The sequence below is a fragment of the Candidatus Neomarinimicrobiota bacterium genome, from assembly GCA_018651745.1.
GTDB lineage: Bacteria > Fidelibacterota > Marinisomatia > Marinisomatales > TCS55 > JAAZYX01.
In genome coordinates this window covers 1-57,671 of sequence record JABIDL010000033.1, presented here as the reverse complement: position 1 = coordinate 57,671, position 57,671 = coordinate 1, and the positions used below count along the sequence as shown (strand labels likewise).

At 40.6% G+C, this 57,671-nt stretch carries 55 protein-coding genes, 1 tRNA gene, 1 pseudogene and 1 riboswitch (1 of these 58 running past the window's edge); of the genes and pseudogenes, 33 read left to right on the top strand and 24 right to left on the bottom strand.

Annotation, left to right across the window (positions count from 1 at the left end):
* The 10 genes in view from secY to HOD97_06640 are tightly spaced (at most 23 nt apart) and all read left to right on the top strand, a layout consistent with a single transcriptional unit that may run on beyond the window.
* Window positions 1-96, top strand: the 3' portion of a protein-coding gene (gene secY / locus HOD97_06685; GenBank protein MBT4281282.1) for a preprotein translocase subunit SecY. The gene continues 1,233 nt to the left of window position 1, outside the view; only the last 96 of its 1,329 coding nucleotides appear in the window; the start codon falls outside the window, past its left edge; its stop codon occupies window positions 94-96.
* A complete protein-coding gene (map, locus tag HOD97_06680) occupies window positions 96-848 on the top strand; it encodes a type I methionyl aminopeptidase (GenBank protein MBT4281281.1) in 753 nt (250 codons plus the stop codon). Before secY ends, map begins: the two co-directional genes overlap by 1 nt.
* Entirely contained in the window at window positions 848-1,075 is a 228-nt protein-coding gene (gene infA / locus HOD97_06675) for a translation initiation factor IF-1 (protein MBT4281280.1), read from the top strand. The genes map and infA overlap by 1 nt, the downstream gene beginning before the upstream one ends.
* A gap of 1 nt (window position 1,076) precedes the next feature.
* Window positions 1,077-1,190 carry a 50S ribosomal protein L36 gene (rpmJ, locus tag HOD97_06670; protein ID MBT4281279.1) on the top strand — a complete coding sequence of 38 codons (114 nt, stop codon included), beginning with the start codon at window positions 1,077-1,079 and terminating at the stop codon, window positions 1,188-1,190.
* A gap of 9 nt (window positions 1,191-1,199) precedes the next feature.
* Window positions 1,200-1,589, top strand: coding sequence for a 30S ribosomal protein S13 (gene rpsM, locus HOD97_06665; GenBank protein MBT4281278.1), 390 nt, complete (start codon window positions 1,200-1,202; stop codon window positions 1,587-1,589).
* A gap of 5 nt (window positions 1,590-1,594) precedes the next feature.
* On the top strand, window positions 1,595-1,984 hold the full coding sequence (gene rpsK, locus HOD97_06660) for a 30S ribosomal protein S11 (protein ID MBT4281277.1): 390 nt from the start codon (window positions 1,595-1,597) through the stop codon (window positions 1,982-1,984).
* Window positions 1,985-1,986: 2 nt separating this feature from the next.
* Window positions 1,987-2,604: a 30S ribosomal protein S4 gene (rpsD, locus tag HOD97_06655; protein MBT4281276.1), complete on the top strand. Its 618-nt coding sequence runs from the start codon at window positions 1,987-1,989 to the stop codon at window positions 2,602-2,604.
* Between the two features lie 23 nt (window positions 2,605-2,627).
* Entirely contained in the window at window positions 2,628-3,599 is a 972-nt protein-coding gene (locus HOD97_06650) for a DNA-directed RNA polymerase subunit alpha (GenBank protein ID MBT4281275.1), read from the top strand.
* Complete coding sequence (gene rplQ, locus HOD97_06645) at window positions 3,600-4,022, top strand: 50S ribosomal protein L17 (protein ID MBT4281274.1); 423 nt, start codon at window positions 3,600-3,602, stop codon at window positions 4,020-4,022. It begins immediately after the preceding gene.
* Window positions 3,982-5,202: a family 10 glycosylhydrolase gene (locus HOD97_06640; protein MBT4281273.1), complete on the top strand. Its 1,221-nt coding sequence runs from the start codon at window positions 3,982-3,984 to the stop codon at window positions 5,200-5,202. Before rplQ ends, HOD97_06640 begins: the two co-directional genes overlap by 41 nt.
* 75 nt (window positions 5,203-5,277) lie before the next feature.
* On the opposite strand, the gene ftsZ is transcribed toward HOD97_06640, so the two are convergent.
* From ftsZ to porU, 19 genes are all read right to left on the bottom strand, one after another.
* Window positions 5,278-6,465 (bottom strand): cell division protein FtsZ, encoded by a 1,188-nt coding sequence (gene ftsZ, locus HOD97_06635; protein ID MBT4281272.1) that lies wholly within the window; start codon window positions 6,463-6,465, stop codon window positions 5,278-5,280.
* A 36-nt stretch (window positions 6,466-6,501) separates the two neighbouring features.
* Window positions 6,502-7,773 (bottom strand): cell division protein FtsA, encoded by a 1,272-nt coding sequence (ftsA, locus tag HOD97_06630; protein ID MBT4281271.1) that lies wholly within the window; start codon window positions 7,771-7,773, stop codon window positions 6,502-6,504.
* A complete protein-coding gene (locus HOD97_06625) occupies window positions 7,770-8,525 on the bottom strand; it encodes an FtsQ-type POTRA domain-containing protein (protein ID MBT4281270.1) in 756 nt (251 codons plus the stop codon). Before HOD97_06625 ends, ftsA begins: the two co-directional genes overlap by 4 nt.
* The gene (murB, locus tag HOD97_06620; protein ID MBT4281269.1) at window positions 8,522-9,433 is read right to left on the bottom strand and encodes a UDP-N-acetylmuramate dehydrogenase; all 912 of its coding nucleotides are present in this window, start codon (window positions 9,431-9,433) and stop codon (window positions 8,522-8,524) included. Before murB ends, HOD97_06625 begins: the two co-directional genes overlap by 4 nt.
* A 10-nt stretch (window positions 9,434-9,443) precedes the next feature.
* Window positions 9,444-10,832 carry a UDP-N-acetylmuramate--L-alanine ligase gene (locus HOD97_06615; GenBank protein ID MBT4281268.1) on the bottom strand — a complete coding sequence of 463 codons (1,389 nt, stop codon included), beginning with the start codon at window positions 10,830-10,832 and terminating at the stop codon, window positions 9,444-9,446.
* Window positions 10,832-11,392 (bottom strand): hypothetical protein, encoded by a 561-nt coding sequence (locus HOD97_06610; protein ID MBT4281267.1) that lies wholly within the window; start codon window positions 11,390-11,392, stop codon window positions 10,832-10,834. Before HOD97_06610 ends, HOD97_06615 begins: the two co-directional genes overlap by 1 nt.
* A complete protein-coding gene (locus tag HOD97_06605; GenBank protein ID MBT4281266.1) occupies window positions 11,389-11,934 on the bottom strand; it encodes a hypothetical protein in 546 nt (181 codons plus the stop codon). Before HOD97_06605 ends, HOD97_06610 begins: the two co-directional genes overlap by 4 nt.
* 1 nt (window position 11,935) lies before the next feature.
* Complete coding sequence (locus tag HOD97_06600; GenBank protein ID MBT4281265.1) at window positions 11,936-13,081, bottom strand: cell division protein FtsW; 1,146 nt, start codon at window positions 13,079-13,081, stop codon at window positions 11,936-11,938.
* Window positions 13,078-14,457, bottom strand: coding sequence for a UDP-N-acetylmuramoyl-L-alanine--D-glutamate ligase (murD, locus tag HOD97_06595; GenBank protein MBT4281264.1), 1,380 nt, complete (start codon window positions 14,455-14,457; stop codon window positions 13,078-13,080). The genes HOD97_06600 and murD overlap by 4 nt, the downstream gene beginning before the upstream one ends.
* On the bottom strand, window positions 14,457-15,560 hold the full coding sequence (locus HOD97_06590) for a phospho-N-acetylmuramoyl-pentapeptide-transferase (protein ID MBT4281263.1): 1,104 nt from the start codon (window positions 15,558-15,560) through the stop codon (window positions 14,457-14,459). The genes murD and HOD97_06590 overlap by 1 nt, the downstream gene beginning before the upstream one ends.
* Complete coding sequence (gene murF / locus HOD97_06585) at window positions 15,560-16,888, bottom strand: UDP-N-acetylmuramoyl-tripeptide--D-alanyl-D-alanine ligase (protein ID MBT4281262.1); 1,329 nt, start codon at window positions 16,886-16,888, stop codon at window positions 15,560-15,562. The genes HOD97_06590 and murF overlap by 1 nt, the downstream gene beginning before the upstream one ends.
* Entirely contained in the window at window positions 16,878-18,335 is a 1,458-nt protein-coding gene (locus tag HOD97_06580) for a UDP-N-acetylmuramoyl-L-alanyl-D-glutamate--2,6-diaminopimelate ligase (GenBank protein ID MBT4281261.1), read from the bottom strand. The genes murF and HOD97_06580 overlap by 11 nt, the downstream gene beginning before the upstream one ends.
* Window positions 18,332-20,332 (bottom strand): transpeptidase family protein, encoded by a 2,001-nt coding sequence (locus HOD97_06575; protein ID MBT4281260.1) that lies wholly within the window; start codon window positions 20,330-20,332, stop codon window positions 18,332-18,334. The genes HOD97_06580 and HOD97_06575 overlap by 4 nt, the downstream gene beginning before the upstream one ends.
* On the bottom strand, window positions 20,325-20,666 hold the full coding sequence (locus tag HOD97_06570; protein ID MBT4281259.1) for a septum formation initiator family protein: 342 nt from the start codon (window positions 20,664-20,666) through the stop codon (window positions 20,325-20,327). Before HOD97_06570 ends, HOD97_06575 begins: the two co-directional genes overlap by 8 nt.
* Window positions 20,666-21,565 carry a 16S rRNA (cytosine(1402)-N(4))-methyltransferase RsmH gene (rsmH, locus tag HOD97_06565; GenBank protein ID MBT4281258.1) on the bottom strand — a complete coding sequence of 300 codons (900 nt, stop codon included), beginning with the start codon at window positions 21,563-21,565 and terminating at the stop codon, window positions 20,666-20,668. The genes HOD97_06570 and rsmH overlap by 1 nt, the downstream gene beginning before the upstream one ends.
* Entirely contained in the window at window positions 21,565-22,029 is a 465-nt protein-coding gene (mraZ, locus tag HOD97_06560) for a division/cell wall cluster transcriptional repressor MraZ (GenBank protein ID MBT4281257.1), read from the bottom strand. Before mraZ ends, rsmH begins: the two co-directional genes overlap by 1 nt.
* A gap of 163 nt (window positions 22,030-22,192) precedes the next feature.
* Window positions 22,193-23,017 (bottom strand): hypothetical protein, encoded by an 825-nt coding sequence (locus HOD97_06555; GenBank protein MBT4281256.1) that lies wholly within the window; start codon window positions 23,015-23,017, stop codon window positions 22,193-22,195.
* Window positions 23,018-23,031: 14 nt separating this feature from the next.
* Window positions 23,032-23,655 (bottom strand): septum formation protein Maf, encoded by a 624-nt coding sequence (gene maf / locus HOD97_06550; GenBank protein ID MBT4281255.1) that lies wholly within the window; start codon window positions 23,653-23,655, stop codon window positions 23,032-23,034.
* Window positions 23,652-27,476: a type IX secretion system sortase PorU gene (porU, locus tag HOD97_06545; GenBank protein MBT4281254.1), complete on the bottom strand. Its 3,825-nt coding sequence runs from the start codon at window positions 27,474-27,476 to the stop codon at window positions 23,652-23,654. Before porU ends, maf begins: the two co-directional genes overlap by 4 nt.
* Window positions 27,477-27,533: 57 nt before the next feature.
* Between porU and HOD97_06540 the strand changes: the two genes are divergently transcribed.
* From HOD97_06540 to HOD97_06450, 19 genes and pseudogenes are all read left to right on the top strand, one after another.
* The gene (locus HOD97_06540; protein MBT4281253.1) at window positions 27,534-29,792 is read left to right on the top strand and encodes an aconitate hydratase; all 2,259 of its coding nucleotides are present in this window, start codon (window positions 27,534-27,536) and stop codon (window positions 29,790-29,792) included.
* A gap of 4 nt (window positions 29,793-29,796) precedes the next feature.
* Window positions 29,797-31,374, top strand: coding sequence for a phosphoglycerate dehydrogenase (locus tag HOD97_06535; GenBank protein MBT4281252.1), 1,578 nt, complete (start codon window positions 29,797-29,799; stop codon window positions 31,372-31,374).
* Window positions 31,374-32,822: an Asp-tRNA(Asn)/Glu-tRNA(Gln) amidotransferase subunit GatB gene (gene gatB / locus HOD97_06530; GenBank protein ID MBT4281251.1), complete on the top strand. Its 1,449-nt coding sequence runs from the start codon at window positions 31,374-31,376 to the stop codon at window positions 32,820-32,822. Before HOD97_06535 ends, gatB begins: the two co-directional genes overlap by 1 nt.
* Window positions 32,819-33,868, top strand: a complete 1,050-nt coding sequence (locus tag HOD97_06525; GenBank protein MBT4281250.1) for an NAD(P)-binding protein — start codon at window positions 32,819-32,821, stop codon at window positions 33,866-33,868. Before gatB ends, HOD97_06525 begins: the two co-directional genes overlap by 4 nt.
* Before the next feature lie 199 nt (window positions 33,869-34,067).
* A complete protein-coding gene (locus HOD97_06520; GenBank protein ID MBT4281249.1) occupies window positions 34,068-34,490 on the top strand; it encodes a hypothetical protein in 423 nt (140 codons plus the stop codon).
* Window positions 34,491-34,493: 3 nt separating this feature from the next.
* The gene (locus HOD97_06515) at window positions 34,494-35,339 is read left to right on the top strand and encodes a sigma-70 family RNA polymerase sigma factor (protein ID MBT4281248.1); all 846 of its coding nucleotides are present in this window, start codon (window positions 34,494-34,496) and stop codon (window positions 35,337-35,339) included.
* Window positions 35,340-35,364: 25 nt separating this feature from the next.
* Window positions 35,365-36,336 (top strand): M23 family metallopeptidase, encoded by a 972-nt coding sequence (locus HOD97_06510; protein MBT4281247.1) that lies wholly within the window; start codon window positions 35,365-35,367, stop codon window positions 36,334-36,336.
* Between the two features lie 42 nt (window positions 36,337-36,378).
* Window positions 36,379-37,701 (top strand): tRNA (N6-isopentenyl adenosine(37)-C2)-methylthiotransferase MiaB, encoded by a 1,323-nt coding sequence (gene miaB, locus HOD97_06505; GenBank protein MBT4281246.1) that lies wholly within the window; start codon window positions 36,379-36,381, stop codon window positions 37,699-37,701.
* On the top strand, window positions 37,701-38,027 hold the full coding sequence (locus tag HOD97_06500) for a LapA family protein (protein ID MBT4281245.1): 327 nt from the start codon (window positions 37,701-37,703) through the stop codon (window positions 38,025-38,027). The genes miaB and HOD97_06500 overlap by 1 nt, the downstream gene beginning before the upstream one ends.
* A 2-nt stretch (window positions 38,028-38,029) precedes the next feature.
* The gene (locus HOD97_06495) at window positions 38,030-39,082 is read left to right on the top strand and encodes a tetratricopeptide repeat protein (protein MBT4281244.1); all 1,053 of its coding nucleotides are present in this window, start codon (window positions 38,030-38,032) and stop codon (window positions 39,080-39,082) included.
* The gene (locus HOD97_06490) at window positions 39,079-39,897 is read left to right on the top strand and encodes a hypothetical protein (GenBank protein MBT4281243.1); all 819 of its coding nucleotides are present in this window, start codon (window positions 39,079-39,081) and stop codon (window positions 39,895-39,897) included. The genes HOD97_06495 and HOD97_06490 overlap by 4 nt, the downstream gene beginning before the upstream one ends.
* Window positions 39,898-40,030: 133 nt before the next feature.
* Window positions 40,031-40,122: transfer RNA gene (locus tag HOD97_06485), tRNA-Sec, on the top strand.
* Between the two features lie 82 nt (window positions 40,123-40,204).
* Window positions 40,205-40,987, top strand: coding sequence for a DUF481 domain-containing protein (locus tag HOD97_06480; protein MBT4281242.1), 783 nt, complete (start codon window positions 40,205-40,207; stop codon window positions 40,985-40,987).
* A 445-nt stretch (window positions 40,988-41,432) separates the two neighbouring features.
* A complete protein-coding gene (locus HOD97_06475) occupies window positions 41,433-43,541 on the top strand; it encodes a marine proteobacterial sortase target protein (GenBank protein MBT4281241.1) in 2,109 nt (702 codons plus the stop codon).
* A complete protein-coding gene (locus tag HOD97_06470; protein ID MBT4281240.1) occupies window positions 43,538-44,101 on the top strand; it encodes a class GN sortase in 564 nt (187 codons plus the stop codon). The genes HOD97_06475 and HOD97_06470 overlap by 4 nt, the downstream gene beginning before the upstream one ends.
* A 243-nt stretch (window positions 44,102-44,344) precedes the next feature.
* Window positions 44,345-44,518: pseudogene (locus HOD97_06465) on the top strand (histone H1 protein).
* 3 nt (window positions 44,519-44,521) lie between these two features.
* Window positions 44,522-44,713: a hypothetical protein gene (locus HOD97_06460; protein MBT4281239.1), complete on the top strand. Its 192-nt coding sequence runs from the start codon at window positions 44,522-44,524 to the stop codon at window positions 44,711-44,713.
* A gap of 6 nt (window positions 44,714-44,719) precedes the next feature.
* Window positions 44,720-45,463: a TIGR02206 family membrane protein gene (locus tag HOD97_06455; GenBank protein ID MBT4281238.1), complete on the top strand. Its 744-nt coding sequence runs from the start codon at window positions 44,720-44,722 to the stop codon at window positions 45,461-45,463.
* 51 nt (window positions 45,464-45,514) lie between these two features.
* Complete coding sequence (locus HOD97_06450) at window positions 45,515-46,018, top strand: hypothetical protein (protein MBT4281237.1); 504 nt, start codon at window positions 45,515-45,517, stop codon at window positions 46,016-46,018.
* A 116-nt stretch (window positions 46,019-46,134) separates the two neighbouring features.
* Here the strand turns inward: HOD97_06450 and HOD97_06445 are convergent, their stop codons facing one another.
* Window positions 46,135-46,533, bottom strand: a complete 399-nt coding sequence (locus HOD97_06445; protein MBT4281236.1) for a hypothetical protein — start codon at window positions 46,531-46,533, stop codon at window positions 46,135-46,137.
* Between the two features lie 87 nt (window positions 46,534-46,620).
* Between HOD97_06445 and HOD97_06440 the strand changes: the two genes are divergently transcribed.
* The 3 genes from HOD97_06440 to HOD97_06430 are packed head-to-tail and all read left to right on the top strand — an operon-like array spanning window position 46,621 to window position 50,036.
* Window positions 46,621-47,499 carry a site-2 protease family protein gene (locus HOD97_06440; protein MBT4281235.1) on the top strand — a complete coding sequence of 293 codons (879 nt, stop codon included), beginning with the start codon at window positions 46,621-46,623 and terminating at the stop codon, window positions 47,497-47,499.
* Window positions 47,499-49,823, top strand: coding sequence for a hypothetical protein (locus HOD97_06435; protein MBT4281234.1), 2,325 nt, complete (start codon window positions 47,499-47,501; stop codon window positions 49,821-49,823). The genes HOD97_06440 and HOD97_06435 overlap by 1 nt, the downstream gene beginning before the upstream one ends.
* A gap of 9 nt (window positions 49,824-49,832) precedes the next feature.
* Window positions 49,833-50,036 carry a hypothetical protein gene (locus HOD97_06430; GenBank protein ID MBT4281233.1) on the top strand — a complete coding sequence of 68 codons (204 nt, stop codon included), beginning with the start codon at window positions 49,833-49,835 and terminating at the stop codon, window positions 50,034-50,036.
* Window positions 50,037-50,124: 88 nt separating this feature from the next.
* Here the strand turns inward: HOD97_06430 and HOD97_06425 are convergent, their stop codons facing one another.
* The 4 genes from HOD97_06425 to HOD97_06410 all read right to left on the bottom strand — a co-directional run bounded on the left by HOD97_06425 (window position 50,125) and on the right by HOD97_06410 (window position 54,819).
* Complete coding sequence (locus HOD97_06425) at window positions 50,125-50,349, bottom strand: GNAT family N-acetyltransferase (GenBank protein ID MBT4281232.1); 225 nt, start codon at window positions 50,347-50,349, stop codon at window positions 50,125-50,127.
* 268 nt (window positions 50,350-50,617) lie between these two features.
* Window positions 50,618-51,880, bottom strand: coding sequence for a cystathionine gamma-synthase family protein (locus HOD97_06420; protein ID MBT4281231.1), 1,263 nt, complete (start codon window positions 51,878-51,880; stop codon window positions 50,618-50,620).
* A gap of 15 nt (window positions 51,881-51,895) precedes the next feature.
* Window positions 51,896-52,954, bottom strand: coding sequence for an adenosine deaminase (gene add / locus HOD97_06415; protein MBT4281230.1), 1,059 nt, complete (start codon window positions 52,952-52,954; stop codon window positions 51,896-51,898).
* Complete coding sequence (locus HOD97_06410) at window positions 52,954-54,819, bottom strand: oligopeptide transporter, OPT family (GenBank protein MBT4281229.1); 1,866 nt, start codon at window positions 54,817-54,819, stop codon at window positions 52,954-52,956. Before HOD97_06410 ends, add begins: the two co-directional genes overlap by 1 nt.
* Window positions 54,820-55,077: 258 nt before the next feature.
* Window positions 55,078-55,181: riboswitch (TPP riboswitch) on the top strand.
* Here HOD97_06410 and HOD97_06405 point away from each other — a divergent pair.
* Window positions 55,170-57,452, top strand: a complete 2,283-nt coding sequence (locus HOD97_06405; protein ID MBT4281228.1) for a TonB-dependent receptor plug domain-containing protein — start codon at window positions 55,170-55,172, stop codon at window positions 57,450-57,452. It overlaps the preceding riboswitch by 12 nt.
* Window positions 57,453-57,671: the final 219 nt, after the last annotated feature.

Genomic DNA, 57,671 nt, shown 5'->3' with positions numbered 1-57,671 from the left:
CTGGATACATTACAACAAATTGAATCTCATTTATTGATGAGGCATTATGATGGTTTTTTAAGTAAAGGAAAAATTCGTGGTCGGAGACGCATGTAATGGTTCGAATTAGATCTAAAAGAGAAATTGATTTGATTGCTGATAGTTGTCAGATTGTTGGAGATACATTAGAAATGCTTTCTGATCATGTTAGCCCTGGTGTTTCAATTTTGGAATTGGATATCATGGCTGAAAAATTTATCCGTTCAAGAAATGCAAGACCTGCCTTTAAAGGATATTTAGGATTTCCTGCAACCTTATGTGTTTCTGTAGACGATGTCGTGGTGCATGGAATTCCATCTGAAAGAGTTTTGGAAGATGGACAAATTGTTGGTATTGATTGTGGCGCTGAAAAAAGTGGTTACTTTGGGGATGCTGCTAGAACTTTTGCCGTTGGAAATGTGTCTGAATCAAAACAGGCATTGTTGGATGCAACTAAGAAAGCCATGTTTATTGGAATTAATGAAGCGAGACCTGGCAATTTTGTTTCGGATATTGGACATGCTATACAATCCTTTGCAGAAGAAAAAGGGTATTCTGTTGTAAGAGAGCTTGTAGGACATGGAATTGGTACTAAATTGCACGAAGATCCTCAGGTTCCAAATTTTGGTGTTCCAAAACAAGGGCATGAATTGAAAGAGGGAATGTGTCTTGCGATCGAACCTATGATCAATCTTGGATCAAAAGAAATTTTTACTGATAACGATGGGTGGACTGTTAAAACGCTGGATGGAAAGTCATCAGCGCATTTTGAAAATACAATTGTAATACTAGCGGACGGTCCGCAAATATTAACTCAAAGGCAAGCGTAATGGCCAAAGAACAACCCATTACCATTGAGGGCATTATTAAGGAAACATTACCAAATGCGATGTTTAGAGTAAATGTTGAAATTGGTGAAACGGCTCATGAAGTGTTGGCGCACGTCAGTGGTAAAATGAGAATGCATTACATCAAAATTCTTCCAGGCGATGTTGTTACGCTGGAAATTTCGCCATACGATTTATCTCGTGGGCGGATAACATATCGGAATAAATAAAATGAAAGTAAGAGCATCAGTTAAAAAGATTTGTGAAAAGTGCAAGATTGTCCGCCGCAAAGGAGTGGTGTTGGTGATTTGCGTCAATCCTAAACATAAACAAAGACAAGGTTAGGAGAAGACAGTGGCACGTATTGCTGGAATTGATATTCCCCGGAATAAAAAAGTACCATTTTCCCTGAGTTACATTTATGGAATCGGGATAACGACGGGTTTCAAAATTTGTGAAGCCGCTAATATTGATCCTGATTCAAGGGTTGATGATCTCAGTGAGGATCAGGTAACGGCGTTAAGAACTGCTATCACTGATCTTGGAATTATTGTGGAAGGTGAATCGAGAACAACTGCATCCATGAATATAAAACGATTAAAGGATATAGGAAGTTATAAAGGACTTCGCCATCGTCGTGGAATGCCAGTAAACGGGCAGAGGACAAAAACCAACGCTCGAACTAGAAAAGGGAAAAAACGGACAGTTGGGCTTGGAAAAGGTACCGTTGAGAAGAAAGGATAAATTCATTGGCTAACAAACCAACAAAAAGTAAAAAGAAAAAAGACCAAGTAGAAGCTGCAGGTGTAGCTCATATTAAGGCTACTTTTAACAATACTCATATTACACTCACGACAAAAATTGGAAATGTGATTACTTGGAAAACCGCAGGTACATCTGGTTTCAAAGGTTCACGAAAAAGTACAGCCTTTGCCGCTACCCAAGCAGCAGAAATTGCAGCTAAGGAAGCAATGGCGCTTGGACTTTTAACTATTGATGTTAAGGTCAAAGGACCCGGATCCGGGCGCGAAGCTGCCATTAGGGCACTTGCAGTTGCCGGGCTTGAAATTACTTCAATTCAGGATGTGACTCCATTACCACATAACGGTTGCAGACCTCCTAAAAGACGAAGAGTTTGACGATGGCAAAATCAACAACACCAAGAGGAAAACTTGTTCGAAAATTTGGGGAAAATATTTTCGGGAATCCGAAATATGATCGCCTTTTAAACCGAAAATCGTATATACCTGGACAGCATGGACCGAATAGACGGAAGCGAAAATCAAAATATGGTGAACAGCTTCAAGAAAAACAAAAGGTCAAATTCATGTATGGTGTACTCGAAAAACAATTCCGTAATTATTTTCAAAAGGCCGAAGGTATGAGTGGTGAAACAGGAACAAACCTCCTTCAGCTTTTAGAGTCTCGTTTAGATAATGTAGTTTATCGTTTGGGTTTTGCTTCCACCAGAACACAAGCACGGCAAATGGTAAGTCATGCGCATTTTTTAGTAAATGGGCAAAAAACAAATATCCCGTCATTTCGGGTAAAGGACGGATATGAAATTCAGGTTAGAGATCGTAGTAAGAAAATGGATATGATTCTAGATTCTCTAAAAAGAATTAAAGGCGATATTGCGCTTCCTTGGCTTGAATTAGATAAAGCTAAAATGAAAGGCACCTTCTTAGTAATGCCGGAACGCGAAGATATGGAACTAACTGTAAATGAACAGCTTATTGTTGAGCTGTATTCAAAATAATTAAACCGTAGAGGAAATTAAAAATGGCTATTGATTTAAAACTAAAAATTGAATTTGATAAAAAGTCTCTGACAGATACTTTTGGCACATTTAGTGTTCAACCCTTAGACAGGGGGTATGGCGTCACTATTGGGAATGCTCTTCGGCGTATTCTTATGACCTGCATACCCGGTGCTGCAATTACGAATATCAAAATGGATGGCGTCCTTCATGAATTTTCTACCATTAAAGGTGTTAAAGAAGATGTGATGGACATTATTCAAAATCTAAAAGGTGTTCGTTTTAAACTAACCGATAGCAATCCAGATAAAGTCCGTGTGAAAATGAAAGGAAAAGGAACTTTTACTGCTGCTGAAATCCAAAAAGTAAGCGATCAATTTGAAATTCTCAATCCGGATCATTATATCACAGATTTGAATTCATCAGGAAAGATTGACATGGAAATTCGCGTTGGAATTGGTCGCGGATATGTCTCGGCAGATGAAAATTATTTACCAAATGCTCCCATTGGCATGGTTTCGATTGATAGCATTTTTAATCCGGTCCGAAATGTGACTTTTGATATAAAACCGGTTCCGGGTGCTAAAGATCCAATTGAAATTCTAACAATGGAAATTGAAACGGATGGTTCGATTACTCCAATGGATGCAGTGAGTCATTCAAGCACAGTTTTGATTGAACATTTTAATGCGATTGAAGCAATTGCAAAACCACAAGTTCTTGAGGTTAGCGAAGGAATGAATGAGGAAGTACTTCAAATTCGTGAACTTCTAAAACGAACGATTGACGAAATGGAACTATCTGTCCGATCCCATAACTGCCTGCAAGCTGCTGGAATAAAATATATTTACGAGCTTGTTAGTAAAGAAGAATCTGCAATGTTGAAATACAAAAACTTTGGACGAAAATCTCTGACAGAACTCATTGAGAAGTTAGATGGAATGGGGCTTTCGTTTGGTATGGATGTTGATGACTATTTGAAAGAAGATATCTAAATGAGGCACCTGAAAAAAGGTAGAATACTCGGACGGAATCCAGCGCATAGGAAAGCCACTATGCGGAACATGGCGGTGAATCTTATTGAGCATCGAAAAATGAAAACAACGGATGCTAAAGCAAAGGAACTCCGAAGATTCATTGAACCCCTGATTACTAAAGCTCGGAATGCGGATATGAATACAATCCGTCAGCTCATGAAGATTCTACCACGTAAAAATACGGTACAAAAACTAATCAAAGAAATCGCTCCCGAATTTGTCGATCGCCCAGGCGGATATACTCGTATTACAAAACTAGGATTTAGAGATAACGATAGAGCGCCCGTCTCTTTGATAGAATTTGTTGGAATGGAAAGCGGACAACCATCTGAAGATGTCAATGATAAAACAAAGAAGAAATCTAAAGGTGACTCTGACTAAATTTATGAAAAATTGGTTTATATTAAGAAGGGCGGCTAACATAGTTGCCCTTCTTTTTTTATACAATAATTTGAATGCAGAAGTGTCTCTTTTTCAACATCGCTACCTTTGGATTGTACGCGATGCAATGACATCTGAAAAGAAAATTTCCGCTGCAGTAAAATATGCAGATCAGAATGGTTTCAATCATATACTTGTTCAGGTTAGGGGAAGGGGAGATGCTTATTATAAATCAGGAATTGTTCCGAAAAGTATTTTTATTGAAGAATCTGAATTTGATCCCTTAGCTGATATTCTTTTGAAAGCAAAATTACGTGGAATTAAAGTACATGCATGGGTAAATACCTATTTAATATGGTCCAAAAACAAAATACCAACACAGCGTACCCACCTACTATTCAAGAATTCTGATTGGCTTGATTCTAACGGAAAGGGATCGATATCCTTTCCCAATGATATAAAACAGTATAAACCTGAAAATGGTGACGAAGGGTTTTATCTTGCTCCACACCATCCTGAAGTGAACAAATACCTATTAAGCGTCTTCAGAGAATTGGTGGCTAAGTATGATCTTGATGGAATTCATCTTGATTATGTTCGTTTTCAAAATAGTAGTTATGGTCGCAATCAAACGGCCATGTCGGTATTTTTAAAAAAAGGGGGGATTGATCCAGGGAAAAGTTTATCTGATTTAGCACCTGATTATTCCGAGAGGCAAGCTCTAGCAGAATGGTCAGACTATCGCCGACAAGCAATAACAAAATTTGTTCGTGATGTCAGCAAAATGATAAAAGTAATTCGACCTACTTGTCAACTTTCTGCCGCTGTAAAACCAAATTTATATCAAGCGCGTAACGTATTTTTACAGGAATGGGATGTATGGTTAGCAGCAGGATATTTGGATTGGGCAATGCCAATGAATTATACACCAGATTTAAGGACTTTTGCAGATAACGTTAATATTATTTATGATCATTTACCCGCGCGGTATAGGGAAAAAATAATTATGGGAATTGGTACATACAATCAATCACCATTAGATGCAGCAGATAAAGTAACCTACACAAGTATTACACGCTTTCGCGGGATTTCTTTATTCTCCTATAATTCTTTGAATAAAAACCCACGGTATATTCAAGAAATCCGTGATCGTATTTTTCCATTCTTAAAAGAAAAGTAACGACTTACTTATTCTCAGAATCAGCGCTTTAATCCAATCTCGAATAATGCCAGCCTTCTCTCTTACAAAGCTTAATTATTCATGCTGTCGGCGTATAAAAGCCGGAATATCTAAATCATTGCCATAAATAACCGATCCTTCAATTATTTCCTTTTTTAGAATAGCTGGTGGTAAGGATATTGCTGGTATTTCTTCTTCTTTTTGATGAAGAGGAACATTCATTTGGTCAGAAAGAATATGCGTTTCCTTGTGTCGAGGTGGATCTTCATCTACGACATGTTCATGACTCATCTCAATAGATTTTTTATGGTTAAATCCAGTAGCGATGACTGTGACACGGATTTCATCAGTTAATGCCGGGTCAATCACAGCACCAAAAATAAGATTGACTCCTTTTCCGGCTTCTTCAAAGATAATCCCGGATGCATCATCTACTTCCATAAGGGTCAAATCAGGCCCTCCGGTTATATTAACCAAAACGCCTTGAGCACCGCCAATGGTTGAATCGTCAAGTAATGGACTGGATATCGCCTGTTGTGCTGCCAAAACTGCTCGTTCTTCGCCACTTGCTTGCCCTGTTCCCATGATAGCATCTCCCATATTTTTCATAATTGTTTCAACATCGGCGAAATCGAGATTGATGAGTCCATGTACATTAATGAGATCCGAGATTCCTTTCGTTGCCTGATTTAGGATAGAATCAGCCAATTGGAAAGCTTCTATAACTGTAGTGCTTTTATCTACAATTGACATTAGCTTTTGGTTTGGAATTCCTATCACCGTATCACAACTTTTCCTGAGTTCTTCGATACCATTAAGCGCGCGATTCATCCGTTTTGGTCCTTCAAAATTAAAGGGAAGTGTAACAATTCCGACGGTGAGGATTCCCAACTCTTTAGATATTTGTCCAATAACGGGCGCAGCTCCGGTTCCGGTTCCACCACCCATTCCGGCAGTAATAAAAACCATATCCGAGCCTTCTAGCATGGCAGTAATAGCTTCCCTGTCATCTTCCATTGCCACTTTTCCGACATCGGCTTTTGCACCTGCGCCTAGGCCTTTAGTCAAATTTTTACCGATTTGAATCTTTTGCTCTGCAGCATTGTTTTCCAGATCTTGTGCATCGGTATTTATAGTAATGAAGTCAACGCCTTGCATCCCGGATTGGATCATTCGATTGACAGCATTCCCGCCTGCTCCGCCAATTCCGACAACTCTCAATTTCGCTTGTTGATCTTCTTGTGGATCGAATTCAAATAACATAGTATGTTCTCCTTTTGGTTTAGTTTGGTATGTTGATTAAAAAAAGTCTTTGAACCATTCTATAACTTTTCTCATAGTGTTTTGTATGGGTGATTCTATTTCATAATTGGATTGGAGCTCATCTGGCCGATAACGCCAAATACCCAATCCGACTGCTGCTGAGAATTGTGGATCCGAAGCAACACCAACTGAATCTTGGATCCCTTTTGGTTTTCCAATTCTCACCGGCAATTCAAGTACTTCTTCTGCAAGACCTATAATATTTTTCAGGTTTGCCCCGCCTCCGGTGAGTACCACACCATAGGTAAGATTGTCTTTCAATCCAGCACGGATGATATCTCGTTTTACCAATCGCAATATTTCTTCAGTACGTGCTTCTACATATCGAGATAATTCATGTTCAGAAATTTTTCGTGCTAACCCGCCATTTTTTACAGGTAAATCAAATTCTAATTCTGGGGAGGACATAGATGCTTTTGCTGAGCCATAGGTTTCTTTTATTTGTTTTGCTTCTTCCATTCCAACTTGTAACATAACTGCAATATCGTTTGTGATATTTCCAGAACCAATCCCTAAAACTGATGTATGACGAATTCCGCCTTCATGATAAATAGCTAAATCGGATGTGCCTTCGCCAAGGTCAACAAGAGCAACGCCTAGATCTTTTTCATCTTGATCTAAAACTGCTGCGCCCGATGCCAATCCTTGAAAAACTAGTCCGTCCACGACAATACCTAGTTCTTGTGCACAGTTGGCAACGTTGGTTGCGGCTGTAGTTCCAACAGTAATGAGATGGACATGGGCTTCGAGGCGGTGTCCAGACATTCCAACAGGATCCTTTATTTTATCAAGAGTATCTATCATGTATTCCTGAGGAAGAACATGCAGAATATCTCTGTCGATCGGGAGCGATATTCCTTTTGCAAGATCTACAACTTTTTGAATATCGGATTCGGTAATTTCATGTTGAATTGGAACATTGCTCATTTGATTTTTTTGAATAGCGATGGCGCCTTGAGTATTGATTCCTCTGATTTGTTCCGAAGAAATACTTATAATTGCGGAATCAACTTTAGCACCGGCCATCGTTTCAGCTTCTCTCATTGCAATTTCCATTTCTGAAATAAGATTGTCCCGATGAGTAATTGATCCCATTTTGACTCCTGAAGAAGAACTAGTTCCAATTCCCAACAACTGAAATGTACCCTCAATTGGATCAATACCAGATATGGTACAGCAGATCTTTGAGGATCCAACATCAATCCCTACAAAGATATTTTTATCTATTGGAAGACTGAAATTTTTCATGACCATGTACGGGTTACCACTTGATTTTGATGTCTGAGATCAATTTGTTTAAATAAGGTTATTCCATGAGGTTGTTCCAGGGCAGATTCAAATTCCCGTAATACTTCAAGCTTTTGCCACGGATTGTTTTTCCCCAGAATAATTCGGGTCGGCCGTTCTGCTAATATGAAGATATATTCATCATTCCCGCTCAGAGTTACTTCCGAAATATTATTATAAAGAGACACATATTCGCGTTTGATTCTTGAAAGGATCCCGACGGCTTCTTGCATTTTTTGTGAACGTGTCTCGAAACCTGGAGGATATAATGCTTTGTCAGGGTTAAATCCAGAGAAATAGGGAATATCATAATGATCAGAAATTCCCTTTGCAGGAAGGATAACACCCAATCTATCAACCATCACTAATGGTTTCATATTGATAAAGGCAACCGGATTCCTTTCTACAAGATCGATGCGAATAGTTTTTGGGTATTGCTTACTGACACGAACAGCCTCGACAAAGGGATGAGATTCAAACGCTAACCGAATATCTGACTGGTGAATCTCGCGGGTGGACAATCCTTCCCAATCGCCAAGAATTTCAATATAGTCGTCTTTATCAATGACTGTTTTTCCGTTAATTTGAATTTGCTCAATTCTAAAAAGTTCTGTTTCGGAAGACCAAGCAATTGCTGCCCAAGCAAATCCTACAAAACCCAACAATCCTGCAAAAAGAGCGAGTTTAACCATCAATTGACGATTATTTTTCATACTGTAAAGGTTTCCGGGTGAAATCCTAATGTCTTTATTTCAAGATCAAGTTTGACCCCAAATTTATCATAGACTTCTTTCCTTGCAAGTTGGATCAGTGTAACGATGTCCATAGCTTTTGCCTGTCCATGATTGATAAAAAAATTAGCATGATGAGTAGAAATTTCTGCATCGCCAGAGCGTGTACCTTTGAGTCCGGCTTTATCTATAAGGAATCCAGCAGCTTTATCCCCTTTTGGATTTTTAAATACGCTACCTGCAGAACGGAACCGTAGAGGCTGATTTTTCTTCCGTCCTTGGCTTGCCTTAATTTTCTCATTCTGAATGGTTTCATGATCCGCTATTGTTAATTCAAACTCTGCATGTATAATAATTTCATCCTCATTAAAAGTAGAATGCCGGTAGCTGAATTCAATGTCGTTAACAGAATAATTTTTTAATTGTCCTTCCAAGGTCATGACTTCTATAGATTTGAGAACATTAGAAATTTCTCCCCCAAATGCACCAGCATTCATAACCAATGCACCGCCTACTGTTCCAGGGACTCCTATCAAATTCTCCAATCCGGTCAGGTTGTGACTTGTAGCTTCTTTCACCATTTTTCCAAGCATAACACCGGATTCTGCGGAAATATGAATTCCTTCGATTTCTAAATGTGTAAATGATTTCCCAAGCGTAAAGACTATTCCATCAATCCCATCATCACTTACCAGTAAATTAGATCCTGATCCAACAAAGTAAACCGGAATCTGATGTTGATGTGCACATTGTAGCGCAAATGAAAGATCTTCTTTATTTTTTGGTGTAATAAATGCTTTTGCCGGTCCGCCAATGCCGTAAGAAGTATGAATAGACATCGGTTCATTTTCGAGAAATGATCCTTTTATCATGGATTTTAACTGCGTCATTGGATCCACCTTAGGCTGCGGCCTCCACATTTTTTAAATGAGAAAAATATTTGTCGCTGTATCGCCAAATTGTACCGGCACCCATAGTTAATACCATATCCCCTGGTTGCGCAATTAAATCAAGTTGTTTGTTAAGATCTTCTAAGTCTGGAATAAATAAAACGTTTTTATGCCCAGCATTTTCTGCAGCCTTCGCAACCAATTCGCCTGTAATTCCCTTAATTGGCTCTTCTCGTGCGGGATAAATTTCTGTTATAATCAGCACATCGCTATTGAGAAATGCATTTGCAAATTCCATAAAAAAGTCTCGAGTTCTCGTGAATAAGTGAGGTTGAAAAATGGAGATAATTCTTCTATCCCACCCGTCATTTGCAGCTTTAAGGGTTGCCTTTACTTCCGTTGGGTGATGAGCATAATCGTCAACCACTAAAATGTCGTTAATGGTTCCTTTTATTTCAAATCTCCGACGAACACCATTATATTTATTTAATCCCTGAATTATATCATGGGACACAAGACCCAATTCAATCCCAATACAAGCTGCCCCCAGCGAATTCAAAATATTGTGCTCGCCAGGAACCTGCAATAGGATCGTCCCCAATTCTGCTCCTTTATGGATTAGAGTAAATGTTGCCTGAGTTTTATTGTAACTAATATTTTCTGCTCTAACATCTGCATTCGAATGAAGTCCATAGGTTAAAATAGGACGCCGAATTTCAGGTAAAATATTATTCACATGATGGGAATCGATACAAAGAGCAACGGCTCCGTAAAAGGGAACTGAATTACAAAATTGAACGAATGCCTGCTTCATGTCATCCAAATCAGAATAAATATCCGTATGCTCCAATTCAATGTTCGTCACAAGGGATAAGGTGGGATTTAAAGCAAGAAAACTGCGGTCGTATTCATCAGCTTCTACCACAATGATGTCTCCTGATCCAAGCATGGAATTGGTGCCAATACTTTGCACAAGTCCTCCGACAACGAGCGTTGGATCCAATCTTGCTTTTGCAAGAATAGCGCCAAGCATGGATGATGTGGATGTTTTCCCATGTGTACCGCCAACTGCGATGGATGTTTCTTTCACATCAATTAGCTCTCCCAGCATTTCCGCTCTCCGAATGATGGGAATATTGCGTTGCTTAGCTATTTGAATTTCCGGATTATTTTCTTTGACAGCGCTGGAATAAACAAGGACTTCCGCATCCCCCAAGTTTTTCGCATCATGACCAATATGTATGCTGGCGCCTTTCGACTTTAATTTTTGTACAATTTCAGATTCCAAGATATCAGATCCTGAAATTTCAAAATCAAGGTTTAAAAGTAATTCTGCAATACCGCTCATCCCAATCCCACCAATACCGACAAAATGAAGTTTTTTTACTTTTCTAAACATTATGCATGAACCAATTCCATGATATGATTTGTAATGTCTTTGACTGCATTCGGCTTTCCCAATTTTTGAGACTTTTCGCTCATTTGGAATAATTGATTTTCATTCTTCAAAAGTCCAATCACTTGATTCGAAAAAATGTTTGAAGTGAAATCATCCTCATTGCACACAATTGCTGCGCCTTCTTTTTCCATGACAGATGCATTCTTTTTTTGGTGGTCTCCGGCCGCATTGGAGAGAGGAACGAATAGTGCCGGAACGCCGCACAATGTCAATTCAGATATTGTTAAAGCTCCGGCTCTGCATAAGGCCAAATCGGCCAATGCATACGCACTTCCCATGTCATCAATGAACGGTAAAACCCTTGTAAAATCTGACTCGAATGATTTTAATTGATCATATTGGTTTTTCCCGGTTTGCCAAAGGAATTGGATTTTAGATTTTTCTAATAATTTTACACTCTCACTCACTGTCTTATTTAATAATGCCGATCCTTGACTTCCTCCAAAAATGAGGAGTGTTTTTTTCTTGGGATCAAGATCATAATTTTGCGCAGCTATCATGCTGTTTCCTTCATTAATTCCGGCTCGAACTGGGTTTCCGGTGACAAATAGAGTTTTTTTTTGAGATGGTTTTTTGCTTCTTCAAATGCGATGCAGACTGTATCTGCTTTGTCTGCAAACCATCGGGTCGTGATCCCCGGAAAAGAATTTTGCTCTTGTATGAGAACTGGAATATCTCGGCTTATTGCTTCTCGAATGGGTAAGGCAGATGCATACCCTCCAGTTCCGACAACAACATCAGGTTTAAATGCGTTAAATACTTTTTTGGTCATTTTTATTGATTTCAAAATTCTAAACGGCAATAATAAATTTTTTCCAATTCCAGAAGGATTAAAGTTTCGTTGCAATCCTCGAATCGGGATTAACGTATGATTCATATTTTTAATTGGAAAAATATTTGCTTCAATTCCAAAAGTTGAGCCCATATAATGCATGCTGGAATATGGGCAATCTGCAAGAATTCGCTCACCAAGCGCAATGGCAGGGAAGAGGTGTCCTCCGGTCCCTCCACCGGCAATTAAAATGCGAATACTATTTATCATACTAATTTAAGCTCCATCCTTTACGAGAATTCACTGATCGTTTTCCTTGACTGATATTGAGCAATATTCCAAGGCTCGCCATATTGATCACCAGTCCAGAACCACCATAACTAACGAGTGGCATCGGTAGTCCGGTTGTAGGTACAAGATTCGTAACTACAGCTACATTGGTAAATGCATATAGAATGAAACTGAATGAAATGCCCAAAGCGACCATTACACCAAATAAGTCAGTAGTCTCTTTAGCGATTTTTATTCCACGTTGAAATAGGAAAAGAAAAAGCGTAAGTACGGCAACGGTTCCAAGAAACCCAATTTCTTCTCCAATAATAGCAAAGATGAAATCTGTATGTGGCGTTGGAAGGAACATATTTTTTTCGGTACTATTTCCAAGTCCCATTCCAAACAGACCGCCATTCCCGAGGGAAATCAAGGATTGGCTAATTTGAAGCATCGCGTCGCTCGAAGCATTTTCGGGGCTCCACCATGTTTCCCATCTAGAAACTCGGTAGCCTCTCGCCAATCCTGCAGGAATGAGAATTGTAATGGCACCAATGGTAGTAGCTAGGATGTGCGAAAATCTAGCTCCTCCGAAAAAAAGCATCGCCATTCCGATAACGGAAATCAGGACAGACGTACTAAAATCTGGTTGAATAATAATGAGTGCAGTTATAACGCCCATAACTATGATTGGTGGCGCAAATCCGTTATAGTAATCCTTAATCGTATTACGCTTCCGGTCAATGTAAGAAGCCAAAAAAAGAATGAGTGAAAACCTTGCAAGCTCTGATGTTTGTAACGTCATAAATCCGAAGTGAAGCCATCTTGCGGGAAATGTGTTTCCTTGAATTAGATAAACGATTTTTGTTAAGGCAAGCATTACGATGGAAACAACGACTGCAATGGGGGCAATGCGCTTTAGTTTACGGTAATCAAACATGGTAAAAAAGATGAGGGCAATGATTCCAACGAACAACCTTTTTAAGTGCAACTGAAGGTACATGGTGTTGGTAAATCCATCTGTAAAATTAAGTGATCGTGTTGTGCTGGCGCTATACAACATGACGGTTCCGATAACACACAATCCAAAAATTCCGATCAAAAGCGGTCTATCGTATTTTTTATTAATAATGTTAAGCTGCTTCATGATGCTACATCAAATTTTCTTACGGCATTTTTAAATGCTCTACCACGCTCTTCATAACTTTGAAACTGATCAAAACTAGAGCATCCGGGTGAAAACAATACTGAATATCCAGCTTCAGCATGCTCGCGGCTAAGATTAACAGCTTCTTGAAGATTTTCAACTGACGTGAAAATCACCGAGTCTCCGATGACGTTTTCAATCTGGTTTCGCGCCTGCCCGAAAGCAATAACCTCTTTTAGGTAGTTGTGGGTATGTGGAAGGAGCGTTGTGAAATCACCACCTTTATCAATTCCTCCGAGGATTAGGATGGTTGGCGTGCTAAGACTTTCAAGGGCGACATTGACCGCGTCCACATTGGTGGCTTTTGAGTCGTTTATGTATGTCACACCTTTACTATCCATCACAGTTTCAAGGCGATGTTCCACACCAGCAAACGTTTCCATCACCTGGGAAATGTGGTTATGATCCACACCCAAAAGATGGGCCGCAGATGCGGCAGCTAACTGGTTAGCGAGGTTGTGCCTGCCAGGCAGGGCGATTCGTTCCAGATCGATGAGGGTTGCGTGCTCTTCATCGAAAATTTTTGTTTCATTCAATCCAAATAATGTTTCGTTTGATTTAAGACTAAATGGGAATATTGTAGCGGTGGCCGAATCAAATGCTGAAGACAGAAGGGTATCATCTAAATTGTAAATAATAAAATCAGAAGAAGTTTGGCGATCCGCTAATTTTAATTTTGCGTTAACATATTCTTCCATGTCCTTATGGCGGTCTAAATGATCAGGTGTAATATTGAGAAATACAGATATATGGGGGTAGAAGTGGATAGTAAATTCCATCTGAAAACTAGAAATTTCGAGAACATATATCCGTTTCTGATCAGGTGAATTAATATCATTCAAAACAGCTTCAGAAAAGGGAAATCCAACATTTCCTGCTAAACTGCTGTGAAGTGAATCTGTGCTACACATTTCATGCAATAAATGAACGGTTGTCGTTTTACCGTTGGATCCCGTTATTGCTACAATGGGTGCATTTGTGAACCAACTGGCAAATTCGATTTCACCCACTACCGGGATATTGTTTGAATCGGCTTTCGCAATGACTTCAGCCCATCGTGAAATTCCAGGTGAAACGACTATGAGGTCTGACTCTTGAACGCGGTCAGAATGTATTCCCGCTTCGCCAGAAATTCCCATTTCGGATAAAGTATTCAATGATAAACTGATTTTATTAGAATTGTTTTGGTCACTTATGAAAATACAACCACCCAATTTCTGTCCGAGCTTTGCTGCTGCAATGCCACTTTTACCGATACCGAGAACGGTAACATTTTTTCCCATTAAATCAATAGCCGCTCTGTTTGAAATGTCCATCAGCGGATTTTGAATGTTGTTAGTGAAAAAAGTGCAAGTAATATTCCAATAATCCAAAAACGGATAACAACTCTGGATTCCGGCCACCCTTTCAATTCAAAATGATGATGTATTGGCGCCATGAGAAATAATCGCTTTCCTTCGCCGGTTGTCTTTTTTGTCCAACGGAAATAACCAACTTGAAGTATGACAGACACTGCTTCCCAAACGAAGACTCCACCAATGATCAGCAATAAAAATTCCTTTTTCAATAAAATTGCCATTGATCCCAAAGCCGCACCGGTAGAAAGGGATCCGACATCGCCCATAAAGATTTCAGCAGGAGCAGCATTAAACCATAAATACCCGAGACACGCGCCGGCAATGGCGGAAGCAAAAACGGTTAATTCTCCTGCACCGGGAAGATAGAGAATATTTAGATAATCCGAAAAATCTACTCGCCCGGTGATATAAGCAATTGCGCCGAAAACTCCGAAAGCGATGGCAAGCAATCCTGCAGCTAAACCATCTAATCCATCCGTAAGATTTACAGCATTTGATGTACCCGTGATGACTAAAATGACAAAGAGCGGATAAAGCATTCCAAAATTGATTTCCACATTTTTCAAAAAGGGAACGGATGTAGAACTCCACACGTCTTTAAATTCGGGCGTATATTGAATCCACACAGCAACGAGCAACCCTAAAAGTATTTGCCCAATCATTTTATATCGCGCGATAAGTCCCATTTTCATTTTTTTTACTACTTTTAAGTAATCATCTAAAAATCCGATCATTCCCATCCAAGCGACAGTAACTAAAATAATCTGAATAAACGGGTTGTTTAAATCAGCGAATAGAATTGTCGGAAGAATGACTGCGAAAAGAATAATCAATCCTCCCATTGTAGGTGTTCCTTTTTTGGATTGATGAGATTTTGGTCCATCTTCACGAATTTCTTCGCCAATCTGCCGATTTTGAAGTAACCTGATAATCTTGGGTCCTAAGAAAAAACAAATAATCAGGGCGACCATTGCTGCAGATGCGGAACGAAAAGTGATGTATTGGAAAAGATTTAGCGGCGAAAATTGATCTCGAAGTGGGAAAAGAAGGTGATACAACATTAGGTGGTCACCAATTTATCTACGATAGTTTCCATCGCCATCCCTCGCGAACCCTTTATCAGAAGGTGGTCTCCAGATTCAATAATATTTTTCAACTTTTCAACCAATTCTTCTTTTGAATCAAAATGTTGATGAAGCGGAAGCATAGATGCCACCAAGTCTGTTTGGGCAGATTCAGGTCCAACGGTAAATAGTACGTCTAATTTTGCATCTACGCATTTTTTCCCTACTTTTCGATGCTGATCAAGAGAACTTGATCCAAGTTCAAACATGTCGCCAAACACGAGCATTCTTCGTCCGTTTCCGCTGAATGCAGACAAGTAATCTATCGCCGCTTCGGTGGATTCTAGATTCGCATTGTAGGTATCATCTATAATGGTAATACCATTCGAACGTCTTACCTGACAGCGACCTTGTGGAGGGTTAAAGGAGAGAACTGCTTGTTTGAAATGATTCCACTCTAACCCCAATGTTACTGTAAGAGCTGCAGCTGCTATCACATTTTTCGAAAATGATAAATTTTGAGAATTTGTCGGAATTTCTTGGGAATCCACAGTTAATGTAATGGTTCCATCTTCTTCATGGTGAATATCGGCAGGGAAGTCACAATCTGATGTTAATCCGAATGTCATTTTCTCATTGGGAACGTTCAATTCAAGAATTCTTGAATCTGCTGCATTCACAAAAGATATCCCATTTACGAGCGTATCAAATAAGGCTGCCTTTGTTTGCGCAATGGAATCTATTGTTCCGAACCCTTCAAGATGAGCAGGAGCAATATTAGTAATTAATCCGTGAGTGGGTTCTGCAATTTCACATAAGGTCTGAATGTCACCGGGCTGATTGGCTCCCATTTCTAAAATAGCAATGGTTGAGCTTTTCGCCATGGAAAGAAGGGTTAGTGGTAGCCCGATAGACGTGTTATAATTACCCTGAGTTGCATGAACGGATTGGAATTTTGACAATGCGTGAGTCACTAAGTCTTTAGTGGACGTTTTTCCGTTGGAACCCGTTATGCCGATAATTGGTATATCGAATTGCTGGCGCCATTGATTTGCAAGGTCACCCAAAGCAACAATAGTATCATGGACAACAATTTCTTGAGAAGATCCTGTAGAATATTCTTGGTTTACCAATGCGGCAACGGCTCCTTGCTCAAGCGCATTTGAAACAAATTGATGCCCATCCAAGCGTTCCCCTTTTATTGCAATATAGAGATCCCCTTTTTGGCATTCCCTAGAATCGGTTGAAATCCCTGAAATCGTTTCAGAAACATTGAACTTATGCAATGCGGCAAATTCGGAGGGGTGTGGAAGGTCAATCCGCATTTGCGTATTCCAGAATAATTTCTACATCAGAGTAGGGTACTTTTTCATTTTTAATATCCTGATAATTTTCCCGTCCTTTTCCAAGTACAATGACGATGTCGTTATCAATTGCCTCCTTAAGAGCCTTTCGTAGTGCTTCGCCACGATCATTGAAAACGGTGTAGCAATTGGATGAAAACCCTTTAAGGATGTCCGCATTGATGCTAGAAAGTTTCTCGTTTCGCGGATTATCCGGCGTTACAAAGCATCGATCGGTATAATTTTCAGCAACCGATGCCATTAACGGTCGTTTTTGATGATCTCTGTTTCCACCACATCCAAATATGAGCGTAATGCGAGACTGTTTGCCTGCAGATATTTTTATGGTCGAAAGCACTTTTTCATAAGCATCCGGTGTATGTGCGTAATCAACAATTGCTGTTCCGCCGGATAATAATGGAAATTGCTCCATTCGCCCTTCAATCGCAAAGCAGTTGTTGATTCCTTCCGAAATGGTTTCAGGTTGAATACCCATGGGTATGGCGCCGGCAACTGCGGATAAAATATTTTCAGCATTAAAGGTTCCGATAAGGGAGGAAGCGATCGGGATTCGTAGGTCGCCTGCTTTGATAATTCCATGAATTCCGTTCAAATCATTTTCAATTTCTGCAAAGGAAATGTCTGTACCATTTTGAAGTGCTGTTGTAATGACCGGCGCAACGCACTCCTTTTGGAATCGAATCCCGCTCTCGTCGTCCATATTAACAATAGATGTTCCAGTGATGGGCAACGATTTGAAAAGCCGCGCCTTTGCTTGAAAATATTCTTCCATTGTTTCATGATAATCCAGATGCTCAGGCGTCAAATTGGTATGAATTGCTGTATTGAATTCCACATCCGAAACTCTGTGCTGATTTAATGCATGCGATGAAACCTCCATAATAATATGCGTAAATCCCTGAGTTTTTAATTTAGCAAGCATACGATGAAGCGAGATCGGGTCGGGAGTAGTTAAAATTTTTTCCCGTGGGAATCCATCAGCGATTATTCCCAAAGTGCCCAATTGAGCAGTTTTGAATTGCGCCTGCGTGAAGATGGATTTCAAAAGAGTGGCGACTGTGGTTTTTCCATTTGTTCCTGTAATTCCAGTCACATGAAGTGATTTGGATGGATGTCCAAAATATTCCGCTGCTACAATAGATGTGGCTTTTCTAGGGTTTCCGACTTTTATTTGTGGCACCGGTAAATTTCCCAAGTCTCGTCCATTACTGATCACAGCAGCAGCGCCGTTGTCGAGTGCCATCGGAACAAAATCATGCCCGTCAGCGACGGTACCATGAATAGCAATATACAGGTTGCCCGATTTTACTTGATCAGCATGGGTAGCAATTCCGGTAATGGGAGTCGGTGGCACATCGCCGTTTTGAAACACAAGTCCAGTTATTAGTTTATTGAGAGGAACGCTCATCTTAATCCTATCTTGCATATAGCACCGTGAACCAGGTTTGTTCCCGGTTTAGGATGTTGCCACGTGACTTGTCCGGACCCTTCCGCCATAACTTTAAAGCCATTTTCCTTAAAAATTTGTTTTGCTTTTTTAAGACTCATTCCGCGTACGTTTGGAACAAAAGATCGATTATCGCTGTGCTGAATGATACCTAAAGATTGCGTGGCAAGAATAACTGGGTTGACCGGTTTCAGTGAGGACGATACAACCGGATTGTTTTGCGCAAGAATAGGATTGTTTTGAAATTTCTTTTTTTGTGGAGTTGGCATAAATGAATCATCCATATTAATAATCCGTTCCATCACTCTTCTAAATACCGGAGCTGCACCTTGGCCGCCCCAATGAAATCCATGAGCAGGTTCATCCAAAATAATGACAGCTAACAATTTCGGATCTTCGGCAGGGAAGAATCCGACAAAATTTGAAATGAATTTTTTATCCGAATATTTTCCATCTATAAATTTCTGCGCTGTACCTGTTTTTCCGGCTACAGACCATCCGGGAATTGCAGCGTTCGTTCCGGTTCCTCGATCGACAACTTTCACGAGGATTTCTCGCATGGTCCGAGAAACTGATTCCGGCATTACTTTTCGAATCACCTCCGGACGCTCGGTGTACACAATGGACGACTTTCCATTCATGTTGGAAGTCATAATTTGATTTACAATCCTAGGTTTGACTAAAAATCCACCATTAGCAATTGCAGAATATGCAAGTCCCAACTGAAGGGCAGTTACACCGACTTCATGCCCAAGAGATAATTCGGCTAAGGTGATTGCAGACCATTCATTAGTCGCTCGAAGGATTCCTTTGGCTTCGCCCGGCAAAGATACAGCTGTTGGAATTCCAAACCCAAAATCTCTGGCATACCGATGCAAAAGGTTCGGACCAAGCCGATCTGCAATTTTTATTACACCAACATTGCTAGACTGTTCGATGATTTGTGAAAAAGTTAGCAGACCGAAATTTTCCCAGTCTTTTATGGTTTGACCGGCATATTCAAAACTTCCATTCTCACAATTAAATTCTTCCATGAGCTGGACTGCTTTCCGATCTAACGCTGCAGAAGCAGCGACAATCTTAAAGGTTGACCCCGGTTCAATTTGATCAGTTATAGCTTTATTTTTTTGGTTTTCAATCGGATAGAGCCCAGGTCGATTTGGATCAAAATCTGGAAGAGATGCCATAGCTAAAATCGATCCTGTTTGCGGATCTAAAATAACGCCTGTTGCACCGATGGATTTCGATCGAATCATTTGGGATAACAATTCTTCTTGAAGGATGGCTTGGAAGTCTAAATCAATTGTGAGTTGAATGTTTTTTCCATCATCAGGTCTTTTAAATGGAAATCCATTTTTTGGATTTAGTCTTCCATTATTGGTCTTCTGTTTGACGATCCAACCCTTATTTCCAGTGAGGTAGGAGTTAAACTGCATTTCGATTCCGGCAATTCCTTTATCATCCACATTTGTTAATCCCAATATTTGAGAGGCAATATTTAAATGGGGGTAGTATCGCCGAGGATTTCGCAGGACAATTAATCCTTCAGGTGGATTTTCAATTAAAGTCTGACAATCCCGTTTTTCAACGTTTCGTTCTAAATAGGTAAATTTATTTGCCCCACTTATTTTTTCTACGTAATAATCTTTTGATCGCTTGCTAATTTGACTAAGCGCTTCTGCCAAAGTTTCAGGATTTGAAATTTCATTAGGCACAAAAGCGAATGAATATTGTATAATATTTTTGGTTAAAGATCGGTTTTTCCTGTCATAGATATTTCCGCGAACAAAAGGAATCGGTTCTGTTCTACGGGCTTGGGCCATTCCTTTTTCACGGTACCCTTCGCCGTCAACAATCATAATTTGAAATAGCCGCATAGACAAGGTTACCCACGTAATAATAACGAAGCCCGACACAACGGTAACCCGCGCCCGATATTTCATAAATGTTTTAGTCATTGTTGTCCAGCGAAACAAATGAATCGACATAGACGACGATCGTTTCAGGATGCGCCACTACCATATCTAATTTTTTTCGAGCGATAGAAGTAATTCGGTCAACCCTTTCGAGGCGAGCAATCTCTCCATTCAACTCTTCAATAGAATTATGCAGTTCATTTATTGTCTTATTTTGAACTTCAATGCCTGTGAGCGTTTCATCAATTTCTGTATAAACCCAGAGGTAAAACAGAAGCCCTGAAATGGACATAGTAATAATTCCGAAAAAGAGCAAAGTGTGTAAAAATTCTTTTTGACTTTTTAAACGTTTCCGCTTTGATCGCGATACTGGCATTAGGCAATCCGTTCTGCCGCACGAAGTTTTGCACTTCGCGATCGGCTGTTTTCATTTTGTTCCTTTTCAGACGGAATAAGGGGTTTTCGAGTAAGAATCGTTAACTTACTCTGTTGCTTTAGAGATTTAAATTTGTGCTTCACCAATCTGTCTTCGAGAGAATGGTAGCTTAAAATAACAATTCTCCCACCAATTTCGAGCGAATCGAGAAAATGATTTAAAAAGTAAGAGAGTTTTTTTAATTCACCATTCACCGCAATTCTCAGCGCTTGAAAAATTCGGGCAAGAGTACGATTTCTATTAGCGGGTGGCGTGCTCCGCCTGATAGCTTCAATCAAATCGTCCGTTGTTCCGATATATCCTATTTTTTTAATCATATACGCAATTTTACCGGACCGACGTTCTTCACCGAAATCTCGAAAAAATGTGCTTAACTCCTTTTCGGTTGAAGCTTCAATGAGTTCTGCGGCTGTTAGACCTTTGGATGGATCGAAACGAAGATCCAAAGGAGACGAAGAGCGGTAAGAAAATCCTCGATGGGATGAATCCAATTGCATGGATGAAAGACCAAGGTCTAATAATAATCCTTTCAATTGAGTTACCCCGAGCTTTTCGAGGATTTGGGGAAAATTATGGTAGGAGCAATGGTGAAGAGAAAGAAGCGAAGAGGCGCTTGTGAACCGAGTTTTACAGATGTCCAAAGCGTCTTCATCGCGATCAAGACCGATCAGCCTCCCTACAGGTTTCAGCGCTGCAAGAATGTGAGAAGCATGCCCACCTGCACCCACAGTTCCGTCCAGATACACATGGCCTGGTTGAACTTTCAAAAATTCCAGAACTTCCGGTGCCATCACAGGAATATGGTATTGTCCGGTTTCCTGCGTATGCTGGGAAGGCATTAGAGTATAATTTTTTCTGCGAGAGTGTCATATTCCGTTGAATCAATTTCAAGATTCTTCTTTTCCGTTTTTTTCAAAGTTTCCGGATTCCAAACTTCTATTTTATTAATCATCCCAATGATGAGAGATGTTTTTTTGAGTCCTGCGAATTCTATCAGGGACGATGTAATTTGAATTCGCCCCTGCTTGTCGAATGTAACTGGTGTGGCGTACCGAGTTGTATTTCGTATAAATGTTCTATTGAGAGATGCTAGAGATGAGAGTTCTCTTAATTCTGTTTCGATAAATTTCCATTCAGTCAAAGGATAAACCCAAACGCATGGGTCCATTCCACGAGTAATAACGAATGTGTTTTCATTCTCTACAGAGAGCGCCTGTCGGAATTTGGCCGGGATATTGACCCTTCCTTTAGAATCAATCGAATATGAATATTCGCCGGAAAATGTATTATCTGTTAATGTCATAGCCACATAATGATTAGGGATTGTAACCCACAACTACCCACAATATATTTACTATTACCCACTCTTGTCAATACTTATTTACATAATAACTTGAATTATTTAGGGTATTCCATCGCTAAAGGATGGATTAGGCGATCTGAGTTAAAGGAAAGGGTTAAGTGATTTACTTCGGAATGAAGTAGTCTGTCTTCACAGTTTTTGAAGACGATTCCACAGAAAAATGAAGCCGTACAGGATTCTGACGTTCTTCAAAAGTGGAAAGAGATTGACCATTGATGGTGATTTTGACACCCAGAGAACTTTTGAGAATAAGACTTAATTTTTGTTGAAAAGAATAAATCAAATGATCTCCAGCTGACAAAGATTGATATTCGGTATTTTTATGATCATTCGTTACCGAAAACAACAAGGGATTTATTGTACTGATTTTAACCATGTATGGCGGATCGGTTTCGATAATACTTTCATGGGATAAATCTAAGCCGAAATGAAGCATCAAATCCTCCGAAGTGATAAATGCTTCTTGGTTGGGTTTTATTGAACCCTGCTCTTTTAAGGATGGCGGTGGCACTTCTGTATTTATTTTGCGGATAATAAAAATGGCAAAAAGAAATGTTGTAAGCAGAAGGATTCCTTTGGTCACATCCGATCGCACTTTTTTGGGTGAGCGCGACTCAGGGTGCATATTTTCTTCGGATTGTATTTCTTTAATGATCCTTTGCGATGGCGCCGGAGTAGAGAAAGGTTTATTTTCCCTCGCAGCCATCATTTGTTCTAATTGATTTAAAGATTTTTCTGGCTCACCACCGATTTGGATAGTATATGCTTTCAGAAATAGACGGATATACGGTTTTGGGAGGATATCAAACTGACCATCTTCAATCGCCTTGAGGTATTCCAAGTTAATTTTAGTCTTAGCGTGGATATCCTCAAGGATGATTTGTTTCTCTTCCCGGAGGGCTTTGAGTTCTTTATAAAATTCTGCCATAGCTTAGGCTAAAATTAAAGGGCTGAACTCTTGCCACCAACAGTATTTCGCTTTTTATTGTCAATTTGTGAAATAATTGTACGAAATCGCTCAAAAAACGAAGATAATGGGAATCCCATAACATTAAAAAAGCATCCATTAATGCTCCTTATCCAAACGGTAAAAGGATCTTGGATTCCATAACTTCCAGCTTTATCAAATGGTTTGTAAGTATCAATATATTTGTAGATATCCGAATCATTTATATTTTTAAATGATACGGTTGTTTCTTCATAAAAGTCGCTTGCAACTTTGTGATTAATCGATTGAATTGACACTCCCGTGATGACTGTATGCGTTTTGCCGGAAAGTTTGGAAAGAATTCGGATTGCATCATTTCTGTCAGCTGGCTTTCCGAGGATTTCATCATTCAGGACCACAATGGTATCTGCGCCAATCACTAGCCCATCCGGATGGGTTTTTGCTATGGCAGATGCTTTAGCTGAAGCAAGTCTAACAGCATAATCCATCGGATTTTCCCTTTTGGGTTTTTCTTCTTCAATTTCGGATGGGATCACGGTACATTTGATATCAATCTGATCCAAAAGTTGTTTCCTCCGTGGAGACTCAGATGCTAATATAATGGGAATTTCGGTCATTGAAATTTTACGATTGTTTTAATTTCGGAAACTTTCCGTTCGCCGTTTACTGCAATTATTTCATATAAATAGGATCCATTTGCTATCCGGTGTCCAAATGAGTCCCGCCCATCCCAATCAACAGAGTGATATCCGATTTGAAAATATTTTTCTATAGATTTTATTTTTCGTCCACCGAGAGTATATATATTAATTAATACTTCCGCAGAAGCTGTTATTTCAAATGTGAATTGTGTGGTGGTAGAAAATGGATTCGGGAAATTTAAAACGTGGTAAAGGTTTAGTTGGTCTATATTAGTAAGAGATAGAGATAAATCTGTTTCTGTCGGATTATTGGCATTATCCCACGCTTTAATTTGTATGGATAATTCATTAGAAAATTCAGAAAGATTAAGTTCTGTTGTGCCTGTTTGTATTTGATCAAGATCATAGACGAACCCAGCGGTTATATCTTTGGATGTTTCACTTGTGAGATTCGTCAGAATGATTTCGTGTCCAACCTCACCGGTGAGATTTACGCCAATCGGGTCCGAAATTCTTACAAAAAGTCTATCCTCTTTAACTAAATGATCTCCGGTTCGAATTGCTCGCCTATCTTCAGTTTCAAAGGAAATGATAGGACCGGCATTATCGGTTGATTCTGATCCACCTGCAAATAGAATGTTTTGAAAAAGTCCAAGTGCGCCGGTGCTGGCATCATTATGAGTTAGGTACACGCGTAAAAGTCCGGGATTGTTTGAGTAAGAAATATCTTTTGGAACTCGTAGTGTTCCGGTGAATTGATCATCATTAACCGAAAACTGTCCCCTGAATAATGTTGCGCCCGGAAGAGAATAAGATAGTTCCTGTGTGGTAGATAAAAAATTATATTGTCGCGTTACTGATCGTTCTGCATCTAAAAGTGAAGCAAATCCCGAAGATTTTTTTCCTGTTTGGCCAAGCCATGATCCTGAAAATGTTCCGGTTTCGAGCGTCTTTAAGGTATCTGGTGAAACTGAAGTTACCGAAGCAGTATCCGAGGGAATTGATATTTTCAAAGCGGGATCGCCAAAAAGATGAAATAATTCACCGGATGACCCGCCTGTTTTAACAGATTGCAAAATTGATCCAATAGAATTATCCGTTACATTTCCATTTGGAAATAACGCATTAAATATCGCTACAAGATACGTTTGATTGCTGTAGACTGAAATAGCACGGCTGGTAGTAATAATTGCGGCTGCTCCGTTCATGTCTTGACGAATTAACTCCTCGGAAAACGACTCGGAATCTAATTGATCAAAATGCCCCCAAGAACATGTACCGGCAATCCAGAGCGGTAATTTCATACCCGTATTGATAGATTGCAAATCGCGACTTTGAATTATGAGAGCTTCTTGTGCCCACTGGCTGCTAGATCCGTGACCGATATAATTAATGATTGCAGTTCCATCCTGCAACACATTTAAAAGTGCCTCAGTGGCGTCAGGTTTAGACACTCCATAAGTGGACGCATCACTTACTTCAGGATATTCCAGCATATACAGTTTTTGAACTTCAATACTTTGCGGTACAATGTTATCAAGACTTTCGGAATTGTTGGTATGGCTTTTTCCCGTGGAAATTTCGGGAAGGTCATTTTCAGGACGAGCACCGTCATCTGCAACAAGGGTTACTTTTTGTCGCCAAAGCCCGGAAATTGGATTGGTTTCATATTCAATTACTTTTTCTATATAGTCAGAAACCTCCGATTCCGATTGAGCTGGAAACCGGCCAAGTGAGACTTCCGGAAGTACACCTTTAATGGTGGCAAGGCGATCATCTGTTGCTCGTGCAGAAGAGTTGTATCCGACCTCAATGGTTGGAACTTGGTTTTTTGATTCTCCACTAATATTTCGATAATCAAAATCTGCATCGCCTAACAACAAAACATGGCTTGGTTTGGTCGTCCAATTTTCTTGAGTCCATTGAATAAAAAATCGGATAGCTACCGGATCAGCATTCCCTCCGGAAAATTCTGCATAAATGTCTTCGAGATTCACGTAAATAGAACTGGTTCTATGATTGACTAAATCAGCAGCTTCTTCTGAAAATAAACGAGGTCCAATAATTAAATGATCTGTACCGGAATGTTGAATCCTGAGTGTTTCAAATGGGTTTTCTAATTCCAAATCAAATTCGATGATTTCAGTTATGTCATCCAGATTAACCACCAGAAAACGTTGTGTTGTATCGGAAGGTAGGTCTAAAGAAATTGTTCCTTTTGAATTGTTTGAACCAATTAATAATGGTATTGGCGCTGCTGGATCGGTGATATTCCACACTTGATCTGGAATGCCATCAAATTCGAAAGTGATTTTGTTGCCATCGATTGGCGCAAAAAATTCGTAGGTTTCGGAGGCGGACAATTCTTCCCCATATGAAAGAGTAAAATAATCCATATACGGCTTTGAATTCGAAGAGGATGCTTCATTTTTTAGGAAGAAAGTATTGGTTCCGGAATTCAAGTTATTGATAGGAAATGAACCAGTTTTTGATCCAACTCCAGACCAAGAAAGGGAACCAAGGGAAGATCCTGATGTGGTGCTCTGGTAAAGGCGAATCAAGTGAGATGTATTGGAATTTGATGTGGAAGAAGCTTCTCCGCCGTAAAGGCCAATAGTTGTAGTTGGTGCAACGGATGCATTGGGCGTTCCCAAGGAGAAAACCGTTGAATAGGATGATCCATTGGAAATGGACGGTCCAACCCAAGCCAATCCGGATTCAAAAGGGTTGATAAGATCAACTTCAACGTGTTTAAACATTAATCCGTAGGTCATACTGACGAGTGGAGATGGAACTGTTGTTTGAGCTTCCATTCTTTTCCCTCTTTCTGTTGAATCGTCCGGAATGAAAAGCCAAACCGTATTCCCTGTAAAATAAAGATTGGTATGATAATCTATACTGGACACATTAACATCGAACCCACTCGCGCCTCTTCCGTAAAATATTAGAGTATCGCCTGAATCCAATAAATCGTCATTATTATCACGGAAAGTAATTGCAATTTCTGTCAAATTATCCGGGATGGGACGCTCGGATTGTGTTCCTTGGGTATATGCATTGGTAAGAGAACGTCCATACTGTGCGCTTGAATACATTTTCAAACTTCGCAAATCAAAATCGAGGGGGATTCCGGATAAACCCAAAAGTGTGTTGCCAGTGATATAATATGCATCGTCAGATTGAACCGAGAAACGAATCCAGGTTCCGCTTGAAAATTCTGGTGCGATTCTCTTCCTCGAAATGTTTTGTGGTAAAAACCACGATTGCGCAACATTCCAATTTAGAATTCTGTTAGAGAGAAAATTTTTCTGGGTCGGATTTGCAGTAGTGGTGCGTATGTTTGCGTCCTCAAATTGAATCGAAATCAACATGGATTTATAATATTGTGTTGGATTGTAAACGGGTGAGATTTCTAAGGAAGCTGTATGTAGTCCGCGAAGATTCTGTTTTTGGATCCACCGGACGCCTTGTTTGAATTGATTTTCGGGAATTTTCTGAAATTCTTCCAGTCCATCATTCACAACTTCTAAATTCGGATAACTATCGGTTGGGATTCCCATTAAAACTGAAAATGGTTTTAAATCATCTTCGGTTTGAGGTGAAAAATCAACTCGAAAAACAAGTGCAGATTCGTTGGAGGATATCACGGTAATTTGAGGCGCAGCAGATATGCAAACCAGCGAAATGAAGCTAAGGATTAAAGATCGTTTCATAATTAGGTGAAAATATACTGTATTCATTGGTATTGAAATTGGATAAAGGTAATGACCTGCGTAATTTTTAAGATTGAATTTCATACGGACATCTGCCCTTGAGTGTTCCCGGGCATTAGTTCATAAGGAGAATTACCCACTATGTTTGATTTAGAAATGATTAAAAAAATGATGTCTGAGTTGCCTCAAAAAGTTTTGGATGTTCGTACTACGTTTAATCGCCCGTTAACTCTTTCTGAAAAAATATTATTTTCCCATTTGTGCGAACCGCTCTCGTCCATTCCCGAAAGACAAGGTGATTATCTTTATTTAAATCCAGACCGCGTTGCGATGCAGGATGCTACAGCCCAAATGGCTTTGCTTCAATTTATGTCCGCAGGGAAAAATACCACAGCTGTTCCGTCCACTGTCCACTGCGATCATTTGATTCAAGCTCACGAAGGATCGCTCGAAGATTTGAATAATGCGGAGGTTACCAATAAAGAGGTGTATGATTTTCTGCATTCAGTAAGTAAAAAATTCGGACTCGGATTTTGGAAACCCGGCGCCGGAATTATTCATCAAATAATACTCGAAAATTATGCTTTTCCCGGTGGACTGATGATTGGGACCGATTCCCACACTCCTAACGCTGGAGGGCTCGGAATGCTTGCTATTGGAGTCGGAGGCGCCGATGTTGTAGATGTAATGGCTGGCATGCCTTGGGAACTGCAATGTCCTGGAATTATTGGTGTGCACTTAATTGGAGAATTAAACGGGTGGACATCGCCGAAAGATGTTATTCTTAAACTTGCGGGTATTTTATCTGTGAAGGGCGGAACTGGAAAAATTGTGGAGTACTTTGGTCCGGGAACATCATCTATTAGTTGCACAGGTAAAGGAACGATTACAAATATGGGCGCCGAAATTGGAGCAACTACGTCTGTTTTTCCCTACGATAATCGGATGAATGATTACTTGAATCTTACGGGTAGGAAGAAGCTGGAATCTATATTGAATGAAGTCAAAACCCATTTATGTGCTGATCCTGAAGTCATTGAAAATCCGGAACCGTATTACGATGAAATTATTGAAATAAACCTATCAGAACTCGAACCACACATTGTTGGTCCTTTTACACCGGATTTAGCTCGACCCCTTTCTCAGATGAAAGAAGATATTGTTACAAATGATTATGTGGATGATTTATCCGTAGCGCTTATCGGAAGTTGCACCAATTCTTCGTATGAGGATATTGATCGCTCAGCGAATGTTGCCGGGCAAGCTTTGAAAAAAGGACTGACCGCAAAAACCCATTTTATGATTACTCCCGGTTCAGAATTGGTCCGGGCAACCATTGAACGCGATGGTCAGCTTAAAGTATTAGAGGATTTAGGCGGAACCGTTTTAGCAAATGCCTGCGGACCGTGTATTGGGCAATGGAAGCGGTTGGATAAGGAAGAAGGCGAAGCAAATTCTATCTTATCATCTTTCAATCGGAATTTCGCAAGAAGGAATGACGGAAATTTTGCTACCCAAGCGTTTATCGCAAGTCCAGAAATTGTGACTGCTTTGGCCATCGGTGGAAAACTCAGTTACAATCCGATGACTGATTCCATTCCGAATGAAAATGGTGAAGAAATTTTTCTCGCTCCGCCGATCGGAAAGGAACTTCCTCCAACCGGATTTAGTGAATGTGAATCAGGATTTTCCGCCCCGCCGGAAGATAGGTCGGCTATTAACATTATTGTGAGTCCAGATAGTAAAAGGTTACAGCTTTTAGAACCGTTTGAACCGTGGGACGGAAATGATTTTAAGGATTTTGCCGTGTTGGTAAAAGCCAAAGGGAAATGTACTACAGATCATATTTCACCAGCTGGACCATGGTTGAAATTTCGAGGACATTTAGATAATATATCCGGCAATATGTTCATTGGTGCGGTCAATTCATTTACAGATGAAGTTGGGAAAGGGTTTAATGTTTTAACCGGTGAAACGGGAATGGACTTTAATGAAATTGCGAGGGCTTACAAAGACAATGGAATTGGTTGGGTAGCAGTCGGAGACGAGAATTATGGAGAGGGATCCAGCAGAGAACATGCTGCCATGGAACCACGATTTCTTGGATGTGGATCAATTATCACTAAAAGTTTTGCTCGGATTGCTGAAACGAATCTCAAAAAACAGGGCATTTTACCTCTAACATTTGTTCAAAAATCAAATTATGATTTAATCAAGGAAGAAGACAGATTGGCCATTGGCGATTTAAATAGTTTAGCGCCAGAAAGTAAAATAACAATTATCGCAAAACATAAAGATGGGACAGAAGACATTATTTCTGCCTCTCATACTTTATCGGATATTCAGATTGAATGGTTTAAAGCAGGCTCTGCTCTTAACTTGATTGCATCCCAAGGATAAATAAATGAAAAAAATATTAGTCAGTGATCCCATTGCTCCTGCCGGTCTTTCCATTTTGGAAAAAGCCGGATTTGATGTATTAGATAAAATGAATGCAGATCCATCTGAGCTTGCTGATTCTGTGGGTGAAATTAGCGGTTGGGTAATTCGGAGTGGCACCAAGGTGAATGCAGACATTCTTGAGCAAGCAAAAGACCTCCAAGTTGTAGGCCGCGCTGGCGTTGGTGTGGATAATATAGATATTCCTGCTGCCACGAGAAAAGGTGTAGTCGTTATGAATACACCCGACGTCAATACAGTTTCGGCAGCAGAGCATACGATTGCTGTCATGCTATCTTTATCCCGCAACATTCATTTAGGTCACGCCGGGCTTGCAATGGGTGAATGGAATCGTCATGCACTCGTGGGTTCTGAGCTTAGAGGAAAATCTTTAGGTATTGTAGGCATGGGGAAAATTGGGAGAGAAGTCATGACAAGGTGCCGTTCTTTTGACATGAATGTATTAGGGTTTGATCCATTTTTAAATCCTGAATTATTCAATCCGGAAGAAGTTACCATGATGGATTTGGATTCCCTTTTGAAACAGGCAGATTTTATTACGCTTCATGTTCCATTAACGGATGACACTCGGGATTTGATTGATAGCAATAAATTTACCATGATGAAACCGACTGCCAGAATCATAAATGTAGCTCGAGGGGGCATCATCAATGAAAAAGATCTCGCAGACGCTTTGAATTCGGATAGGATCGCAGGTGCAGCTGTTGATGTATTTACCGAAGAGCCGTTGCCGCAAAACCATCCATTATTGTCAGCGAAAAATATCGTGCTAACACCACATCTTGGCGCATCCACTGAAGAAGCAAAAGAAGGTGTTTCCATTGCTGTTTGTGAGCAAGTAAGAGACTTTTTATTAGAAGGAAAATTGACAGGTGCGTTGAATATGCCGATTTCTGATCCTGCAAAATTAGGAGAAATTCAACCTTTCCTAGATCTTGCGGAATCTATGGGATCCATTCAAAGTCAGCTTGCCGGAGATGTAATTGTATCTGCTCATGTAGAGTGTGCCGGGACGATTGAAGAAGTAAAACCGGTGGTACTTGCATTTCTAAAAGGATTATTAAAATCCAGAACGCCGGAAAGGATAAACTTTATTAATGCAGAAACGCTGGCGATGGAACGCGGAATTAAAATTGAAGAAGGTCGCTCATCTGACAGTGGTGCCTATACGAATTTGGTGAGGACGAAGCTTATTTCTACCGGCGAAAAAAATTGCATTGACGGAAGTGTATTTGATGGAGGTCGTCTCCGGCTTGTGAATATTTTAGGGAATGAAATGGACGTTACTCCTCGAGGGACCATGATTTTTGCAACCAACAAAGATGTCCCCGGCGTGATTGGAAAAGTAGGAACAATGCTTGGAGAAAGTGGAGTGAATATTGGCGCATATTTGTTGGGAAGAAAGAAAACAGACGGGGAAGCATTTGCCGTAATTCGAGTCGATTCAAAATTACCGAAAGATGTTATGAGTAAATTAGAAGGAATTCCTGAAATTGTAAGCATACGCCAGCTATCCTGTTGATGGGGAAAATAGATTCTATTTTATCGGATTGGGAACCGGTCATCGGGTTGGAAGTTCATGTTCAGCTTAATACTCAAACTAAAATGTTTTGCGGATGTTCATTGGTGTACGGTGATGATCCCAATACACATACGTGCCCAACTTGCCTCGGATTGCCTGGTGCATTGCCGGTTGTCAATGAAGAAGCAATCGCTCTTGCGATACGGCTCGGTCTAGCCTTTGGGGGTTCGATTAGAGAAGTTTGTCATTTTTCACGGAAGAATTATTTTTATCCGGATTTAACCAAAGGCTACCAAATTTCCCAATTTGACGAACCTATCATTGAAGGAGGGGCTGTTTCATTTTGGCATGATGGAAAAGAGACTTCTATTAATCTAACTCGAATTCATTTAGAGGAAGATGCCGGAAAATCGATTCATTCAAACGGCACTGATGACACGTTACTGGATTTCAATCGGTGTGGCGCACCTCTAATCGAAATAGTAAGCGAACCAGAAATGAGACATCCATCCGAGGCTAGAGCATATCTTCAGAGAATTCACCAAACTGTCAGGTTTCTAGAAATATCGAATGCCAATATGGAAAAAGGTGAATTACGCTGTGATGCGAACATTTCGTTAAGGAAACGGGGTGAAACGATACTCGGGACCAAAACTGAAATGAAAAATATGAACTCATTCCGTTACGTTGAAAAAGCGCTGTGGTACGAAATTGAACGCCAAGGGGGAGTTTTGAATTCCGGAGGAGACGTTAAACAATGCTCCTTACTTTGGGATGAAAAAAATAATAAAGCAGAAATCATGCGGACCAAAGAAGATGCCCATGACTATCGATATTTCCCTGAACCGGATTTGGTGAAATTGGATTTGACAAACGGGCTGATGAAACGAGTATCTAAAGAATCTTGGGAAGTTCCTTCTTATGCAGAAAAACGTCTTGTGTCGGATGGACTCTCGCATAAAGATGCTACAATTCTTGCCAGTGAAAAACCTATATTAAATTATTATGACAGGGTTCGTTCCGAAGGGATATCCAGCTCGAATGCAGGAAAATGGATCATTGTTGAGGTACTTCGACTTGTAAAAGAAAAACAAAAAGATATTGATCAACTTGGCCTTGACCCTGCTCGCCTCGCGGAATTGATTTTATGTGTGGAAAACGGAACACTAAATGCAGGGACAGCGAAAGAATTGTTGGGGCGAATTGGTAATGATCCCAGATCGTTAGAAGAAATGATTAAAGAAGAGGGACTTTTGCAGGTTTCAGATATGGATGAACTTGGATCTGCTGTTAAATCTGTAATTACAGATAATTCGAATGAATTTGAACGATACCAAAATGGTGAAAAACAATTGTTCGGATTTTTTATGGGCGCAACAATGAAAGCCATGGGAGGGAAGTCTGATCCCAAATTAGTAAAAAAAATCCTCACGGAAAAATTGGGTTGAAACCTGTACAGATAGCAGGAGGAGGAATCTCTGGTTTTTCGGCCGCGCTAAATCTGGCAAAAAATGGAATTGATTCCGTTGTTTTTGAGAAACAAAGTACAATTGGGGGTGCTCGGAACGGAGATTATGAAGGACTAGAAAATTGGATTTTCCCTACTCGGTTTAAACTATTTCAGGAAATAGGGTTGGATTCATTTTCCCTTGATTCTTTTCCGGTTACCGAATTTTTGGTGCATTGTCCACCGAATGATCCTATCAATATATCATCGCGGGAACCATTTTTTTCGATTGTAAGTAGAGGTGCACATTCAAAATCGATTGATCAATGGCTGTATCGGTCGTGCATCAATAATGGCGTAGAAATTAAACTGGGTGAAACGTGCAATTTCGAAAAAGCAGACATAATTGCCACGGGTTCTCGAAAAGCCGCGGCCTATATTCAGGGAGGAAGTTTTAAATCAGATCTTTCTGATCAAGTTCATTTACTGTTGGGTGACAATTTTGCACCCAAAGGGTATGCATATATCATTATCAAAAGGGGAAAAGGAACGCTCGCAACGGCGTATAAAAAACCGAAATCAGGCGCCAAAAATTATATAGAAGAGACGACCGCGTATTTTCAACGCGCCGGAATTTCAATCTCTTTGGATGACATGTTTGCCAGCAGAGGAAGTTTTCAACTTCCGGTCCGAAATCCATTTTCTAAGCAGATTTATATTGGAGAAGCTGGTGGATATCAGGATTGTTTATTTGGATTTGGGATGAAAGTGGGAATGATGTCCGGATGGATGGCGGCATCTTATCTTGCGGGTAATAATCAGTACGCATTTGAATTGAACAAGATGCTTCGCGAAAAATTACGATTTTCGTACATCAACAGAGTGATTTACGAAAGGCTGAACGACTCGATGAAATATGCTTTAACTCTTACGCTTGCAAAATCTGATAATCCGATTCAGCATTTACGCAGTTCGTACGAATGGAATTGGAAACGCTTATTGACATTTACTTCGAGAAGGAAACCGGTTGAAATACATTTTACTTAGAAGTCTTCAAATTTTTTCCATGATACTGATATTATCGGGGTTAGCTATCGGCATTCGGGATAAAAATGTTATGCTTGAGCTGAATGCATTAATCATTGGATCCGGGATCTTTTTCCTTGCTAACAAGTATTTGGGTGGGAGTAAATGATTTTTTTCAGACGAAAGAATCTATTAAATTAAATGAACTAACGGAGTGCATATGTCAAAACTTTGGGACGATCTAAAGAAAAATATGAAAGACTGGGGCGATGCTGCAGTTGAAAAGGCCGAAGAGGTCAGTAAAATTGCCGTTGCTAAAACAGAGGAAATTACTCGGATCAGCAAAATAAAAATTGAGATCCATCAGCTTGGCAGGGAAATATCCCAAGAATATGAAAAACTTGGAAAACTTTCCCATAAGCACGCCCGAAAAGACAATATGGTAAATTTTACCGGCAATACCGAATTCTATCAATTGGTTCAGCGGATTGATGATATCCAAAGTGCGATAGATGATAAAAATGAAGAGATTGAGCGGATCAAAAAAGAATACGATTTAAACGAAGAAGAGATTGCAAAATTTACTCAGGGATCACACGATGATCCTGCGCCAAAAACCGATCGCCCGGCAGAAACTGAATAACGCATCGGTTTGGCAAAATCCCAACAGGGCGGAAAAACAGCCCTTGACCTTTATATCAATGAGATTAAATCGATTGAACCTCTTGATCCAATAGAGGAAGTCAAACTTGCACAACTCTCTAAAAAAGGTGATCAAGATGCGTTCAACAAACTCATTACACATAATCTTAGGTTTGTTGTTGCAGTCGCCAAAAAATTCCAACATCATAGCATTCCATTAGAAGACCTTATTAATGAAGGGAATCTTGGTCTCATAAAAGCAGTCGATAAGTTTGATGAAACCCGGGGATTTAAATTCATTTCGTATGCTGTTTGGTGGATTTCCCAGAGTATTCGCCAAGCAATTTCCAAAACGGGGAGGACCATTCGTTTGCCAACCAATGTTACTGAATCTATGGGAAAGTTGTATAAGCAATCTCTTGAATTAGAAAGTTTGTACGAGCGGGAACCGACATCGGAAGAATTAGCAGAAATCGCCGATACCACAATTCATTGGATAGAAAACCTGCTTCAATCCACAAGCGATCCATTATCTTTAGATGATCCGGTGGGTAACTCCGAAACCACATTAAAGGATTTATTATCCTCGGAAGATCATCGACCGGAAATGCAGACCATGAAGGAATCACTCGAAACAGAAATTAGAAATACAATGAAATCCTTGACAGAACAGGAACAATTTGTATTATTGAGCTACTTTGGTCTTGATGGTACCGAATCAAAAAAACTCGAAGAAATTGGCAGTGATCTATCCTTATCCGGAGAGAGGATTCGCCAAATAAAAGAGCGCGCTCTTCAGCGCCTTCGGCATAATACAAACTCAAAACTTCTTTTATTATATATCTCTTAAAATCATTTGAATCGCATTCAGTAAATTGCGTAAAATACCCTTCTCTTTAATTAGAGCAATTATGATGATGAAGAAATCCAAATCTTATAAGCGTTATACACTTGTGTCGGAATATGATGCAGGCGTTCGGCATTGGTCCTTGAGCGGCCAGCGCTTGTTTGCGCTGTTGTCTGTATCGGTTGTTGTTATAGCATCCGTTCTTTTTCTAAGCGCGGAATTCCTAACCAATACGTTGTACAAAGTACAAGTATCTTCATTGCAAGATGAGTACAAGGATATGGAGAACGATCTTATTGATCTTCAACTGAAAATGGAATCGATCACCGGGAAAGTCACACATATTGAGGAAAAAGACAAAGCGTTGCGTACATACGCCGGTCTTCCTGAAATTGACGAAGACGTACGAAAGGTTGGCATTGGGGGAGTTCGGTTATCTACTGCTAATATAGCAGATGATCATAGAAAGAAATTAGAATCCAAAATTTCGTCTCTTCAAACGGATCTTGATCAACTTTCAAGAAAAATAAAACTTGAGCTCAAAAGCTACGTGGATATCTATGATCGAGTCACTCAAAATTCTAATCATTTAAGTTCTGTACCATCCATTTCTCCTGTGACAGACGGCTATTTAAATTCCAGATTTGGATATCGCAAAGATCCCTTTACGGGAAAATCCCGGTTTCACTATGGCCAGGATTTTGCCGTGAATACCGGAACGCCGATTTACGCTCCGGCTGATGGTGTGGTGAAATTTTCCGGTAGAGAGGGCGGATTTGGGAAAGTGATTAAACTTGATCACGGTATGGGTTATAGAACCATTTATGCGCATCTGTCAAAAATATCTGTTAAGAGGGGACAGAAAATTGACCGTGGACAACTTATCGGAAAATCCGGCAATTCAGGACGGTCTGATGGACCGCATTTGCATTATGAAATTCACCGGAACGGTCAGGCGCAAAACCCGTTGAATTATATTTTCACCGGTTACTTAAAGTAACCGGAATTTTTCTTTTCTCTGAGATGATCATCCCGGAGACTCATGAATAAATCTTATTTCATAGAAACGTTTGGTTGCCAAATGAATGTGGCAGACAGCGAGCTTATTTCCGGGTTGCTAGAGAAAGAGGGATTTACGTCCACAAAGCACATAGAAGATGCAGATGCGGTATTTGTAAATACCTGTGCCATTCGGGAACATGCGGAAGAAAAGGTACACTCGCAGCTTGGGCGTTATTACAAACTGAAGCAGGAAAAACCCGGCATGCTTATTGGAGTGCTTGGTTGTATGGCTCAGCATTTGAAAGATTATATTTTGGAATCACGACCGTATGTGGATCTTGTACTCGGACCAGATTCCTATCGGAAACTTCCGGGATTAATCCGAAGCAGAATGGAACCCTCTCATTCTAGAGTGGATACACAATTATCCCGATTAGAAGTGTACGATGGACTGTTTCCCAGCAGGAAAGAGGGTATTAATGCGTGGATTTCCATTATGCGCGGATGTGATAAATTTTGCACGTTTTGTATCGTTCCTTTTACTCGTGGCCGAGAGCGAAGTCGCAGCATTGAAAGTATTGTAACTGAAATGAAAAAAGCCGTACAGGATGGATTTCCGGAAGTGACACTTCTTGGTCAAAATGTGAATTCATATCTTCATGAAGGAGAAGGATTTGCTGATCTTTTAGATGCAGCAGCAAACGTGGATGGAATCCGCCGAATTCGGTACACCTCACCACATCCTCAGGATATGACGCAAAATGTTCTGGATGTGATGGCTTCTCATGATGCCATCTGCAATTATGTCCATCTTCCGCTTCAAGCAGGATCAAACCGAATTTTGAAACGAATGAATAGAACCTACACGCGAGAGCATTTTCTTGCTTTAGTTGACACCATTCGAGGAACGCTCCCAAGTGTTGGAATCTCTACCGATATTATTGTTGGTTTCCCCGGAGAGACGCAAGCCGAATTTGAAAAAACAGTCGAAGTGATGCGTGCAGTTAAATTTGATTCGGCATATACATTCAAATATTCTTCGCGTTCCGGGACCAAAGCGGCGGAGTATACAGATCATATCTCGGCAGATGTTATGCAGGATAGATTGGCAGAAGTTATCGACATACAAAAGCAGCATACTTTTGAACGAAATTTTGATCAGGTTGGAAAAGTGGAACAGGTTTTGGTGGAGAAAGGAAGTAAACGGTCAAGTACAAAATGGGCAGGTAGAACCGATTCAAATAAATGGGTTATTTTTAACCGTGGGAATGCTAAAATTAAGGACATGGTTCCGGTAGAGATATTGGAAGCTAAGGGCATAACACTTCATGGTAAACTTTTGAAAGCAAAGGTGGCAGCATAATGAAACTTGTAAGAATATTTGCATCTCTGATATTGGTATTAGCGCTGGTATATTTTCTCACCGAAAATGCTGGAGACGAATCTAGGGTGTACGTCAATCTATTATTTGCGGAATATGTTGATGCACCTGTGTCTATGATTATGCTAGGCGCTCTAGCCATAGGAATCTTGATAGGCTACGGCGTTGGTATAACATCCATTTTATCTGCCAAAGCGGATATTAGATCCCTGCGCACCAAAAACCGCCGTCTATCGGATGAACTCAATGATCTACGGAATGTTGCTATTGATGAAGGCATTTACGACTCTGAGGATGAGGATATTTAAGATTGGACCTATTGATTATAGCAATAGTAATTACCATTCTGGTGATTGCCGGTGTTGCATTTTACGTTTCTCGCCCAAAGATTAAACCCAAAACCGAATCTCTTTACACGGATGCGCTAAATGCTATCGTCCGTGGTGATAATCATACGGCTATGGAACATTTGCGGAATGTTGTGAAGCAAAATACCGAACATGTGGGCGCTTATTTGCAGCTTGGTGATCTTTTGCGGGAAGATAACCATCCTGAACAAGCAATCAAAATTCACCAAGCTTTAACAGTGAGGCCAAATCTTCCCGACTCTCTCAAAGTTGACATTCATAAATCATTGGCGCTAGATTATTCCAGGAAGGGAGAAATGGAGAAGGCAAAAATTGAAGGGGAGCGCATTCTCAAAATTGATAGAAAAAATACATGGTGCATTGAATTTCTTCTTGAAATTGCCGAACGCGAACGTGATTGGGAACAAGCCGCTTCTATGGCGAAACTTTCGCAGAGATTGAATCATAGTCAGGACGAAAACCGGTTGGCGAAATTCCAAGTGTATCAGGGTATGGACAAACTTGCCCGCGGTGATAGACCCGGAGCGGAAACCAGTTTTAACAAAGCCATACAACTGGCACCAACATTTGGTCTGCCGTACCTGAGAAAAGGTGATTTTCTCGCGGAAGAGAGAAATCTTGTAAAAGCAATAGACGCGTGGGAACAGTTTGCTATTTTATCACCTGAACAAAGTCGGTGTGTATTTTCAAAAATCGAAACAGCATTGTTTGATCTGGGACGATTTAGTGAAGTGGAAAAATTTTATCAACGGGTTCTTGAGAGAGATTCCTCAAACATTGATGCATTGGCAAAGTTGGCAAATGTGTACGAGGAGAAGGGAGAGCATCAAAAAGCACTAAATCTTGTGAATGAAACCTTGAATCAAAATCAAGATTCGGCTCATGTTCGTCTGATGAAATTGAAGTTGTCTCTTAATACATCACGGCCTCATGAACTGGCTCACCAGATTGATGAATTGGCTGATCTCATTACATCCCAAGAAAAAAACGCATGAAATTCCGACAGGCGCTTTCGGGAATATTTTTTTTCTTTTCCTTTATCACTGCACAAAATATTGATCTTTATCTTTCCCTGATTTCGGAAGGTCGGGTATTGGAAGTCCGTGAGGCTGTCCCGGAACTCAAGTCTCGTTTCCCCAAAAATGACGGTGTGTTATATCTGGATGCGCTTACATCTTCTGATGGTGATTCGTCTATCCGAAAATTTCAGGCAATTTTGAGGAATTTCCCCCGAAGTCAATTTGCAGATGAATCCATGTTAAAGGTTGGCGAATATATGTTCGCCCGTGGGTTGTATTCTCAGGCTAGTGTGCAATTAAAAAAAGCACTCTTTTATTATAAAGACGCGGAAAATCATCAACGGACGCTCGACTTATTGGTTGACAGTTTTGAAGCCACAGGTGAGCGTGACAGTGCTCGGATTTATTTGCGTTTGGTCATGCGTCATTATCCCGGGTTAAAGGTTGACCATTACGGCTATAAAAAACTGAAGCCTGCGGGAAGTCAAATGCAATTCGTGAAATTGAACCCGGAAAGTGCAGGCACAATAAAGCAGGGTGGGGCGATACTGCCCAAACCTTGGATTGTACAAGTAGGTGCCTTTCGAAAATATGCAAATGCACGGAGATTAATGGAACAGATTATGACCGGCGGATTTCCGGTACAGATTGATGAAGTGGCCTCTCACGGCATGAGACTACATGCAGTGAGAGTTGTTCGGTTTGAGCGGAAGGATGACGCGGAAGAAATTGGCAAAAGAATTAAAAAAGAATTTGGTGTTAACTATCGGGTGCTAAACAGACCGAAGTAAATGTTGCCGAAGAGGCGTGAAGAAGACAAAGAGGAAAGATTCAAGCACAAAGATCACCAAGACCACCAAGATGGTTTTGTAGTTTTTATTTTAGATTTGCTTAACATCCTTCGTGCCTCTGTGTTAAAAACATGGGAATGATTGCAAGGCTGGTGCCGGCCGCGGTCTTCAAAACCGCTGGGACTTGGTGACAAGTCCGGTGAGTTCGATTCTCACGCGTTCCCGCTAGATTTGAGTTCCCTCACTGTCATGAAGGTTGAGCTCATCTGTAAGCCTTAATAAGCGCTAATGCGCAAGAAAGATCATTATGGTTGTTATCAATAGAAAACAAAATTTGATTCATTATATCCTGATTCTACTTTCCGTTGGATGTCTGATAGCGCAGGTTAATACCGAGGATTTGAGGGCGGAGGATGCCAATGGAATTATGCACCAATTCAGCCTTGACCTTGCTGTAGAAAAAGCAGATGAAGAAGTTGTGGACATTGCAGCAGAATACAGGCTGGATGTGGCTATCAAAAAAGGATTGACCAGTTTCTTAATTCTTAATTATGAAAATGGATATGAAAAAGAAAAGGGTGCGGATATAAATACCATTGTAAATAAGGGGTTCGGCCATTTGAGAGTGACTAAATCGCTAACGGAAAAGTACTTTTTAGAAGGGTTTTCTCAATTCGGATTTAATGATTTTTTAGATTTGAACAACCGTTTTCTTGTAGGTTCGGGCCTAAGAGTAAAACTGTCTAACAGCAATCGAACAACGATTTTTTTAGGAATCGGCGCCATGCAGGAAAATGAGACTTACGGGCTAGCGACAGAACCGGAAATGAAACTAATTCGATCTACCAATTACCTAACGTATATGTGGAAATTATCCGACACGATTCAGTTGAATAATACGGCCTATTTTCAAGTTGCTTCTTCGGATGCGAAGGATTACCGTGTGTTATATGATGGAGGGTTTGATATTGCGCTGAACAAGTCATTTTCAATTGCGATCAAGTTAAACTACCGATATGATAATGATCCCCACGGAACTTTGGGGAATACGTACATTCAATTATCGAATGGGATTTCATTTATTTTTTAACCTGGCAACCTATTAATTATAAAAACCTGAAAGTATTGATATTGCGATTCTTAAAAAACCTTGGCAATTATTGATCCAGAATCATCACTTGTTATCCGTTTAATCATGTAGGAAAAGCCAAACTCATATTCTCGCTCGCCGCATTCTTTAAAGTATGCTGAGAGATTTCTAATTAACTTTCCATTGTCATGAACCATTTATTATTTTTTGATAAGGCATAGTAATTATCCTTTTTTATGAATCAATGCTATACATCAATAAAAAAGTTTCAATTAATTATTCAAAAAATATGTAAGAGTGTGGTTTAGTTGGAACTTTCCACCCAATCCATTGTAGCAGTCCACAATAGGTTGTAAGCAAACCTAATCAGTAAAAAGAGGAGGCCGAGGTACTGCTGCATAGCAGTGTTTCGGCTTTCTTCGTTAAAGAGAGAAAGGAACTCACTATGAACGGATTGTTACCTCGTTTTGTCTTAACCATGTGTTTTGTATCGTTCGGTTTTTCGAACACAAGCGACAAAATCCCGATTAACCTGAATGATGTAAAGGAAGGAATGCTGCTGATTGCGGCAGAAGAACCCGGTGCCTATTATGAAATGCCAAAGCTCGATACTCGCGTAAAGATAAAGATAAGCGGTATGGTCGCCACCGCCACGGTGGATCAGGTATTCACCAACGATAACGATGCGCCGATCGAGGCGATCTATGTTTTTCCGCTTCCGGATCAGGCGGCTGTCTCGGACATGCAGATGCTGGTCAACGACCGGCTGATCCAGAGCGAAGTCGCCGAGCGGAAAGAAGCGAAAAAGAAGTACGAACAAGCGAAAAAGGAAGGGAGGCGCACTAGCCTCACCGAACAGGAACGGCCGAATATCTTTACCAATTCCGTAGCCAATATTTTGCCCGGCGACACGATAATAGTTCGCCTGCAGTACGTGGACCACGTGGATTACTCTTCCGGCACTTTCCACCTTCGGTTCCCGATGGTGGTAGGCCCGAGATACATTCCGGGAGATACGATTCCGGGATTTTCAGGCTCAGGCTGGTCCGTGGACACGGACAAAGTACCGGATGCCAGCCGCATCACGCCGCCGGTGGTGAAGGACGAAAAGCGCAGCGGAAACACGGTAAGCCTTTCAGTTGAATTGGAAACAGGTCTTGAACTGGAAACGGTGTTTTCCGTTTCCCACGAAGTGGACATCATTCACACTGGAACCGGCTCGCGTTTTATTGTTCTTAAAAATTCGGATGAAATTCCCAATCGGGATTTTGTTTTGGAATACAAGATTGCGCAAGGAAGCGAACCGAAAGCAGCGCTCTTTTCAGCGAAAAAAGGGAATGACGATTATTTCATGCTGATGGCAGTTCCGCCTGTGGATGTACCGGAAGAAAACCTTCCAAAGGAAATGATCTATGTTCTGGATGTTTCAGGTTCGATGAGCGGTGAATCAATACGCCAGGCGAAAAAGGTTTTGGTGAAAGCGATTGAATCTTTGGGCAATCAAGATCATTTTAACATCATTCGTTTTAACAACCATTTCCAAAAGTTCAGTCTAGCGCCAGTTCCCGCTTCATGGGCTAACAAACGTGATGCGGTAAAGCATGTCAAATATTTTACTGCTTCGGGTGGAACGAACGTGCGGCCTGCACTAAAAGCAGCATTGAAAGAAGTGTCCGATCCCAGCGCGGTGCGAATGATCATGTTTCTCACGGATGGCGATGTCGGAAATGAGAATGCAATTTTATCCGATATCAAGAATTATCTCGGAAATTCTCGTCTTTTTCCCATAGGAATCGGATCTTCGCCAAACTCGTTTTTGCTAAGAAAATCAGCGAAGATTGGGAAGGGAACATTTACACACATATCATCTACATCTCAGGTAGAGGGGAAAATGAACACGCTTCTAAGGCGGATTGAAAAGCCGGTGCTCACAAACATGAACCTCAAGATTGACGGCAACGTAGATTTTCATCCAAATCCAATTCGAGACCTTTTCCATGATGAGCCGATGCTGATATTCGGGAAAACCAGCGGTTTGAAAAATGAAACTGCTGTGCTGACCGGAAAGACACCGGCGGGATATTTTCGGATGGATCTTCCTCTAGACCTTGAAAACACCAAAAATGATCCGGGTATCCCGTCGATTTGGGCAAGACGCAACATCGGTGACTTGATGGATGACTATCGTCTCGGGAATAAAGATGTGAAGGATAATATCATCCAACTCGCGCTCGATCATAATCTCGTTACAAAATTCACCTCTTTCGTGGCGGTAGAAAACAGGATTATGAATCCGGGTGGGCAGTTAGCCTCGCTTTCGATTCCGACGGATCTTCCTAAAGGTTGGAATTACGATGCTGTCTTCGGCAGTGCAAAGATGGTTGTGATGAAAAGTGCCGATTCCAACGGTCAGCAGAACCTCATCCAAAAGGTATCGAATATAACGTTACCGCAGACCGGAACATCCTTTCCGCTAATGATTTTGATCGGATGTGTTCTGATTGGAACAGGTTTCGCGCTAACGCGGATGTTTGTAGAGAGGACGAGAAAATGACAAAACTGTATCGTTTTGTTCCAACTTTACTGATTTTACTCGGATTTATTTTGGTCGGGAAATCCACCTATTACTATGGAAAGGGGAAATTGGCCTCGATATTGCTGGAAAAGGCATGGGAACGGACAAAATCTGAAAAGACTGTGCAGAATCCATGGGAATGGGCGGACACGCATCCGGTGGGAAAATTGACCATAAATTCAGTTGGAATTGAGAATGTAGTATTGGGCGGTGTCTCCGGTGAAGCACTGGCGTTTGGACCGGGGCATCTTTCAAACTCGTCTCGACCCGGCAGTAGTGGCAATATCGTCATTGCTGGGCACCGCGATAGTTTTTTTCGTCCGCTAAAAGACATTAAAATCGGCGACACGATTGAGCTTGAATCTACATTTGCAACTCAATCATTCACTGTGAGCGAAGTCCGCCCAGTCTTCGGCGATGATATTTACTGGATTGATGAAACAGAAAATGACTGCATTACCCTCATTACCTGTTATCCGTTTAATCATGTAGGAAAAGCCAGAGACAGATTTATTGTGCGGGGATTAATTGTGGATTGATTTATTGGCAACAATCAGTAATTTCTTTGCTTATATTGTTTTTATTCCAGCGTAATGAAATATTGAAAGGAACTTATGAATAAGAAAAAGAAAATGGTCAACATCCGCCATCGAAAAAATAAAGAACGGATGCGATTAAAATCTCAGGCATTATTATCGAAAGCGAAGTCAGCTGCACCCAAACCGGTTGAAGTTGAAGAACCGGTTGCAACAGAGGAAGCTCCCAAGAAAAAAACAGCGACAAAGAAAAAACCGGTAACTAAGAAGAAACCAACCGCAAAGAAAACAGCAACCAAGAAATCTGTAGCCAAAAAGACAACTCCCAAAAAGAAACCGGCAAAGAAAGCACCTGCTAAGAAAAAACCGGCTACAAAAAAGAAACCCGCCGCCAAGAAAAAAGCCAAGGCCAAGGATTAACCTTTGATCCACATTGATTGGCGATTACGCCTTTTTTTAGCGTTAGTCCTACTAGTTGGAGCCATTGCATTGGTTTATTTTGGATATACTTTGAAAGAGCTTGGGCAAAAGTTTAGCCACATTTGGATGGGAGCTGCCGTAGCAGGATGGGGCGGTGCACATCATTTACAAAAAGCATTCGAAGATAAACCTTAAATCCGCGTGCGCGAGTCCGTCCACCGATACCTATACACGTTTGACTCGTTCGAAATGTTTGGAAGTCAGCATCTGTGGGCGCTTTCCATTTCATTGGTATTGTTCATCGCAATTCCGATCTATGCGAAGCAAAAACTTAATCCATCTCAACAGGATCGTTTCGGCGCGGTAATCGGTTTCCTTGTAATGGGAAACTACATCGTGTGGGTTGGGCTGGAATTGATAGCAGGAACCTTCGATTTAAAACTTCACCTTCCGTTTCATCTTTGTAGGTTCGCTAACTTAATTATTCCGTTTGTCATGCTGAAAAAGAATTTCAGGGTGTACGAAGTGCTGTATTTTTGGGGTTTTTCCGGCATGTTTCAAGCAGCGATTACACCGGATATTTCGCAGGCCTTTCCGCATTTTCATTTTATCCGGTTTTGGATTGGACATAATGGACTTATTCTTGCCTTGATTTATGCAACAGTAGTGTATGAAATGAAACCAACTATCATAAGCCTCAAACGAGCGTTTATTGGGTTAAATGCCTTTTTTCTGTTAACCATTCCTGTGAATCTTATTCTCGACGCGAATTATTTCTGGATCCGTGGCAAACCGGTGAACGATCTTGGCGAACACATTCCATCCTTGTTGGATTATTTAGGACCGTGGCCATGGTATATATTGTCGGCGGAATTTGTGGCACTGGCGCATTTTGCTGTAGCTTATCTTCCGATTTATTTCATTAAAAAAAGAAACGTCACTTAAAATATCAGGGTGGAAATACCCATTTTTCAGTTCTATTTTCCAATAACAACCATGAAGCGTACAGCAATTTTCATCAGTTTTTTTCTCTCTCTCTTGTTGGGTCAGCAAGAAAACCGACTCTTTTGGGATGGCGGAGATTGGCGCCGAGTTGATCAGCTCGGGAATCATAATCCTGAAATGGTGTATCGGATCAAGGCGGCGTACATCAATGGTGTGCTGGATGGCCGACTCTATTATTATTTAAAAGCGTGGGAGTCTCAAAGTGAATTCGCCGATAGTCTCTACAGCGAAACGATTGATTATTTGACAACACGAGAAATGGTTCGCTCTCTCGATAATTTTTATAAGGATCCGCTGCATGTGTATGTACCAGTTCCATCGGCAATGCTCGTGGCAACTATGTATGCTGAGCGAGCCCCTATGCAAATCATTGATGCTTACATTAAGCAAACTAAATTTTGGATTAATAAATTAATTTTGGATTTAAGCGAAAAAGATTTGAATGAATTATTGGACAGTAAAGTTCAAAAACACCTTAATAAAGTAAAAGAATAATTAAGAACAATGTCATTTTAAAGAACTTCAAACTGTTTGAAGTAGGAAAACAGATGGTTGTAATCCTTCGTCGTACCTCCTCAGGATGACAAAACTGGAAAAGGAATTAGGAAATATCAGTCAATCCGAATAAATCCCGCCGCCGGGTGATACGTATAGATATTTTGATCTCCGAAGAATTTTAATTTCGAAATTTCAAAAATATAATCTTCAACTATTGTTCCGGAATGCGGATAATGAAGACCTCGCGATATGGAAAATCCCGGTTCAAAACCCGGATCGGCTCTCCGTATCATGGATAATCTTCGCTGGGCAGTGCGTCTTCCAGATGCATTCAGTTTAGAAATAAATCCCTCAAGATGGGTGATGCGCCTCCCGGTATTATTTTCAACCTGCACCACAACGTATAACCGATTTTTATCCATCACGCGCGGACGGACCTCAATAGAAAAGGGTGAATCGGCTTCCTGTGCAACCAACATAGACAGAAGAATGAGTGCAGATAATATTCGCATGGCAGAACTTCGGAGCAATCAGGGAAAAAACAAAATGGAACCCTTTGACCTACTTACAGGTTCAAAGGTAGATTTTACCTCGTTATTATGACAGATCCTGAAATAACCAAAGATGATGTAATCCTGAGGATTCCAAAAATCCCCCGAATCAATACCGTTTTGTTTTTCATGACGTTATTCACGACATTAATGGCAGGATCAATGATGGAAGGTGGCACTTTTTGGACTCATCCATTGGATTTGCTGAAAGGAATTCCATTTTCTTTAACGTTAATGCTGATATTGGGAACCCACGAATTTGGGCATTTTTATTATTCTCAAAAACATCATGTAGAAGCGACACTTCCTTATTTCATTCCGGCACCGACATTTATTGGAACCTTTGGCGCCTTTATTAAAATGAAATCACCCGTACGCAAAAGAGATGCCTTGCTTCAGATTGGTGCGGCTGGGCCAATCGCAGGATTTTTCGTAGCAGTTCCGGCGCTGATTATTGGATTAATGATGTCCGAAGTGATAGACCTTTCTCCGAAATTTGAAGGAATAATTCTGGGTGATTCTATTCTCATGAAATTACTGACTGTTGCGATTTATCCCGGCTTGGGTGATTCACAGGATATTATGCTGCATCCTGTGGCATTTGCAGGGTGGATTGGTTTGTTAGTTACCATGCTGAATCTCCTCCCAATTGGTCAACTTGACGGTGGACACATCGCCTATGCGATGTTGGGGAAGAAGCACGACCTATTCGCAAAAATTGCGTTTGCTGCATTAATTCCGCTTAGTTTGTTTTCATTGAATTGGTTGGTTTGGGCGATTCTAATTATTGTGTTAATGAGGACTACCAGTCATCCACCGGTTCAAGATATTCATATTCCGCTCTCTAAAAATAATAAACTCATCGGCTATGCTTGTCTCGTGATTTTTATTCTTTGTTTCATTCCTGCGCCGTTTCAATCCGGATAATGAATCGTTTTACCGCATTGATAATGTGTGTCGGTTTGGTCGGCGGCCAAGTCCGAATTGGTGATTGGGATTCCTTTACATCGCCTCTCAAGGTCCGCATGTTGGTTGAAATCAGAGACACTGTATTTAATGCAACGGATGGTGGAATTCTCAGATTTGAAACTGAAACATCATCCTTTAAAACATTCACAAACCTGCACGGGCTTTCCGGCACGGATCTCGCCGCCATTGCAAAAGATCTGGAAAATAATATCTGGGTCGGCGGATCAAGTCCGGATGGCTTTATTAATATATTTGATCCGATTGCAGAAGAAGTTATCGCCACCTTTGATTACGATTTATCAGAAATTTTAGATTTCGCCGTTTCGGATTCGGTTGTATTCGGCGCTATGAAATTGAATCAAGATCTTGGGATTATCGAATTTCGATTGACAAACTCTGGGTTTGAATATCGAGATGTGTATAAAAATTGGCCTGTTTCTATCAGTTCCATTTCAGGAATTGCAGTGAGAGGGGATAGTCTTTTGGTGGGAACCGACGCAGGACTTTTTTCCGCAAATTGGGTAGAAGATAACCTCAAAGGCCCGGCAACGTGGGGGAGGCCTTTTTCTAGTTTAACCGACAATGTGAATGCAGTCAGCCTTTCGAATGATACTGTTTTTGTAGTGCTTGGATCATCTATTTACCGCATCGCAAATGATGGCTTGTCTCTCGTCTTATCCGGATCAAATGAAATTTTAGATATTTCAAATGACAGGACCGGTTCATTTTGGGCAGTGACCGAAAACTCGATTTTCCATGGCTCAAACGCTGCTGCTTCGCCATCCTTTGATTTAACATCACTTTTGGTTTCCGCATCCGGAAAAATTTTCGCCGGAACAGAACAGGGCATTGCAGAATTTCATGAAAGTTCTTACACCTTTAGTAGGTGGATTCCAAATGCACCCCTTACCAATTATTTTTCCGCGATTTGTGTATTGAATGACGGTCGGATTGTTGCCGGGGGAAATGCGGGGTTGGCGATTCGAGAAACTGCAGGTTGGCGGAATATTGTAGAAAATTATACCAAACAATCCATCAAAACTTCGCACGATTATGATTTTTATACTGCCGATACGCTGAAAATTGATTTTGGGGATTTTGTCGCTGATATAGAGCAAGGCCCGGATGGAATGCTGTATCTCGCTATTCGTGGAACTTATCCGTTTCCGCGGCAGCATGGCGGTGGGATCGTAATCATGGATGTTGATGATCCGGAAACATTTACACTTATTGATACCGCCTACCTTGATTGGAATCTCGATGAACATATGTCCGTTAAAGATATTGAGTTTGATGCGGACGGAAATCTTTGGGCTGCAAATACATATGCTACTCACGATTTAGATCCGATTGCAGTTCGTTCCGCTTCTGGTAATTGGGGGAATTTTAGTGCATCAGAAAGCGGGGGTGATGTTAGCCTTACGCCAAATTCCTTAGCTTTTGATGGATGGGGACGCTTATGGATTGGCTCATTTGAAGATGATTACATCAATCCTGCCGGCGTGGATGATGGCGGTCTTGCGATGCTTGCTTACGAAGGCGATCCTGATAATCCTATGACTAAAGAATGGGCTTCACTTACGGTGAGTTCAAGTCATTCCAATACAACCGTTTGGTCGCTAGGGGTCACCAGTTCCAATGTCCTCTATATTTTATCTCCGGTAGGTTTGACCGGGATTTGGCTTCAAGCTTCAAACAGTGATCCTGAGTCGTACCGCGGATTTACTTATTTCCCAAATATTCCTTTCGGAAGTGGTTCAAGAATAAAAATTGATCCATCTGAAAATATCTGGGCTGTGTCTGCATCCGAAGGAATTCATGTTCTTACGTCTGGCGCAACCTATTGGCCTGATATTAATGGTTTGAACGTAGATAATAGTTTTCTTTTATCGAATGAAATTACTGACATTGATTTTGATGAAAAACGTGGGATTGCCTATGTCACGACATCCAAAGGAATTAACGCAATCAAAATTCCCTTTGCAGATCAAAAATCTTCTTACAGTTCTATCGATGTTTTTCCAAGCCCATTTCATACGCCAAGCGATAAATCTCTTGTAATTGATGGACTTACTGAAGGCAGTTCGGTGATGATTATGACATTCAATGGAAATGTGCTGAAAAAACTAGATGAAGGGAATAGTGGTGTTAGCGGTTATCAGGCGTTTTGGGATGGAAAAGATTCCTCAGGTCGCTACGTTGGGTCTGGGGTCTATTTGATTGCTATTTATGGAACAGACGGTTCATCAGCTTTTGAAAAAATAACCCTTATTCGGCATTAAATTCTTGGGATGAAATTTTTCACAGACACAGTCAAAGTAATTATTGGGGTGATCCTTGTGATTATCGGGTTGATCGGTGGATTGATACCGATTTTTCAAGGATGGATGTTTGGTTTACCGGGACTGCTATTGCTTAGTAGCGTATTTCCACCTCTCAAAAAATGGGTGGATAAAATGAAAGAAAAATTCCTCGCTAAAAAAGAGAAGGATTAGAGATTAAAATCAAGCTTGAACACGCAAGCGAAGGTTGGCTGACTATGTATAATTGAGTCCACCTGACTGCAGAAAATCAGCGAGGGAATTAAAGGGCGCTATAACGAATAAGTTTGAAAAATATTTGCTCTGAATCATTTTCATCAAGATTATTAACAACCCCACTTTTTTCAAACCCCATTTTTTCAAGAAGTTTTCTCATTGCAATATTTGTATTATTTGTAGATGTAAATAGTTTTGATGTTTCACAAATTTCAATAAAGAATTGTATCATTTTAGAACCTATTCCCATATTCCGATGAGATTTATCCACATAAATTAATTCAAGCCATCCATTTTGAAAAAAAATTATAACTTAAAATACCATAGCAAATAATTTTAGTATCACTTATGCCTATATACAAAGATGATAAATTAATTTTATCTCTTAAATATTCTACCCTCGAATGTTGACTTTTAGCGATATGATCGAAAGATATAAGATGTTCTAAATCAATAGAGCTCGCTAGGCGGATCTTGAAATTATTATTCAAAATAATTTAACCGTAATTATCCGGACCCAATGGTTCCTTGCGATCAATTTAAATTGCTTCCAGCGCTTGTTTTAAATCCCAAATAATATCGTCGGAATTTTCAATTCCTGTAGAAAGGCGAATCATTTTCCCGCTGATTCCCATAGCACGTTTTTCTTCATGAGAAACATCTGCATGCGTCATGGTATCTGGATGTTCAGCAAGCGATTCAGTTCCCCCAAGGCTCACTGCCAGTTTAATTAATTTCATATTATTTAGCACTTTAAACGCTTCTGCTTCACCACCAATCACATCAAAGCTTAACATTGCGCCCGGTCCGGTGTATTGCTTTTTGTATATTTCAAAATGGTGATTTGATTCTTCAATAAGTCCAAGATAATACACTTTTTCAATTTTGGGATGTTGATTTAAAAACTCCACCACCTTTAAAGCATTTTTTCCTTGAAGTTCCATTCGTGGTTTTAATGTTTCTAAACTACGCATTAATAACCAGCCTGTCCAAGGACCTGTCATATTTCCCATAAAGGTTCGCAATCCTTTTAACCGGGCAATGGTTTTCTCTGAGCCCAGACAAGCACCTGCAATAAGATCGCTGTGGCCTCCGATATATTTTGTAGCGGAATAAATTACAATATCTGCACCGTGTTCCAAGGGACTGCACCACAAAGGTCCCATGTAAGTGTTATCTACACTTATCATGACAGGTTTTTCTTTGGTTGCATATTGATCCGCTATGGATTTGCACATTTGAATATCGATCAGTGCATTTGTGGGGTTTGCCGGTGATTCGATATAAATGTAAGCTAGTTTATCTGCGTGCCCGGATTTTTCAATTTTTTCAATGATTTCTTCTTTGGTATTATCCGCATGGAAACCGATAATGTTGATTCCGTATTTCGTCAGAAAATGTTTAATGAAATGATCAGTGCCTCCATAAAGAGGTTTGCTGAATAGCAATACATCACCGGGTTTCAAAAATTCCAGCAGGGAAGTGGCAATGGCTGACATTCCGCTTTCAAATACGGCACAGTCATCCGCTTTTTCCCATAAAGTTAATCTGTTTTCTAAAATTTCCAGATCCGGATTATTCAGTCTGCTGTAAATCAATCCCAATGTTTCATCCGGTTTTTTATCTCTTATTCCATAGGCAACTTCAAAAAATGCTTTCCCCTCTTCTGCGGTATTAAAAACAAATGTGGATGTTTGGAAAATGGGACATTTTACGGAACCTTCGGACCATTTTGGTTCGTACCCAAAAGACATCATTAAACTTTCCGGTTTCATAATTTTTTGAAGATCTTTTTTATCCATGGTCAATTATTTCGTTTATTGATTAATGTATTCTGGCATCAGTCCAAACTCAGATTCAAGCTCATGTGCGATTGATTTAATCATGACACTTCGTTTGTTGTGAGAAAGGAATGCACTCTTCATTGCAATAATGGTAATCTCACGAAAATCGTGAAGGGATAATCCGAAAAGCGAATGAGCGAGGGCAAATTCCTTTGTCATTGTTGTATCGGACATCAGTCTATTGTCTGTATTCAATGTAACCCGAATTCCCTGGTCGTAATAAAATTTAAATGGATGATATTTCAGAGAACGAATCGATTTTGTATGCCAATTTGATGTAAGACAAACTTCAAGGGTAATGCGATGATCATTTACATAATGCATTAAATCCTTATCTTCCTTTAGGCGGGTTCCATGCCCGATTCGGTGGGCACCGCAATAATGAATCGCTTGGTGAATAGATGCAGGTCCAAAGGCTTCGCCGGCATGAATAGTGGCGTTAACGTTGCTATTTAAAATGATGTAAAATGCTTCCCGATGATCTTTTGCCGGGAAATTTTCTTCTGCACCGGCAAGGTCGAAACCGACCACCCCCTTCTTTTTATATCGGACGGAAAGGTCAGCCAAATGCAAGGAAGCTTCAGGACTGATATTTCTAATTCCGCAGATAATGATACCGGATTTCACACCGAATTCATTTTCGGCCGATTTCAATCCCTTTTTCACTGCATCTACTGTTTCATCCGGTGTCATTCCCATTTCTGTATGTAGGATTGGTGAATAGCGAATCTCGATATAACGCACATTTTCCCGTGCCGCATCTTCGACCAATTCAAATGCTGCTCGTTCTAGACCTTCGGGTGTTTGCATTACACTGAGTGTTATTTCAAAGCGTGCCAAATATTCTTCAAGCGTACCACGATTTTTTCCAATGGTGAGTATCTTTGTTAATTCATCAAGATGGGTGCTCGGTAAATCAACTTTTTGCTTTTGGGCTAAATCGAGGATGCTTTTTACTCGAAGCGATCCGTCAAGGTGGCAGTGAAGTTCTACCTTTGGTAATTTTTTCAGAAGCTCTAACGAAAGAGTCATTATTTTTTAGAAACCGAGCTGTATAGCCAATAAATCACAACGAGAAATGCTACGGGCCCTGCCCATTCAAACCCGCTGAAATTCGGCCACCATGCTTTTACGCCGGTAAGAAAAATAGGAAGCGCTACGAGAATTCCCATCAAAGCTTCACCAGTGATTAAACCGGAAGCCATGAGTAGCCCTCGTTTTTCTGATGCTTTGGATCCTCCTGCTTTTTTACCCAAATGATTGATCATTCCACCGATAAAAATAGGGACCGTCAATGTGATGGGGAGATAAATTCCAACCGCAACGGCCAGCACGGGAACTCTGAAATCGGATCCTGCTTTTTCCTGTCTAATATCAATCAGGATAATTATCACTGCAATGATTGCACCGATATACACAAATGTCCAGGGAAGGTCGCCGGTAAAGACTCCGTCGGCGACAGATTTCATTAACGTCGCTTGCGGCGCGGATAACGTCGGCGAGCCGATTGTGTATGCTGTATGAAGAATATCCAGTACAAGTCCAAGCACGACCGCGGCGCTGAGAGTTCCAACGATTTGCATCACTTGCTGTTTCCATGGCGTCGCGCCAAGAATATGTCCTGCCTTCAAATCCTGCAGATTGTCTCCTCCAATGGCAGCGGCACAACACACCACGGCGCCGACCATGATCGCGCTTGCCGCGCCCACACCAGAATCAGTTCCCAGCAAAGCCAATAGCAATATGGACGAGAAGAGAATGGTTGCAATCGTTACTCCTGAAATAGGATTATTAGAGGATCCAACAACACCTGCCATATATGCGGCAACTGCTGAGAATAAAAATCCGAAAATCATCATGACAACCGATAATAATGCAGCAATTCCAACCGAGCCAATTATATCTAAATATAAAAGAAAAACAGGCACCAATAATGCCACCAAAGCAATGCCAACGTAATTGATCGGCAGATCTTGTTCTTCCAAAGGAACATCTTCGTCAATAGACCGACTTTTAACCGCATCGAGACTTGCTTTAATTCCTTCGATTAAAGGCTTAAAAAGTTTAATGAGAGACCACACACCGCCGACAACCATAGCGCCGACGCCGAGGTAACGGATCTTGGAATTCCAGATTGTCCAAGCCGAATCAAGTGCATCGCCTTCAAATCCCACCAATGCTGAATAAATGGGAATAGCCACCGCCCAGGAAATAAGTCCGCCGGCAACCACCAGAATCCCAATGTTACGACCTACAATATATCCGACTGAAATCAAGGCAGGAGAAATGTCAGTTCCAATCCCGAATATGGATTTTCCAAAATTCATGGCGCCGGCTACTTCTGCATGCCACATGCCAAATCCCTGCTGACAAAGTTTCATAGCGCCGCCGACCAATCCTGCCAATCCGATAGTCTTCAGTCCGCCGGAACCGTCATCTTCTGTTCCTTTTTTAGCGGCATCGCCTGCGCGTAGGACCTCGGCAGTAGCAACACCTTCCGGATATTTGAGTTTGGCAGTTATAATAAGGGCTCGCCTAAGTGGAATGGTAAAAAGTACACCGATAACTCCGCCGATTGCGGCTATTTTAGCAACTTCCACATAATCAAACGTTTCCCAGTATCCGAGAAGGACAAGTGCCGGGATGGTAAAAATGACACCGGCCGCTAAAGATTCTCCCGCAGAAGCAGCAGTTTGAACAATATTATTTTCAAGAATATTTGATTTTTTGAAAAGAGTTAGAATTCCCATAGATATTACCGCCGCTGGAATGGATGCAGATACTGTCATCCCGGCGAAAAGTCCGAGGTAGGCGTTGGCACCAGCGAGAACCATCGAAAGGATGATCCCAAGCAGTAATGCCTTAATCGTAATTTCTGGTAGTTGTTTATTCGTCATTTTTCTCTCAATTTGTTAGCTTCAAAAGTAGAACGGAATGCTGATGCACATCAAGGATGGTGTGTGAGTTCGATTCCAAGCCAAAAGTGTTTTAGATATATGGCTTTTCAACAGGTATGAGGAGCTCGCTAGAAATGAATTGTGATAAGGATCGGATGTTCTAGTCCCCAGCGCCAAGGATCGTAATGATGAACAGACTAAATCATTCCATCTTTAAGTAATTGAGATTGAAGCATGTAAGGAATAGTTCGTAATATTCAAATCCAACAGGGGTGCTGTCAGGTACAGGTTTGACGGCTGAGAATAAACCCACTGAACCTGATATGGATAATACCAGCGAAGGAAATCGAATGAAACTATTGTCAATCATATTTAGTGTCGGATTATTTATTTCCGTTTCACACTCACAGGATGTGGGAATATCCGGGCAGGTAATTGATTCCATCACCAAAGAAGCAATTTCTGAAGCAAATGTAACCGCTGGCGCAAAGGGAAGCACAACCGATAAACTTGGGAATTTTTTCCTACACGTTCCGCTTGGAACAGAAATTACGGTTATAAGGATTGGCTATCGAGTGTACCGAACCATTGCATTATCAGAAGATTTATCGATCGAATTAGAATCCATTATTTTACCGGGAGATATTGTGCATGTTACAGCAAGCAGAGCAATTCCAGGCACAACACCGGTTGCTTTTTCTACGCTGACAGAGCCGGAAATCAAAACCTATTTTACGCATCAGGATGTTCCAATGGTTTTAGCCACAGAACCCGGAGTCCAGTCCTATAGCGAAAGTGGAAATGGAACGGGATATTCCTACGTTTCGATCCGTGGATTTGACCAAAGTCGGATTGCCGTAATGCTCGATAATGTTCCACTGAATGATAATGAAAGTCATCAAGTATATTGGCTTGATCATGGTGATTTACTTAGTGATGCGGAAGATGTTCAGATTCAGCGAGGTATTGGAAACAGCCTCTATGGTTCAGCTGCATTTGGAGGTTCTATTAATGTTTTATCCAAGGTTCGATATGAAGATGAAGATGTGATTGCTTCTTTTGGTGCCGGTTCGTACAACACAAAAAAATCATCCCTTAAATACACATCCGGAGAACGATTTGGTGAAAACTGGGCATTTTCCGGACGATTGTCACACATTACTTCAGATGGCTACCGAGAGGATCATTCATCTACTCAGCGTGCGTTATCGCTTAGCGCTGAATTTAGCGATCGAAATGTTTCCCATAAATTCACAGGGTTAATTGGATACGAAAATACAGATTTATTATGGGACGGAGTATATGGGGACGACATTTTTGACAGAGAAAAACGTAGATTAGGAGGTAAAGCATTCACAGATGATTTTCTACAGCAAATTTATGCACTGAATTCGCGGTTTAGACTTCAAAATGAATCTGTATTTCATAACACATTCTATTTAGTTTTGGGCAGTGGTTATTATGAAGCCAATAAATCCGACGTCTCATTTTATAATTACAATCTTGATGCAATTACAGATTCATCCTATGCGGACACCACAACTAATTTATTGCGCCGAAAATGGTTGGTAAATCGATATGTGGGTTTCGTTCCGCAATGGACGAAGCAATCTGAGTGGTATCGGTTGGACATTGGCGGAGAAATACGATATTACAGCGGAAATCATTATGGGGAAATTTCGGATTTTAGTCATTCGCTTTTGAACGATGTGGGGTCGTATCAGTATTACGATTATACCGGAAAAAAAATATCCTTTACTGGATTTGTGTATTACCATTATCAGTTGACGGACGAACTCATTTTATCTGCAGATGTTCAGTTGGTAAATCATGGATGGAATATAGATCAAGATAAAATCGGACATGCAAAAGGGCATCAGCTATCCGCGAATTGGGTTTTTGTGAATCCGAAATTTGGTGGTGTATATTCCTTCAACAATGATTTTTCAATGTTTGCAAGTGTTGGTCAAACCAGGAAAGAACCGGCAGACGCTCAAATAATCAATCCGGATGAATGGTCATTCGAAATAAAAGGTGCATATCCGGAGATTGTGTCTGATTTTGAATTTGGGGCGAATTACACTACCGAATTTTTGTATGCATCTTGCAATGCGTATTGGATGGATTTAGAAGATGAAATACTCAGAAAAATAAGTTCAGAAGAAGAAGGTACATATGACTATACTACTGTCCCGAAAGTTATGCGAAAAGGTTTGGAATTTGATTTTGGATGGAAGGCAACTAAATCCATAAAATTTAAAGGGAATTTTACAGTTTCACGACATGAATTTTCCGATAACGGAAGTGAATTAAAGGGAAACACTTTGCCGAATAATCCTGATTATCTGGCGAATGCAACATTGTTTTTTCGTCCGCTTTTATCGGTGGAAGCATTTATACACGGGCAACTTGTCGGAAAACGATTTGTGGATGATTTGAATACTGAAACAAGTGCAATGGCACAATATCATATAATGAATATTGGGGTTAACATGAATAGAGGTCCGCTGGATATTCAAATAAGATTAAATAATGCTTTGGATGATCTAGTTATTACGCATGGCGAATCTTGGGGATCTTACTGGCCAGGCGCCGACCGGAATCTGTTCGTTAATTTAATTTATACGTATTAAATCCGGCTCTGTCCAGAATAAACAAGTTATACGGGCAGAGACAAAAGGTAGTGAAATAATGTTTGGCTATGCTGATGATTTGCCTGTTCACCTTCGGCAAATTCCGTCGTAAACTTCACGCTTCATGTCTACTAAAAAACCAGAAAGAAAACGTCTTTTTCTCATTGACGGCTACGCCTTGTTGTATCGCGCACATTTTGCCATGATTAGCAACCCGCT

What these genes read in the sequence shown, in the direction of transcription:
- map (MBT4281281.1), top strand. Translation starts at nt 96, where the DNA reads ATGGTTCGAATTAGATCTAAAAGAGAAATTGATTTGATTGCTGATAGT.
- infA (MBT4281280.1), top strand. Translation starts at nt 848, where the DNA reads ATGGCCAAAGAACAACCCATTACCATTGAGGGCATTATTAAGGAAACA.
- rpmJ (MBT4281279.1), top strand. Translation starts at nt 1,077, where the DNA reads ATGAAAGTAAGAGCATCAGTTAAAAAGATTTGTGAAAAGTGCAAGATT.
- rpsD (MBT4281276.1), top strand. Translation starts at nt 1,987, where the DNA reads ATGGCAAAATCAACAACACCAAGAGGAAAACTTGTTCGAAAATTTGGG.
- HOD97_06650 (MBT4281275.1), top strand. Translation starts at nt 2,628, where the DNA reads ATGGCTATTGATTTAAAACTAAAAATTGAATTTGATAAAAAGTCTCTG.
- rplQ (MBT4281274.1), top strand. Translation starts at nt 3,600, where the DNA reads ATGAGGCACCTGAAAAAAGGTAGAATACTCGGACGGAATCCAGCGCAT.
- HOD97_06640 (MBT4281273.1), top strand. Translation starts at nt 3,982, where the DNA reads ATGATAAAACAAAGAAGAAATCTAAAGGTGACTCTGACTAAATTTATG.
- ftsZ (MBT4281272.1), bottom strand. Translation starts at nt 6,465, where the DNA reads ATGTTATTTGAATTCGATCCACAAGAAGATCAACAAGCGAAATTGAGA.
- ftsA (MBT4281271.1), bottom strand. Translation starts at nt 7,773, where the DNA reads ATGAAAAATTTCAGTCTTCCAATAGATAAAAATATCTTTGTAGGGATT.
- HOD97_06625 (MBT4281270.1), bottom strand. Translation starts at nt 8,525, where the DNA reads ATGAAAAATAATCGTCAATTGATGGTTAAACTCGCTCTTTTTGCAGGA.
- murB (MBT4281269.1), bottom strand. Translation starts at nt 9,433, where the DNA reads ATGACGCAGTTAAAATCCATGATAAAAGGATCATTTCTCGAAAATGAA.
- HOD97_06615 (MBT4281268.1), bottom strand. Translation starts at nt 10,832, where the DNA reads ATGTTTAGAAAAGTAAAAAAACTTCATTTTGTCGGTATTGGTGGGATT.
- HOD97_06610 (MBT4281267.1), bottom strand. Translation starts at nt 11,392, where the DNA reads ATGATAGCTGCGCAAAATTATGATCTTGATCCCAAGAAAAAAACACTC.
- HOD97_06605 (MBT4281266.1), bottom strand. Translation starts at nt 11,934, where the DNA reads ATGATAAATAGTATTCGCATTTTAATTGCCGGTGGAGGGACCGGAGGA.
- HOD97_06600 (MBT4281265.1), bottom strand. Translation starts at nt 13,081, where the DNA reads ATGAAGCAGCTTAACATTATTAATAAAAAATACGATAGACCGCTTTTG.
- murD (MBT4281264.1), bottom strand. Translation starts at nt 14,457, where the DNA reads ATGGACATTTCAAACAGAGCGGCTATTGATTTAATGGGAAAAAATGTT.
- HOD97_06590 (MBT4281263.1), bottom strand. Translation starts at nt 15,560, where the DNA reads ATGTTGTATCACCTTCTTTTCCCACTTCGAGATCAATTTTCGCCGCTA.
- murF (MBT4281262.1), bottom strand. Translation starts at nt 16,888, where the DNA reads ATGCGGATTGACCTTCCACACCCCTCCGAATTTGCCGCATTGCATAAG.
- HOD97_06580 (MBT4281261.1), bottom strand. Translation starts at nt 18,335, where the DNA reads ATGAGCGTTCCTCTCAATAAACTAATAACTGGACTTGTGTTTCAAAAC.
- HOD97_06575 (MBT4281260.1), bottom strand. Translation starts at nt 20,332, where the DNA reads ATGACTAAAACATTTATGAAATATCGGGCGCGGGTTACCGTTGTGTCG.
- HOD97_06570 (MBT4281259.1), bottom strand. Translation starts at nt 20,666, where the DNA reads ATGCCAGTATCGCGATCAAAGCGGAAACGTTTAAAAAGTCAAAAAGAA.
- rsmH (MBT4281258.1), bottom strand. Translation starts at nt 21,565, where the DNA reads ATGCCTTCCCAGCATACGCAGGAAACCGGACAATACCATATTCCTGTG.
- mraZ (MBT4281257.1), bottom strand. Translation starts at nt 22,029, where the DNA reads ATGACATTAACAGATAATACATTTTCCGGCGAATATTCATATTCGATT.
- HOD97_06555 (MBT4281256.1), bottom strand. Translation starts at nt 23,017, where the DNA reads ATGGCAGAATTTTATAAAGAACTCAAAGCCCTCCGGGAAGAGAAACAA.
- maf (MBT4281255.1), bottom strand. Translation starts at nt 23,655, where the DNA reads ATGACCGAAATTCCCATTATATTAGCATCTGAGTCTCCACGGAGGAAA.
- porU (MBT4281254.1), bottom strand. Translation starts at nt 27,476, where the DNA reads ATGAAATTCAATCTTAAAAATTACGCAGGTCATTACCTTTATCCAATT.
- HOD97_06540 (MBT4281253.1), top strand. Translation starts at nt 27,534, where the DNA reads ATGTTTGATTTAGAAATGATTAAAAAAATGATGTCTGAGTTGCCTCAA.
- HOD97_06535 (MBT4281252.1), top strand. Translation starts at nt 29,797, where the DNA reads ATGAAAAAAATATTAGTCAGTGATCCCATTGCTCCTGCCGGTCTTTCC.
- gatB (MBT4281251.1), top strand. Translation starts at nt 31,374, where the DNA reads ATGGGGAAAATAGATTCTATTTTATCGGATTGGGAACCGGTCATCGGG.
- HOD97_06520 (MBT4281249.1), top strand. Translation starts at nt 34,068, where the DNA reads ATGTCAAAACTTTGGGACGATCTAAAGAAAAATATGAAAGACTGGGGC.
- miaB (MBT4281246.1), top strand. Translation starts at nt 36,379, where the DNA reads ATGAATAAATCTTATTTCATAGAAACGTTTGGTTGCCAAATGAATGTG.
- HOD97_06500 (MBT4281245.1), top strand. Translation starts at nt 37,701, where the DNA reads ATGAAACTTGTAAGAATATTTGCATCTCTGATATTGGTATTAGCGCTG.
- HOD97_06490 (MBT4281243.1), top strand. Translation starts at nt 39,079, where the DNA reads ATGAAATTCCGACAGGCGCTTTCGGGAATATTTTTTTTCTTTTCCTTT.
- HOD97_06480 (MBT4281242.1), top strand. Translation starts at nt 40,205, where the DNA reads ATGGTTGTTATCAATAGAAAACAAAATTTGATTCATTATATCCTGATT.
- HOD97_06475 (MBT4281241.1), top strand. Translation starts at nt 41,433, where the DNA reads ATGAACGGATTGTTACCTCGTTTTGTCTTAACCATGTGTTTTGTATCG.
- HOD97_06470 (MBT4281240.1), top strand. Translation starts at nt 43,538, where the DNA reads ATGACAAAACTGTATCGTTTTGTTCCAACTTTACTGATTTTACTCGGA.
- HOD97_06450 (MBT4281237.1), top strand. Translation starts at nt 45,515, where the DNA reads ATGAAGCGTACAGCAATTTTCATCAGTTTTTTTCTCTCTCTCTTGTTG.
- HOD97_06445 (MBT4281236.1), bottom strand. Translation starts at nt 46,533, where the DNA reads ATGCGAATATTATCTGCACTCATTCTTCTGTCTATGTTGGTTGCACAG.
- HOD97_06440 (MBT4281235.1), top strand. Translation starts at nt 46,621, where the DNA reads ATGACAGATCCTGAAATAACCAAAGATGATGTAATCCTGAGGATTCCA.
- HOD97_06435 (MBT4281234.1), top strand. Translation starts at nt 47,499, where the DNA reads ATGAATCGTTTTACCGCATTGATAATGTGTGTCGGTTTGGTCGGCGGC.
- HOD97_06430 (MBT4281233.1), top strand. Translation starts at nt 49,833, where the DNA reads ATGAAATTTTTCACAGACACAGTCAAAGTAATTATTGGGGTGATCCTT.
- HOD97_06420 (MBT4281231.1), bottom strand. Translation starts at nt 51,880, where the DNA reads ATGGATAAAAAAGATCTTCAAAAAATTATGAAACCGGAAAGTTTAATG.
- add (MBT4281230.1), bottom strand. Translation starts at nt 52,954, where the DNA reads ATGACTCTTTCGTTAGAGCTTCTGAAAAAATTACCAAAGGTAGAACTT.
- HOD97_06410 (MBT4281229.1), bottom strand. Translation starts at nt 54,819, where the DNA reads ATGACGAATAAACAACTACCAGAAATTACGATTAAGGCATTACTGCTT.
- HOD97_06405 (MBT4281228.1), top strand. Translation starts at nt 55,170, where the DNA reads ATGAAACTATTGTCAATCATATTTAGTGTCGGATTATTTATTTCCGTT.